Origin of the sequence: Convivina praedatoris (genome assembly GCF_933208495.1) — a bacterium.
GTDB lineage: Bacteria > Bacillota > Bacilli > Lactobacillales > Lactobacillaceae > Convivina > Convivina praedatoris.
Genome location: NZ_CAKOET010000005.1, coordinates 56,526 through 114,196 on the forward strand (window position 1 = coordinate 56,526; position 57,671 = coordinate 114,196).

General features: G+C 39.8%; 61 protein-coding genes, 1 tRNA gene and 1 other annotated feature (2 of these 63 cut by a window edge). Of the genes, 47 read left to right on the forward strand and 15 right to left on the reverse strand.

Features of this window, described 5'->3' with window-relative positions; translation table 11 throughout:
• From M4974_RS05615 to M4974_RS05635, 5 genes are all read left to right on the forward strand, one after another.
• Positions 1-271, forward strand: partial view of a thiamine diphosphokinase gene (locus M4974_RS05615; RefSeq protein WP_248706499.1) — the 3' portion only. The gene continues 398 nt to the left of window position 1, outside the view; 271 of the gene's 669 nt are visible here — the last part of the coding sequence; its start codon lies off the left edge, out of view; the stop codon is at positions 269-271.
• Positions 249-560, forward strand: a complete 312-nt coding sequence (trxA, locus tag M4974_RS05620; RefSeq protein ID WP_248706500.1) for a thioredoxin — start codon at positions 249-251, stop codon at positions 558-560. The genes M4974_RS05615 and trxA overlap by 23 nt, the downstream gene beginning before the upstream one ends.
• Positions 561-651: 91 nt before the next feature.
• Positions 652-852, forward strand: coding sequence for a 50S ribosomal protein L28 (rpmB, locus tag M4974_RS05625; protein ID WP_248706501.1), 201 nt, complete (start codon positions 652-654; stop codon positions 850-852).
• Between the two features lie 151 nt (positions 853-1,003).
• Positions 1,004-1,369: an Asp23/Gls24 family envelope stress response protein gene (locus M4974_RS05630; protein WP_248706502.1), complete on the forward strand. Its 366-nt coding sequence runs from the start codon at positions 1,004-1,006 to the stop codon at positions 1,367-1,369.
• Positions 1,370-1,377: 8 nt separating this feature from the next.
• The gene (locus M4974_RS05635; protein WP_248706503.1) at positions 1,378-3,084 is read left to right on the forward strand and encodes a DAK2 domain-containing protein; all 1,707 of its coding nucleotides are present in this window, start codon (positions 1,378-1,380) and stop codon (positions 3,082-3,084) included.
• A 75-nt stretch (positions 3,085-3,159) separates the two neighbouring features.
• Here the strand turns inward: M4974_RS05635 and M4974_RS05640 are convergent, their stop codons facing one another.
• Positions 3,160-3,366 (reverse strand): DUF4044 domain-containing protein, encoded by a 207-nt coding sequence (locus M4974_RS05640; protein ID WP_248706504.1) that lies wholly within the window; start codon positions 3,364-3,366, stop codon positions 3,160-3,162.
• Between the two features lie 69 nt (positions 3,367-3,435).
• On the opposite strand from M4974_RS05640, the gene M4974_RS05645 reads away from it, so the two are divergent.
• The 23 genes from M4974_RS05645 (at position 3,436) to cls (ending at position 27,032) form a co-directional block, all read left to right on the forward strand.
• Positions 3,436-3,777, forward strand: a complete 342-nt coding sequence (locus tag M4974_RS05645) for a DUF3397 domain-containing protein (protein ID WP_248706505.1) — start codon at positions 3,436-3,438, stop codon at positions 3,775-3,777.
• Positions 3,778-3,913: 136 nt separating this feature from the next.
• A complete protein-coding gene (mraZ, locus tag M4974_RS05650) occupies positions 3,914-4,345 on the forward strand; it encodes a division/cell wall cluster transcriptional repressor MraZ (protein WP_248706506.1) in 432 nt (143 codons plus the stop codon).
• 26 nt (positions 4,346-4,371) lie between these two features.
• The gene (rsmH, locus tag M4974_RS05655) at positions 4,372-5,325 is read left to right on the forward strand and encodes a 16S rRNA (cytosine(1402)-N(4))-methyltransferase RsmH (RefSeq protein WP_248706507.1); all 954 of its coding nucleotides are present in this window, start codon (positions 4,372-4,374) and stop codon (positions 5,323-5,325) included.
• Between the two features lie 11 nt (positions 5,326-5,336).
• Positions 5,337-5,702: a cell division protein FtsL gene (locus tag M4974_RS05660; RefSeq protein ID WP_248706508.1), complete on the forward strand. Its 366-nt coding sequence runs from the start codon at positions 5,337-5,339 to the stop codon at positions 5,700-5,702.
• A gap of 5 nt (positions 5,703-5,707) precedes the next feature.
• Positions 5,708-7,846, forward strand: coding sequence for a penicillin-binding protein (locus tag M4974_RS05665; protein WP_248706509.1), 2,139 nt, complete (start codon positions 5,708-5,710; stop codon positions 7,844-7,846).
• Positions 7,847-7,855: 9 nt separating this feature from the next.
• Positions 7,856-8,818, forward strand: coding sequence for a phospho-N-acetylmuramoyl-pentapeptide-transferase (gene mraY / locus M4974_RS05670; protein ID WP_248706510.1), 963 nt, complete (start codon positions 7,856-7,858; stop codon positions 8,816-8,818).
• Between the two features lie 46 nt (positions 8,819-8,864).
• Entirely contained in the window at positions 8,865-10,220 is a 1,356-nt protein-coding gene (murD, locus tag M4974_RS05675) for a UDP-N-acetylmuramoyl-L-alanine--D-glutamate ligase (RefSeq protein ID WP_248706511.1), read from the forward strand.
• The gene (gene murG, locus M4974_RS05680) at positions 10,220-11,320 is read left to right on the forward strand and encodes an undecaprenyldiphospho-muramoylpentapeptide beta-N-acetylglucosaminyltransferase (RefSeq protein WP_248706512.1); all 1,101 of its coding nucleotides are present in this window, start codon (positions 10,220-10,222) and stop codon (positions 11,318-11,320) included. The genes murD and murG overlap by 1 nt, the downstream gene beginning before the upstream one ends.
• Positions 11,321-11,420: 100 nt before the next feature.
• Positions 11,421-12,053, forward strand: coding sequence for a cell division protein FtsQ/DivIB (locus M4974_RS05685; protein WP_248715831.1), 633 nt, complete (start codon positions 11,421-11,423; stop codon positions 12,051-12,053).
• 100 nt (positions 12,054-12,153) lie between these two features.
• Entirely contained in the window at positions 12,154-13,509 is a 1,356-nt protein-coding gene (ftsA, locus tag M4974_RS05690) for a cell division protein FtsA (RefSeq protein WP_248706514.1), read from the forward strand.
• A gap of 21 nt (positions 13,510-13,530) precedes the next feature.
• On the forward strand, positions 13,531-14,805 hold the full coding sequence (gene ftsZ, locus M4974_RS05695; protein ID WP_248706515.1) for a cell division protein FtsZ: 1,275 nt from the start codon (positions 13,531-13,533) through the stop codon (positions 14,803-14,805).
• A 9-nt stretch (positions 14,806-14,814) separates the two neighbouring features.
• On the forward strand, positions 14,815-15,246 hold the full coding sequence (locus M4974_RS05700) for a cell division protein SepF (RefSeq protein WP_248706516.1): 432 nt from the start codon (positions 14,815-14,817) through the stop codon (positions 15,244-15,246).
• A gap of 5 nt (positions 15,247-15,251) precedes the next feature.
• A complete protein-coding gene (locus M4974_RS05705; RefSeq protein ID WP_248706517.1) occupies positions 15,252-15,500 on the forward strand; it encodes a YggT family protein in 249 nt (82 codons plus the stop codon).
• Complete coding sequence (locus M4974_RS05710) at positions 15,500-16,294, forward strand: YlmH family RNA-binding protein (protein WP_248706518.1); 795 nt, start codon at positions 15,500-15,502, stop codon at positions 16,292-16,294. The genes M4974_RS05705 and M4974_RS05710 overlap by 1 nt, the downstream gene beginning before the upstream one ends.
• A gap of 38 nt (positions 16,295-16,332) precedes the next feature.
• Positions 16,333-17,043 (forward strand): DivIVA domain-containing protein, encoded by a 711-nt coding sequence (locus M4974_RS05715; RefSeq protein WP_248706519.1) that lies wholly within the window; start codon positions 16,333-16,335, stop codon positions 17,041-17,043.
• A 271-nt stretch (positions 17,044-17,314) separates the two neighbouring features.
• Positions 17,315-20,110: an isoleucine--tRNA ligase gene (gene ileS, locus M4974_RS05720; RefSeq protein WP_248706520.1), complete on the forward strand. Its 2,796-nt coding sequence runs from the start codon at positions 17,315-17,317 to the stop codon at positions 20,108-20,110.
• Positions 20,111-20,203: 93 nt separating this feature from the next.
• Complete coding sequence (rpsP, locus tag M4974_RS05725) at positions 20,204-20,605, forward strand: 30S ribosomal protein S16 (RefSeq protein WP_248706521.1); 402 nt, start codon at positions 20,204-20,206, stop codon at positions 20,603-20,605.
• An 87-nt stretch (positions 20,606-20,692) separates the two neighbouring features.
• Positions 20,693-21,217 carry a ribosome maturation factor RimM gene (gene rimM / locus M4974_RS05730; protein WP_248706560.1) on the forward strand — a complete coding sequence of 175 codons (525 nt, stop codon included), beginning with the start codon at positions 20,693-20,695 and terminating at the stop codon, positions 21,215-21,217.
• Complete coding sequence (trmD, locus tag M4974_RS05735; RefSeq protein ID WP_248706522.1) at positions 21,217-21,954, forward strand: tRNA (guanosine(37)-N1)-methyltransferase TrmD; 738 nt, start codon at positions 21,217-21,219, stop codon at positions 21,952-21,954. The genes rimM and trmD overlap by 1 nt, the downstream gene beginning before the upstream one ends.
• 97 nt (positions 21,955-22,051) lie before the next feature.
• Positions 22,052-23,008 carry a ribonuclease Z gene (rnz, locus tag M4974_RS05740; protein WP_248706523.1) on the forward strand — a complete coding sequence of 319 codons (957 nt, stop codon included), beginning with the start codon at positions 22,052-22,054 and terminating at the stop codon, positions 23,006-23,008.
• The gene (gene recJ / locus M4974_RS05745; protein WP_248715832.1) at positions 22,995-24,977 is read left to right on the forward strand and encodes a single-stranded-DNA-specific exonuclease RecJ; all 1,983 of its coding nucleotides are present in this window, start codon (positions 22,995-22,997) and stop codon (positions 24,975-24,977) included. The genes rnz and recJ overlap by 14 nt, the downstream gene beginning before the upstream one ends.
• A 37-nt stretch (positions 24,978-25,014) precedes the next feature.
• Entirely contained in the window at positions 25,015-25,548 is a 534-nt protein-coding gene (locus M4974_RS05750) for an adenine phosphoribosyltransferase (RefSeq protein WP_248706525.1), read from the forward strand.
• A gap of 44 nt (positions 25,549-25,592) precedes the next feature.
• A complete protein-coding gene (cls, locus tag M4974_RS05755; protein WP_248706526.1) occupies positions 25,593-27,032 on the forward strand; it encodes a cardiolipin synthase in 1,440 nt (479 codons plus the stop codon).
• Between the two features lie 32 nt (positions 27,033-27,064).
• On the opposite strand, the gene M4974_RS05760 is transcribed toward cls, so the two are convergent.
• Positions 27,065-27,772 carry an SAM-dependent methyltransferase gene (locus M4974_RS05760; RefSeq protein ID WP_248706527.1) on the reverse strand — a complete coding sequence of 236 codons (708 nt, stop codon included), beginning with the start codon at positions 27,770-27,772 and terminating at the stop codon, positions 27,065-27,067.
• A complete protein-coding gene (locus M4974_RS05765; RefSeq protein ID WP_248706528.1) occupies positions 27,765-28,322 on the reverse strand; it encodes an LURP-one-related/scramblase family protein in 558 nt (185 codons plus the stop codon). Before M4974_RS05765 ends, M4974_RS05760 begins: the two co-directional genes overlap by 8 nt.
• 48 nt (positions 28,323-28,370) lie before the next feature.
• Between M4974_RS05765 and M4974_RS05770 the strand changes: the two genes are divergently transcribed.
• The 7 genes from M4974_RS05770 to asp3 all read left to right on the forward strand — a co-directional run bounded on the left by M4974_RS05770 (position 28,371) and on the right by asp3 (position 36,678).
• Positions 28,371-29,030: a uracil-DNA glycosylase gene (locus M4974_RS05770; RefSeq protein ID WP_248706529.1), complete on the forward strand. Its 660-nt coding sequence runs from the start codon at positions 28,371-28,373 to the stop codon at positions 29,028-29,030.
• Between the two features lie 74 nt (positions 29,031-29,104).
• Positions 29,105-30,091 (forward strand): phosphate acetyltransferase, encoded by a 987-nt coding sequence (gene pta / locus M4974_RS05775; RefSeq protein ID WP_248706530.1) that lies wholly within the window; start codon positions 29,105-29,107, stop codon positions 30,089-30,091.
• A 152-nt stretch (positions 30,092-30,243) separates the two neighbouring features.
• Entirely contained in the window at positions 30,244-31,692 is a 1,449-nt protein-coding gene (locus M4974_RS05780; RefSeq protein ID WP_248706531.1) for a glycosyltransferase, read from the forward strand.
• Entirely contained in the window at positions 31,689-32,519 is an 831-nt protein-coding gene (locus M4974_RS05785) for a glycosyltransferase (protein ID WP_248706532.1), read from the forward strand. The genes M4974_RS05780 and M4974_RS05785 overlap by 4 nt, the downstream gene beginning before the upstream one ends.
• 29 nt (positions 32,520-32,548) lie before the next feature.
• Entirely contained in the window at positions 32,549-34,027 is a 1,479-nt protein-coding gene (gene asp1, locus M4974_RS05790) for an accessory Sec system protein Asp1 (RefSeq protein WP_248706533.1), read from the forward strand.
• A 4-nt stretch (positions 34,028-34,031) separates the two neighbouring features.
• Positions 34,032-35,570: an accessory Sec system protein Asp2 gene (gene asp2, locus M4974_RS05795; protein ID WP_248706534.1), complete on the forward strand. Its 1,539-nt coding sequence runs from the start codon at positions 34,032-34,034 to the stop codon at positions 35,568-35,570.
• A gap of 1 nt (position 35,571) precedes the next feature.
• The gene (gene asp3, locus M4974_RS05800) at positions 35,572-36,678 is read left to right on the forward strand and encodes an accessory Sec system protein Asp3 (RefSeq protein WP_248706535.1); all 1,107 of its coding nucleotides are present in this window, start codon (positions 35,572-35,574) and stop codon (positions 36,676-36,678) included.
• A 37-nt stretch (positions 36,679-36,715) separates the two neighbouring features.
• On the opposite strand, the gene M4974_RS05805 is transcribed toward asp3, so the two are convergent.
• Together M4974_RS05805 and M4974_RS05810 are read right to left on the reverse strand one after the other, a co-directional pair.
• On the reverse strand, positions 36,716-37,369 hold the full coding sequence (locus tag M4974_RS05805) for an NAD(P)-dependent oxidoreductase (RefSeq protein WP_248706536.1): 654 nt from the start codon (positions 37,367-37,369) through the stop codon (positions 36,716-36,718).
• A gap of 523 nt (positions 37,370-37,892) precedes the next feature.
• Positions 37,893-37,976: transfer RNA gene (locus tag M4974_RS05810), tRNA-Leu, on the reverse strand.
• 285 nt (positions 37,977-38,261) lie between these two features.
• On the opposite strand from M4974_RS05810, the gene serC reads away from it, so the two are divergent.
• The 4 genes from serC (at position 38,262) to M4974_RS05830 (ending at position 41,817) form a co-directional block, all read left to right on the forward strand.
• Positions 38,262-39,359, forward strand: a complete 1,098-nt coding sequence (gene serC, locus M4974_RS05815) for a 3-phosphoserine/phosphohydroxythreonine transaminase (RefSeq protein ID WP_248715833.1) — start codon at positions 38,262-38,264, stop codon at positions 39,357-39,359.
• A complete protein-coding gene (locus tag M4974_RS05820) occupies positions 39,349-40,521 on the forward strand; it encodes a 3-phosphoglycerate dehydrogenase family protein (RefSeq protein WP_248706538.1) in 1,173 nt (390 codons plus the stop codon). The genes serC and M4974_RS05820 overlap by 11 nt, the downstream gene beginning before the upstream one ends.
• A 12-nt stretch (positions 40,522-40,533) precedes the next feature.
• Positions 40,534-41,022, forward strand: coding sequence for a phosphatidylglycerophosphatase A (locus M4974_RS05825; protein WP_248706539.1), 489 nt, complete (start codon positions 40,534-40,536; stop codon positions 41,020-41,022).
• A 72-nt stretch (positions 41,023-41,094) separates the two neighbouring features.
• Entirely contained in the window at positions 41,095-41,817 is a 723-nt protein-coding gene (locus M4974_RS05830; protein ID WP_248715834.1) for a YebC/PmpR family DNA-binding transcriptional regulator, read from the forward strand.
• 30 nt (positions 41,818-41,847) lie between these two features.
• Here the strand turns inward: M4974_RS05830 and M4974_RS05835 are convergent, their stop codons facing one another.
• Positions 41,848-42,315, reverse strand: coding sequence for a flavodoxin (locus M4974_RS05835; RefSeq protein ID WP_248706540.1), 468 nt, complete (start codon positions 42,313-42,315; stop codon positions 41,848-41,850).
• Positions 42,316-42,591: 276 nt separating this feature from the next.
• Positions 42,592-42,803 (forward strand) — a binding site (T-box leader).
• 72 nt (positions 42,804-42,875) lie between these two features.
• Here M4974_RS05835 and thrS point away from each other — a divergent pair.
• The 6 genes from thrS to M4974_RS05865 all read left to right on the forward strand — a co-directional run bounded on the left by thrS (position 42,876) and on the right by M4974_RS05865 (position 50,038).
• On the forward strand, positions 42,876-44,831 hold the full coding sequence (gene thrS / locus M4974_RS05840; protein WP_248706541.1) for a threonine--tRNA ligase: 1,956 nt from the start codon (positions 42,876-42,878) through the stop codon (positions 44,829-44,831).
• An 89-nt stretch (positions 44,832-44,920) separates the two neighbouring features.
• On the forward strand, positions 44,921-46,285 hold the full coding sequence (locus tag M4974_RS05845; RefSeq protein WP_248706542.1) for an amino acid permease: 1,365 nt from the start codon (positions 44,921-44,923) through the stop codon (positions 46,283-46,285).
• A gap of 72 nt (positions 46,286-46,357) precedes the next feature.
• A complete protein-coding gene (locus tag M4974_RS05850; RefSeq protein ID WP_248706543.1) occupies positions 46,358-47,017 on the forward strand; it encodes a VTT domain-containing protein in 660 nt (219 codons plus the stop codon).
• A 62-nt stretch (positions 47,018-47,079) separates the two neighbouring features.
• Positions 47,080-47,625, forward strand: a complete 546-nt coding sequence (locus M4974_RS05855) for an XRE family transcriptional regulator (RefSeq protein WP_248706544.1) — start codon at positions 47,080-47,082, stop codon at positions 47,623-47,625.
• Positions 47,625-49,016, forward strand: coding sequence for a nicotinate phosphoribosyltransferase (locus M4974_RS05860; protein WP_248706561.1), 1,392 nt, complete (start codon positions 47,625-47,627; stop codon positions 49,014-49,016). Before M4974_RS05855 ends, M4974_RS05860 begins: the two co-directional genes overlap by 1 nt.
• Positions 49,017-49,174: 158 nt before the next feature.
• Positions 49,175-50,038 carry a fructosamine kinase family protein gene (locus M4974_RS05865; RefSeq protein WP_248706545.1) on the forward strand — a complete coding sequence of 288 codons (864 nt, stop codon included), beginning with the start codon at positions 49,175-49,177 and terminating at the stop codon, positions 50,036-50,038.
• A gap of 123 nt (positions 50,039-50,161) precedes the next feature.
• Here the strand turns inward: M4974_RS05865 and M4974_RS05870 are convergent, their stop codons facing one another.
• Positions 50,162-50,524 (reverse strand): hypothetical protein, encoded by a 363-nt coding sequence (locus tag M4974_RS05870; protein WP_248706546.1) that lies wholly within the window; start codon positions 50,522-50,524, stop codon positions 50,162-50,164.
• Between the two features lie 622 nt (positions 50,525-51,146).
• Here M4974_RS05870 and M4974_RS05875 point away from each other — a divergent pair.
• Positions 51,147-51,449: a hypothetical protein gene (locus M4974_RS05875; protein WP_248706547.1), complete on the forward strand. Its 303-nt coding sequence runs from the start codon at positions 51,147-51,149 to the stop codon at positions 51,447-51,449.
• A 234-nt stretch (positions 51,450-51,683) separates the two neighbouring features.
• Here M4974_RS05875 and M4974_RS05880 read toward each other — a convergent pair whose 3' ends face one another.
• The 4 genes from M4974_RS05880 to M4974_RS05895 form a co-directional block, all read right to left on the reverse strand.
• The gene (locus M4974_RS05880; protein WP_248715835.1) at positions 51,684-52,757 is read right to left on the reverse strand and encodes a site-specific integrase; all 1,074 of its coding nucleotides are present in this window, start codon (positions 52,755-52,757) and stop codon (positions 51,684-51,686) included.
• 111 nt (positions 52,758-52,868) lie between these two features.
• Positions 52,869-53,675 (reverse strand): DUF1828 domain-containing protein, encoded by an 807-nt coding sequence (locus M4974_RS05885; RefSeq protein WP_248706549.1) that lies wholly within the window; start codon positions 53,673-53,675, stop codon positions 52,869-52,871.
• Between the two features lie 15 nt (positions 53,676-53,690).
• Positions 53,691-54,188: a DUF6978 family protein gene (locus M4974_RS05890; protein WP_248706550.1), complete on the reverse strand. Its 498-nt coding sequence runs from the start codon at positions 54,186-54,188 to the stop codon at positions 53,691-53,693.
• A gap of 433 nt (positions 54,189-54,621) precedes the next feature.
• Positions 54,622-55,059 carry a hypothetical protein gene (locus tag M4974_RS05895; protein ID WP_248715836.1) on the reverse strand — a complete coding sequence of 146 codons (438 nt, stop codon included), beginning with the start codon at positions 55,057-55,059 and terminating at the stop codon, positions 54,622-54,624.
• Positions 55,060-55,081: 22 nt separating this feature from the next.
• Here M4974_RS05895 and M4974_RS05900 point away from each other — a divergent pair, with 22 nt between their 5' ends.
• Positions 55,082-55,225: a hypothetical protein gene (locus M4974_RS05900; RefSeq protein WP_248715837.1), complete on the forward strand. Its 144-nt coding sequence runs from the start codon at positions 55,082-55,084 to the stop codon at positions 55,223-55,225.
• On the opposite strand, the gene M4974_RS07930 is transcribed toward M4974_RS05900, so the two are convergent.
• The 4 genes from M4974_RS07930 to M4974_RS05920 form a co-directional block, all read right to left on the reverse strand.
• Complete coding sequence (locus M4974_RS07930; protein WP_248715838.1) at positions 55,222-55,563, reverse strand: hypothetical protein; 342 nt, start codon at positions 55,561-55,563, stop codon at positions 55,222-55,224. The two genes, M4974_RS05900 and M4974_RS07930, sit on opposite strands and share 4 nt — an antisense overlap.
• A 45-nt stretch (positions 55,564-55,608) precedes the next feature.
• The gene (locus M4974_RS05910; RefSeq protein WP_248715839.1) at positions 55,609-56,304 is read right to left on the reverse strand and encodes a DUF4352 domain-containing protein; all 696 of its coding nucleotides are present in this window, start codon (positions 56,302-56,304) and stop codon (positions 55,609-55,611) included.
• 68 nt (positions 56,305-56,372) lie between these two features.
• The gene (locus M4974_RS05915) at positions 56,373-57,149 is read right to left on the reverse strand and encodes an SHOCT domain-containing protein (protein ID WP_089940449.1); all 777 of its coding nucleotides are present in this window, start codon (positions 57,147-57,149) and stop codon (positions 56,373-56,375) included.
• Positions 57,150-57,158: 9 nt separating this feature from the next.
• Positions 57,159-57,671 carry the 3' portion of a helix-turn-helix domain-containing protein gene (locus M4974_RS05920; protein WP_248715840.1) on the reverse strand. The gene runs 189 nt beyond the window's last position, so 513 of the gene's 702 nt are visible here — the last part of the coding sequence; the start codon falls outside the window, past its right edge; it ends in the stop codon at positions 57,159-57,161.

The window sequence follows — 57,671 nt, forward strand, 5'->3', positions numbered from 1 at the left end:
CCAAAATGATATTAGCTATTTACAACCGGGTTATAAAACCATTCAGCATCTTCCTGGTATGAAATACTTAGGTTTTATGCCTTTGGGTCTAGTTGATAATTTGCATATTATTGATGCGAAGTATACCTTGACATCTGCAGTGAATTGGCCTAAGATGTGGTCATCAAATGAATTTGTCGACGAATTGGTACATGTTAGTTTTGATTCTGGAATTATCATGGTTACCCAGACAAAAGATAGGAGCAACGATGACAGTAGCAGTAGTAACTGATGCAACTTTTGAGAAGGCTTCCAGTCAAGGAGTTAGTATCACTGATTTTTGGGCTCCTTGGTGTGGCCCTTGTAAGATGCAATCACCTGTTTTGGACGCTTTGTCGGAAGAAATGACGGATGTCGACTTTTTAAAAATGGATGTAGATCAGAATCCGCAGACACCAGCCGATTTTGGTGTTCGGGCGATTCCAACCCTGTTGCTTAAAAAAAATGGGGAAGTAGTTGACCGTTTAACTGGTTTCCACAATAAAGAGCAATTGGCAAAGATCTTAGAGAATTATCTATAGTAGCTTGTCAAAGTTCGGCACTTCTGGTAAAATTTATTATTGTTGTAAGAAGAGCGTTTAAGATAAAAGGCTCACAAAAGGAGGGTTGAACATGGCAAAGGATGCTATTACTGGCGCACGTACACGTTTCGGCAACCAACGTTCACACGCACTTAACTCAAGTCGTCGTAGTTGGAAGCCTAACTTGCAAAAAGTAACGGTTAAAATTAATGGTTCTGCACCTAAAAAAGTTTATTTGACAGCACGGACTTTGAAGTCTGGGTTGAAGAACGGTTCCATTGAACGTGTTTAATGAAAAGTCACTATTCAGTGGCTTTTTTATTTTTTGAATTAATCCTCGAGCTTATCAATAATCGGAGCTGGTCGAATATGATACAATAGAAAGCAGCAAGTACGTACTGGAAGGAAAATAGAGAATAGCAATATTCCCTTCACTGAAAGAAATGGCAATAAAAATTAAAACCAAAAATGGTGAGATTAACATTGAAAATGATGTTATCGCTAGTATTGTTGGCGGAGCAGCGATTGCTAATCCTGGTGTAGTTGGCATGGCTTCTCGAGCCGCTTTGCGAGATGGAGTGGACCAGATTTTAAATCGAGAAACCTATGGTCGCGGAGTGGTTGTCCATCAAAAAGATATTGGCTTGAGTGTCGATGTTTATGTGGTAGCCCAATATGGGATGCGCTTGGCTGAAATTTCAAAATCAGTCCAAAAAAAGGTTAAGTATAATTTAGACGCTCAATTAGGCGTTCGTGCTGCCGAAGTGAACATTATTATTCAAGGCATTCAAACGAGCGACTATCGCTAGGAAGAAACATGACAAGTAAAAAAGTAACAACCATAACCAATGTCGAATTTGGCAAAATGATTAATGCTGCTGCAGCCATGTTAGCTGCTAATGCTGAAAAAATTAATAAATTAAATGTTTTCCCAGTCCCAGATGGTGATACAGGAACCAATATGAGTTTATCTATGGCCAGCGGTGCTCAGTACGAGCGTGATGCTTTGGATACTCAGATTGGGGCCTTGGCCAAGGCAACTTCTAAAGGACTATTAATGGGCGCTCGTGGTAATTCGGGCGTTATTTTATCGCAAATCTTTCGTGGCTTTGCCAATAGTGTCGCTGATAAAGATACTATGTCAGCCCGTGATTTGGCTGACGCCTTGATGGAATCTGCTCAGGTGGCTTATAAATCTGTGATGAAGCCAACTGAAGGAACGATTTTAACGATTATTCGTGAAGCGGCTAGTCAAGCTAATCAAAGTGCTAAAGAAACCGATGATGTTGTGGCTTTGATGGCTGCTGTAACTAAGGCTGCCCAGGCTGCCTTAGACTCAACCCCTGATTTATTACCGGTCCTAAAAGAAGTTGGCGTAGTTGATTCTGGTGGACAGGGACTAGTTTTTGTCTTACGTGCTTTTTATGAAGTACTTAGTGGACAATTTAATGAAAATGAATTGACGGCTCCCGATAATGCCGAACTTGATCGGATGGTTGAAAACTTACATGCCGGTGCCCAGGCGGATAGTAATTTGGATCCAGCCGATATTCAGTACGGTTATTGTACGGAAATCATGGTCGAAATTGCCCGAGGAACAACATTTGATAAGCAGTTTGATTATCAAGAATTTTACGATTATTTAGCCCAACTAGGTGATTCTTTGCTGGTGATTAATGATGATGAAATCGTAAAAGTGCATGTCCACACTGAAGATCCAGGATCAGTACTGCATTGGGGAACTGAGTATGGTTCTTTGGTCAAGGTTAAAGTGGATAATATGCGTGATCAGCAACAGGCTGTTATTGATGAACAAAAGCGCCAAAATGCTCAGCAAACTGGTCAAGTGAGTCAAGCAATCAAGGTACCTGATGTAGCAGTTATTGCTGTTGCAGCTGGAGATGGTGTGGCCGAGCTTTTTAGAAGTTTAGGAGTTTATACTGTTATTAGCGGTGGCCAAACCATGAATCCTTCAACGGCTGACATTGTACAAGCTATTCAAGATAGTGGAGCTAAGGCGGCTGTCATTTTGCCCAATAACAGCAATATTTTCATGGCTGCTGAACAGTCCGTTGCTTTAGCTGGTGTACCGGTTGAAGTTGTAAAAAGTCGGACGGTTCAACAGGGATTATCGGCTATGTTGGGCTATAATCCTGAAGGTAGTTTAGCAGATAATATGGCTGAAATGACGGCCTTGTTGGCGGAAGTCAAGTCAGCACAAATTACCCAAGCAGTCCGGGATACTAGCTTGAATGGCCGTGAAATTCAACATGGAGACTGGCTAGGTATCGTCGATGGTGAGATTGAAGTGGTCGGTAAGAAGCTTATGACTGTGGCTACCGACACGATTCAATCCATGTTAGATGATGATTCCGAGATTGTTACGGTTATATATGGACAAGACGCAAAGAAACGTGATGCAGAATCATTAATGAAGTGGGTTCAGGATTACGATGAGGATTTAGAAACTGAGATTCATGCTGGTAAGCAACCGCTTTATCCATTCTTAATTTCAGTTGAATGAAAAAAAGTGGAACTGTGTAGCGGTTAGGAAATCAATTCCTCCGACACGGTTCCACTTTTTATTTATCTTTTAAAATTACATTAATCCTAAGGCACTGACGGCGGCGTAAATAACGCCACCAACCATGATGAAGACCATTAGAAACGACATGAAAAGGGTTAAACGGTGTAACTTCGTTTTTTCCTTTTTTTCAACCTTGGGAATTGGTCGCTTATCTAATTGTTCTGTCACTTCATCAGCTAACTTTTTATTAATCTTAATTTTTTTTGTATTCGTTGCCATAGCTTTCCCTCACTTAGAATAGTAACATGGTATCATATTATTTTTTAAAATTGAAATTTAGAGGTGTTTATGGATTGGAAATATTGGGCCTTGGGGCTGTTAGGGATTTTAATCTTATTGTACTTATTTAGGCGTTTTTCTCGCACCTGGCGCCAAGTATCATTTTTTGATTTAGCCGTATTACCGAGCTGGATCACCCTCTATATGACGATGGGATTAGCTTTTGGCGTATCATATTTACCATTTATCTTAGTAATATGGTTATTCCTTGGCTTGATTTTTTCTTGGTGGTTATTAGGAAGGAATTGGCCAGTTCATGTTTTTTTTCATAAATATTGGCAATGGAGTGCCTTGGTAGCTATTTTAGCTGAATTAATAGTTGTAATTATGGCTGTCTACTTACAAAAATAAAAAAACCTTAAGGACTTAATTAGTTCTTAAGGTTTTTTTATGGTCTTCAATTAAAACTAAGTGGTAAAAAAGTGGAGGAAAGTGGGGGAATGTGGTAAATTAATCTTAGTAAAGTAGAGGGAAGGAGGCGATTTTTATGTTCATGGGAGAATATTCACATACCGTTGATACTAAGGGTCGCCTGATTATTCCTGCTAAATTTCGCCATCAACTGGGGGATAGTTTTGTCATCACCAAGTGGATGGAGCATGCCTTGCGGGCAATGCCTCGCGATGTTTGGGAAAATCTCGAAAAGCATTTAAATCAATTACCGATTGGAAAAAAAGAAGCGCGGGCTTTTAAGCGCTTTGTCATGGCTGGTGCTTTAGAGGCAGAATTTGATAAACAAGGTCGAATTGTGATTCCTAGTAATTTGCGACAGCATGCCCAGTTAGATAAAGACGTCGTCATTACCGGAGCCGGTGATAGTTTTGAAATTTGGAGTAACCAAAATTGGCAAAACTACACCCAAGCTACTGCTGAAGATTTTGATGAAATCGCTGAAGGTTTGGTTGATTTTGACTTTTAAGGCCCGTATACGAGCAAGGAGACATAATGGCATTTGAACACGTAACTGTCCTATTGAAAGAGGCCGTTGAATTTTTAGCGATCAAACCAGATGGTATTTATGTTGATGCTACTTTAGGCGGTGGCGGTCATACCGGTGAAATCCTTAAACAGTTAGAAACTGGTCGTTTGTACAGTTTTGATCAAGATGATGTAGCCATTGCCTACAATAAAGACCAGTATGCAACCGAGATTGCGGCCGGTAAATTAGTACTAATACATCAAAATTTTCGTGATTTAAAGTCAGCTTTAGCTAGCTATCAGGTTAAACACGTTGATGGGGTTCTTTATGACTTAGGAGTCAGTTCGGTTCAATTTGATGATGGTCAGCGTGGATTTTCCTATAATCACGATGCGCAGTTAGATATGCGGATGGACCAGCGGCAGACGTTAACGGCTTGGGAGATTGTCAACCAATGGTCTTTTCAAGACCTTTATCGTATTTTAAGTCGTTATGGTGAGGATCGATTTCCAAAGCAGGTTGCTCGCAAGATTGAACAAAGCCGGCAATCAAAAAGTATTGATACCACGCTAGAACTGGTTGAAGTTATTAAAGAGGCCATTCCAGCCCCAGCTCGTCGTCACGGCGGGCATCCGGCTAAACGAACTTTTCAGGCACTAAGAATTGCAGTTAACGATGAATTAGGTGCTTTGGAAGATTCTTTAACACAGGCTTTAGATCTATTGGATCTAAAGGGGCGTGTAAGCGTAATTACTTTTCAGTCGTTAGAAGACCGTTTAGTGAAGCAAATGTTTCGTGAAAAAGCGAGTGGACCAGATTTGCCAGCTGGACTGCCGGTTCTACCTGGTCAGTTTGAAGCTGATTATCGTTTATTAAGCCGCAAGGCTATTAAACCCAGTGAAAGCGAAGTTCAAAATAATCATCGAGCTCAGTCAGCTCAGTTACGTGCAATTGAGCGGATTCATTTTTCAAAGGATTAGGAGTTAATTTTATGGCACAAAATCCAAGTTACCGAACCACTAATTTAGCCCGTGATTTCTCTAATAAACCAGCTAAAAAGAAAGTTTTGAAGCGCTATAAAGCTGCGGTTTGGACTAAAAATGAACGACGTTTAGTTTTTGGCTTTGCTGTAGGAACACTAATAATTATGTTGGCTACGGTTTACACTAGTGTTCAAACGGATAATGTACTTCAAAAGAATGCCCAAACGCAGCGTAAAATGACTCAAATTAAGCAGGATAATGATAGTTTGAGAGCTGATATTCAAAAAAAAATAAACCGTCAGAATTTAGATGATGTGGCTAAGAAATCCAAAATGTCGCAGACGGGTGATAGTGTCCGTAATATTAATCAATAATTATTATGAGTAAAAAAATTAAGCGTCTATCCAATCGAAGAGTGTCAAAAAATGCCAAATTTTTTGGTTTTTTTCTGTTGATTGCGACTGGATTGCTAATTTTGATTATGGGTTTACGTTTGTTACAAATCGCTACCTTAAAACGAGTGAATTCACATAATTTAACCACGGCGACCCGTCAGGCCTTTATGCAAGAGCAAATGGTAACTGCTACTCGGGGACGTGTTTTTTCGACTGATGGCGAAGTTTTAGCGGATAACAGCACTGTTTATGATTTGTATGCCGTCTTAGATAAAAATCAATTTGATGGTAAGAAACCAAAGTATGTTCAAGATAAAAAAGAAACTGCTAAAAAATTAAGCTCAGTGATTGATTTATCTGAGGATGATATTTTAAAACGCTTGGATAGTAACAAACTACAGGTTGAATTTGGTACAGCCGGTAAGGGGTTAGACATTGACCAATACAATAAAATTAAGGCGATGAAATTAGCCGGAGTTGGCTTCATCCCCCAGCCGGCTCGTTATTACCCTAATAATCGGATGGCTTCACATATTATTGGTTTAACCAATTCGATTACGAATGCCTTTGGTAAAAATACTCTGAATGGTATTTTAGGGATTGAAGACACTCGGAATAAAAGTTTAAAGGGTAAGGATGGCGTTAAGGATTATCTGGGGAATCAGGTCTCACAAGGACAAAATCAAGTTAAAAACGGCGATAATGTTACCCTGACTTTGGATGAAAAGTTACAAACTACTTTGGAAAATCGAATGGATGTTATGTTTGATGGCACCAAAGCCAAGTCTGCGATGGCGGTTTTGATGGATAGTAAGACAGGTAAGATTTTAGCAGCTACTCAGCGCCCAAATTTTGATCCTAATTCGCAAGATGGCTTAAAAGATAACTGGGTTAATTTGTTAAATCAATCCACCTTTGAACCAGGGTCGACAATGAAAACAATCACCCTAGCTGCTGCCATCCAAGAAGGTAAATGGCATCCAAATGATACCTACCAATCAGGAAGTTTGAACATTGACGGCGGTCGAATTGTCGATGCTTTCGGGCAAAATGAAGGTGTGCTAACCTATCGAGAAGGTTATTGGCGCTCTTCGAATGTGGCCTTTGCGCACGTTGAACAAGCTTTAGGGGCGACGATATGGAAAAAATATATCGATCGGTTCCATTTCTTAGAGCCGACGCATTCAGATTTACCCAATGAAGCGAGTGGATCAATTTCCTTCCAACAAGCCATTGACCAAGCCAATACCGCCTACGGGCAGGCAATTAATGTGACCACTTTACAACTATTGCAAGCGTATAGTGCAATTGCCAATAACGGTAAAGAGGTAAAACCATATTTGGTTGAGAAAGTGACCGATTCTAAGACTGGTAAAACCTTATATCAAGGCAAAACTACAACTGTGGGGCAGCCGATAACTGCTGCCACTGCTAAAGAAGTTCGTAAATATATGACAGATGTCGTTAATCAGGAAACTGGAACAGCCAAGCAGTATGATTTGCGCGATGCCGGTTACCAAATTTCGGCCAAGACCGGAACGGCTCAAATTTCAGAAAATGGACGTTACTTAGATGGATTGAATAATGATATTCATTCGGTCATGACGATTGTGCCAGAAGAAAATCCGCGATTCATTATGTATGTAGCGGTCCGCCAGCCTAAAGTTTTCCCTGATCCTAATATTCAGCTCACGCTAAATAAAGTTTTCCGTCCGGTCATGCTCCAGGCTTTGAATGATAGCAAGAGTGCGGTAAAATCAAAAACAAATGAAGTTAAATTGCCGCAAGTTACTGGGCAATCAATTGACGATGCTCGTAGTAATCTAGAAAAGGTTGGCTTGCGGGTCGCTGTGGTCGGTTCAACCGGTCGTGTTAAAACACAATCCGTTTCAGCCGGTAGTTATGCCCTTAAAGATCAATTGATTATTCTAAAGGCTAACGGTAAAACTTTATTACCAAATATGAACGGCTGGAGTTTGACTGAAGCGCAACGTTACGCCAATGAGACGGGCTTTAACCTTAAGAGTGATGGGACAGGCTTTATTACCAAACAAAGTATGGACGCTGGCCAAGAAGTTAATGGTCAGTCGGTTGTAAGCGTCGAGTTAAAAGAAAAAGAGTAGGGGAAGATAATGAAGGAGAATTTTTTGGTGTTTTTGATTGCCTTGATCATCACGGTAGGAGGAATGCCATTTGTAATTAAGTTTTTACGACGGTCAAAAGAACAAGCTGTTATTCGTAAATTAGGGCCTGATCATCGTGCTAAAGCTGGAACACCTAGCATGGGTGGTGCTTTATTCATCGCAGCTACGATTATTGCCACTCTTTGTATGCCTAGTTCTTATCAAAGTTGGACTAGTTTTACTTGGACCTTGATTTTGATTGTGGCAGTGGGGTCCTTTGCCGTGATTGGTGGCATTGATGATGCCTTAAAATTAATTCGACATGCGGATGAGGGTTTTGCTTTTAAGCCAAAACTATTAGCTCAGACTTTGAGTGCTGTTTTGATGATGTTGCTAATGTGGGTCCTTGAAGTTCCTTTCATTATCACTATTCCTTGGGTTGGTCCAGTAAATCTCGGTATTTTCTATTTCTTCTTCCTATGGTTTTGGTTAGTTGGTTGGTCTAATGCTACTAATTTGACCGATGGCTTGGATGGTTTATTGGCTGGAACAGCCCTAATTGTTTATGGTGCCTTTACCATTTTGGCTTGGCGAGCAGACAATCCTAGCATTTTGACCTTTAATTTTGCCATCATGGCCGCTTTAATTGGTTTTCTATTTTATAATCATCCCAAGGCTAAAATCTTCATGGGAGATACAGGTTCTTTGGCGCTTGGAGCTGGTTTGGCGATTGAGTCAATCCTCTTGCACGCCTCATTATCGCTTCTCTGGTTTGGCTTGGTTTTTGTTATTGAAACCTTGTCGGTTATCATCCAAACTTTTAGTTATCATTTTTATCATAAGCGCGTCTTTCCGATGGCACCTATTCATCACACCTTTGAAAAAAAGGGTTGGTCAGAATGGCAAATCGATGGTTTTTTCTGGGCGATTACCTTAGTCCTTACTGTCATTGGTGTTCATGTTATCGGTTAATTGTGGTTTTACCACAGTACATAATTGGATAGGAAGTATTTATTAAATGGGACAATTAGTATTTAACGAAAAGAAAGTTTTAGTTTTTGGTTGGGCACGCTCCGGTAAGGCAGCAGCAAAGCGCTTATTAGATTTAGGAGCCAATGTTACAGTGGTTAATCGTGATGCCTATCCGGATGATACCGATTATCAGCAGTTATTAGCAGCTGGTGTTGAATTTGTCATTGGAGATCAAGCTGAGCAACTTTCACCTGATTTTGCCTATGTTGTTAAGAACCCGGGAATTAATTATGACCATCCGTTGGTTAAGAAAGCGCTAGCGTTAAAAATACCAATTTTAACCGAAGTTGCCGTTGCATTATCAACTTTTCAAGGCCGTTTAATTACGGTGACTGGTTCTAACGGAAAGACAACCACCACTTCATTAATCGGCGAAATGTTAAAAGCAGCTGGTGTTCCAGTCACAGTTGCCGGTAATATAGGTACACCAGTGTGTGAGGTGGTGGGCGCCTTAAAATCCTCGGATACGCTCTTGTTGGAGCTTTCGAGTTTCCAATTGTTGGGAATTCCGGCTATTCAACCCGATATTGCCTTGATTACCAATATCTTTACCAACCACATTGATTACCATAAAACTCGGGAAAACTATGTAGCGGCAAAGTTCCGGATTACCCAAGATCAGCGTCCTGACCAAATTTTGGTCCTCAATGCTCAAGGAGCTGATAGTCCTGATTTTGCAGCTAAAACAGCTGCTCAAGTTTATGGATTTTCACGCTCGGGAAATCAAACCTTTGCCCACGTAAATCAAACTGAACTAATTGTTGATGGACAAACGGTTTTGCCATTGAGCCAAATCCGTCTCGTGGGACCACAAAATCTGGAAAATATTCTAGCAGCAGTCGCGGTTGCTAAACTAGCTGGTGTTTCTACTACGGCGATGGCAACGGTACTAAAAAGTTTTGGTGGAGTACCTCATCGTTTACAGCATCTTTTTGACCGAGAGGGTGTGGCTTACTACAATGATTCCAAAGCAACCGATATTGAAGCAACCCAAGCGGCTTTAGATAGCTTCACTAAGCCAACAATTTGGTTAGCAGGGGGCTTGGATCGTGGGGATGATTTGACGCGTTTAGCCCCTAATTTAAAGCATGTTAAAGGGGTCATTGCCTTCGGACAAACGCAACAAAAGATAGTTGAATTAGCTCGATCCCAACATCTACCAGTGATTACTGCTGTTGATGTGGAACGTGCGGCGCCGATGGCCATTAAATTAGCGCAACCAGGCGATGTAGTTTTACTTTCCCCTGCTGCAGCTAGTTGGGATCAATATGATAATTTTGAAGTTCGTGGGGAAGTTTATACCAAAGCCCTGCAGGAAGCATTTGAACAAGGAGAAAATTGATGAGGGTAATTTTATCAGGTGGTGGTACCGGTGGACATATCTATCCAGCTCTAGCTTTATCAAAGATTATTAAGGAACATGAACCTGATTCTGAATTTTTATATGTTGGTTCTTTACGTGGAGTTGAGGCCAACATCGTTCCTAAAACTGGTATGGACTTTGACCAACTGGAAATCCAAGGTTTCCGTCGCTCTTTAGCACTTGATAACTTTAAAACCTTATATCTATTCTTAAAAGCAGTCCATCGAGCTAAAAAAATTATTCGAGATTTTAAACCGGATGTAGTGATTGGAACGGGTGGTTATGTCAGTGGAGCAGTCGTTTATGCTGCTCAAACTCTAAAAATTCCCACAGTTATTCATGAACAAAACTCAGTTGCTGGGATTACTAATCGTTTTTTGGCTCGCAAAGCGACGCGTATCGGCTTGGCCTTCAAGGCGGCTGAAAGCCAATTTCCTAGTGAAAAAACACGGTTAGTTGGTAACCCTCGGGCCCAAGAGGTGGCTGGAATTCAATCTGACTTTAGTTGGACAGAAATTGGTTTAACTGATAAGCAACCAACTCTATTGATTTTTGGCGGATCGCAAGGAGCACCAGCCATTAATAAGGTAGTGTTACAAGCAATGTCTGATTTTAACCAGCGTAGTTATCAGACCGTAATCGTAACCGGACCAAAGCGCTTTGATAGTTTCCAAGCTCAGTTAAAAGAATTGAATATAACGACGCAAGCGCAAATTAAAATTTTACCTTACATTGACAATATGCCAGCTGTGTTAGCTAAAACGGCTGCTATTGTTGCCCGAGCTGGCGCCACTTCCCTAGCTGAAATCACCGCCTTAGGAATTCCCTCTATTTTGATTCCGAGCCCTTACGTAACTGGTGATCATCAACGAAAAAATGCGCAAAGTTTAGTTGAGGCAGGGGCGGCATTGATGATTACTGAAGACCAGCTTTCTGAACAGAAATTTATGGCTATTGTTGACCAAATTATGCTTGATCAAACGGTACGGGTCGATATGGCTAAAAAAGCCGCAGCTATCGGAGAACCCCAAGCTGGAGAAGCATTATATCGTTTAGTTTTGGATGCCATTGCGGAGTGATATCTTGAAGAAAAATCATTCACAATTTAGTAAAAAAAATACACATAAAAATTCACTACCTAGTCGTGTTGCAGTTTTTTTTATGTTTTTTTTACTGTTAGTGATTTTTTTTAACTATTGGCGTCCTTGGGAAAAAATTAGTAGTGTCCATGTTTCATCTGTTAATATTCCAGAACAAAATGTTAAAAAGGTTTTAAAAATTGATTCCGGTAGTTATCGTTGGCAGGTCGTGGGGCAGGAAATATTTTTAGTTCAGCGTCTCAAAATAGCCAACGATAAAATTACGGATGTTGATTTTAAATTATTGGGTCAAAAATTAGAAATTATTGTACATGAGCGTGTTAATGCTGGTTTTTTCTTACAAAATGGCCAGTGGTACGAATTAGATAGTCAAGCCCGTAAGTTAAAAGTTGATAAGCCCAACGGGATTGCACCAATTTATACTGGTTTCAAAGAGGATCAGCAACGTAGTCAAGTGGCTAAATCTTTTACCACTTTGAACTATGCGATTCGGCATAACGTCAGTGAAATTATTTTTGCACCTGATAAAAATAATAATCAAAAAATTATTTTGGTTATGAATGATGGTAATACAGTGTATGCTAGCATCCGAAGTTTTGCTGATAAAATGAAGTATTACCCTAGTATTGTGGCGCAGATGAACGATAAAGGAGTTATTGATCTCCAGTATGGTTCTTACTCGTATGCCTATGGGAATAAAAGTAAAGAATAATACGAAAAAAGCTATTCTAGCACAACACTATGTTATTTGTTTATGTTAAGATTATATTTAGGTTAGTTTCTAAATTTTTTGTTAAAAAAGGGGAAGTTTCATGAGCCAGACGGGCATGACAGTAGGATTAGATATTGGTGCTACTTTAATTAAAGTAGTCGTGGCGCAAACCGATGGACAACATTTTAATGTGATTGCTACAGGTAATGCGCCATCCCGTGGAATTCGTAATGGCATCATTGTTGATATTAATGAGACTGCCAGTGCGATTCGACAGGCGATTGATTATGCTCGTGAAAAAGCTAACATTGAAATTCAAGAGGTAGTTGTTGGTTTACCTGCTAACCAACTAGAAATTAGTAATGCAGATGGTTTAGTATCCATCGAGAATCAAAATAAGCGAATTACATATAACGATGTTGCCAACGTTACCGAGCAGGCCTTAGCTAGTTTATCCAAGAATGGCAAAGAAGTCATCGAGTTAGTTCCTAGTGACTTTGTTGTGGATGGCTTTGACGGCGTTAAGAACCCTAATGATATGATTGGGGTGCGCCTTGAATTGCGTGGACTAGCCTATCTTGGTCCTAGTAAGATGATTGATAATATCCGAATGGCGGTTCAAAAGGCTGGCCTACGAGTTAAAGAATTTGTCTTAGCGCCATTGGTAATGGGGGAAACAATCTTAAATGATGGAGAACAGGACTTTGGTTCGGTACTCATTGATTTAGGTGGGGGGCAGACCACTGTCTCGGTTATTCATGACCATCAGTTAAAGTTTACTTTTGTGGATCCTGAGGGTGGCGATAATGTTACTCGCGATATTTCAACGGTGTTGGGTATTTCATACAATGATGCTGAAAATATCAAACGGGACCATGGCTTTGCTACACCTAGTCAAGCATCGGCCAATCAAACGTTCTTTATTGAAGTAGTTGGCGAAAATGAAGCCCAAATTACTAACGAAGAGTATTTAGCTGAAATCATTGCTGCTCGATTAGATCAAATTTATGATCGAGTGATTGAGCGTTTGAAATTTATTGGTGCTATGGATCTTCCGGGTGGCTTCATTATTACGGGTGGTAATTCAGCACTGCCTGGTTCACTGGCTTTTGCTAAAGAACGGCTTGGTGATAATGTGCATATGTCTGTACCAGATCAAATTGGTCTGCGACATCCTGCCTATTCGCGTGCTTTGTCCTATGTTTTGTTTAATAGTTCGGAAACGCAGTTACAAGAGGTAGTTAAACGGGTTTTGATGTCTCAGTTTGATGAGGAGGACGGCGCCAGTCACGTTGCACCATATCATCAAGTTACTGGGGCTGGTGAAGCGATTGAAACGCAAATCGATGAAGAAGATGAGATTTACGTTGATGAGCAAGCTGGCGGTGGCCTTTTGAACCGTTGGCGTACAAGGATTACTAACTTATTTAAAGAAGAAGACGACGATAAAAAATAACATTTTTTAAGGAGTGAATTTATGGGTTATTCAATGGATGAAGCGCAAAGCAATGGCGCCGTAATCAAGGTAATCGGAGTTGGTGGCGGTGGTTCAAATGCTGTTAACCACATGATTGATGAAGGAATTGGTGGCGTTCAATTTATTGCAGCCAATACTGATGTTCAGGCTTTAAACAAGTCACAAGCTGATATTAAGGTTCAAATTGGGCCAAAATTGACTGGCGGATTAGGTGCCGGCTCAAATCCAGAACGCGGTGCTAAGGCTGCTGAAGAATCTTCAGAAGAATTAGCAGAAGCCCTTAAGGGTGCTGATATGGTTGTCATCACTGCTGGTATGGGTGGTGGAACAGGTAACGGCGCTGCACCGGTGGTGGCACGGATTGCTAAGGAACAGGGGGCATTGACTGTTGCCGTTGTGACTCGACCATTTTCTTGGGAGGGTCCTAAGCGTAGTCGCTATGCAGTCGAAGGCTTGCAAGAGCTATCTGAATCAGTAGACTCATTAATCGTGATTACTAATGAGCGTCTTAAGGATCGGATTGATTTGCGCACGCCGCTGTCAGAAGCCTTTAAAATTGTTGATGATGTTGTCTCGCAAGGTGTTCGTGGTATTTCTGAATTGATTACTAACCCTGGCTTTATTAACTTGGATTTTGCCGATGTTAAAACGGTTATGAAAGATGCTGGTCCAGCCTTGATGGGTGTTGGTGTAGCTAATGGAGAATCTCGGGCAGCTGATGCGACTAAGGCGGCTATCTCATCACCACTCCTAGAAGTTGATATGGCTGGTGCCGAAGATGTTTTGTTAAACATTACTGGTGGACCGGATATGTCATTGTTCGAGGCACAGGCTGCTGCTGATGTTATTAATCAAGAAGCGGGTCGTGATGTCAACGTAATCTTTGGAACGTCGATTGATGAAAATCTGGGTGACTCAATTCGAATTACGGTAATTGCTACTGGACTCCAAAAAACCAGTGGCGTTGACCCAAAGAATGCGATGCGTCAAAAGCAAGATGGTTTGTTTACTAAGCCTAAGGCTGATGACGAAAAAGAATCAGTTTTTAATCGTGAAGATGATCAAACTACCGTTAAAGAAGACGGTAATCTTAAAGAACCCCGGGATCCATTTGCTGATTGGGATATTTCTTCAACAGCAACTAAAGGTGACGATGGTCGCTTTGATGGCATTCAAAAGCGTAGTTTTGATCCAGTTGAAGGCGATAATAAGGGTGTTAATTTAGATTTATCTTCTGAAGATGATGATAAGCCACCATTCTTCAAGAAACGGTAAGGAGTTATTATGGCATTTGATTCAATTAAACGTTTGTTCAGTAGTGATGATGACTACTATGAGGAAGAAGAGTTCCACGAAGCACCAACTCAAGAAGTTCCAGCTGGTGCTAAAAGTTCAAGCAATAATGCTAATCGAGGTAAAATCACTAACCGTGACTTAGCTACAATTAGCAGTAAGATTGCTTTGTTTGAACCTAAAGTTTATTCTGATTCACGTGCAATTGCTTCCCAAGTATTGGGTGGTGAAGCGGTTATTGTTAATTTCACTCAAATTGATGAAGGACAAGCCAAGCGAATTTTAGATTTCCTAGGTGGTTCAGTCTATGCAGTTGATGGTGAGATTGAACGAATTGGACAGTCAATTTTCTTAGTTACACCAAATACATTTGAAATTTCAGGTTCACTTAGTGATAATTTAGAACCTGCTAGTCGGTACTAATTCTAATGGCGCTTTTTTTATCAATCGTAAGTTATTTTATTCAATTTTATAGTTTTTTAATCGTGGTATTTGCTTTGATGTCTTGGTTGCCAGGTGCGGCCAATTCGTGGTTAGGCCGGGAAATTAGTCGAGTAGTTGTACCTTATCTACGGCTATTTCGTTTTATCCCGACGGTGGCTTCAATTGATTTCTCGCCGATTATTGCTTTGTTGGTCTTGCAGTTTGCGATGAAATTATTATCAAGTTTGTTCTGATGGTAAGTGATGATCGAATTAAACAACATTTTCGACCGGATGAGTTTGCTTTTATTGCTCAAATTGAAGATTGGTTAAGACGAGTAAGTTTCGACAGCCGGGAGTTTTTAACGCCTTTTTTAAACCCGCGCGAGCAATACATTTTGAGTAGTTTAGTGGCTCGTCAAAAAAATCTTCAGCTATCCTTTAATGGCGGGGTTGCCTCAGCGGAAGCCCGTCGGGCTATTATCGCTCCTGATTATTTTGATTTATCCCAAGCCAATTTTGAAATTGGTTTACTAGGCATTGATTATCCACAAAAATTTAATCATTTGCGTCAAGCTGATATTTTAGGGGCTGTTCTAGCGTCAGGGCTGGACCGAAAAAGGCTTGGTGATATTTTATCGGATGCCAATGAAAATCAATGGCAATTATTGATTGATCAGCAATTGGTCAATTTCATTACACAAAATGTTGACCACATTGGGAACAGTAAAGTTAACTGGTTAGCATTAGCATTGAATTCGGCTTACGATAAGTTGGATGCTGGACAGGAAGAATTTGCCTTGCTAGCTTCAATGCGCATTGATTTAGTTATTGCAGCTATTTTTGGCCTATCTCGTCAAGTAGCCAAGACTATGATTGATCAAAAACTAGTTAGAATTAATTGGGCTACTTGCCAAAAAGCGGATAGTTTAATTGATATCGGGGATATCATTTCGGTACGTCAATACGGCCGATTGCGTCTATTAACCGTTACGGGACGTAGTAAAAAAGATAAAATTAAAGCTACTTTTAACGTTATTAAACGGTAGTTTGTTGTGGTTGAATGGGAATGAGAAAGGAATTAATGATGGCATTAACACCGGATGAAATTTTAAATCATGAATTTACTCGTAAGGGATCTAAGGCTTATTTAGCTAAAGAGGTTGATACTTTCTTAGATAGTGTTAACAATGATTATCGTGAGTTAATTGCTCGCTATGATCATTTAAGTGCTACCAATGAACAATTAGAGACGCGGGTAAAACAGTTAGAAAGCCAGCGAGAAGAAGTTAATCAGTCGATTATCTTTGCCCAAGAGATGGCCAACAAGGTTCGTCGTGAGGCTGAGGAAGAATCACAAAAGCAGGTTAATCAAGCTCGTGAAGCAGCTACTCAAATTATTGATGATGCTCGTGGTAAGGCTGATGTGGAAGCTAAGCGTTTGGCCCAGGAAAATGTGGACCTTGTTAATGAGCAAAACCGCTTACGTGGTGAAGTGATTAAGTTTCGGGACTCCTTTGCTAATTTGTTAACCCAACAAAAGAACCTATTAGAAAGTCAGCAACTAGATGAAGCCGTATCTTTGTTACCAACTAGTCAAATTTCGGTTAATGCACTTGAGGCTAGTCCGGTTGAAACGCCAGTAGTTAATACTGTTGAAACAGATAACATGGAATCGGCTGGTGTAGTGGCTGAACCAGCTAATCTCCCAGCAGTTGAAGCGAGTGGAGATACTGCTCAACCAACTGATCAGCAAGATGATGATCCAACGTTAGTTGTTTTCCCAGACAATCCCTAATATAATAGACAGTAAATTGAGGTAATCCAGAAGGATTAATGACATGCTCAAAGCGAGCCACGTTGGTGTGAGGTGGTAGTCTCTGTTATTAATTGGATCAATTACCATTCACCCAGACTGAAGATAACAATTGTTAAGTTTGGGCGGTTCAGACCGTTATCACTGATTAGAGGGTTGTAATTTACAACTAAAAAATGGGTGGTACCACGTTTAGACGTCCTGTGCAACAATGTTGCACAGGACGTTTTTTATTCAAAAGGAGGCAGTTTTTATGAAATATAAAGATACATTAAATTTAGGTAAGACTAAATTTCCAATGCGGGGATCACTCCCTAAAACTGAGCCCGAGCGTCAAGCAAAGTGGTATCAGAATAATCTCTACCAACAACGTTTAACTCAAAATGAGACGAAGCCGCACTTTAATTTACATGATGGCCCTCCATATGCGAATGGAAACATTCATTTAGGGCATGCTTTAAATAAGATTACTAAGGATATTATTGTCCGTTATAAGAACATGACCGGTTATTATGCACCCTACGTACCAGGGTGGGATACCCACGGGTTGCCAATTGAACAGCAATTAACGAAAGCCGGCTATGATCGTAAGTCCATGCCTAAGGCTCAGTGGCGTAATTTGGCCAAAGACTATGCCTTAGAGCAAGTTGATAAACAACGTGAAGACTTCAAGCGACTGGGTGTTTTAGGGGATTGGGAGCACCCCTATTTAACACTTCAACCGGAATTTGAAGCGGCCCAGTTACGTGTCTTTGGAAAGATGGCTGGTAAGGGTTATATCTACAAGGGTGCTAAGCCAGTTTATTGGTCTTGGTCATCTGAATCTGCTTTGGCCGAAGCCGAAATTGAATATCATGATATTGATTCAACTTCACTTTTCTATGCCAACCGAGTTAAAGATGGCAAGGGGCTACTAGACTATGATACTTATTTTGTGGTCTGGACGACCACACCCTTTACGGTGACTGCTTCTCGGGGAATTACCTTGGGTCCTGATTTTGAATATTCAGTGGTTCAGCCAGCGGGTGAAAAACGTAAGTTTGTGCTTGCTACAGAATTATTGCCGCAAGTTGCGCCTAAGTTTGGTTGGGATTCTTGGGAAACATTGGCCACTTATAAGGGTCAGGAGTTAGACCAAATAACGGCCTATCATCCTTGGGATTCTGAGGCCGAAGAACTAGTGATGAACGCCGATCACGTTACGTTGGATTCTGGAACTGGCTTGGTTCATACAGCACCAGGCTTTGGTGAAGATGATTATAATGTGGGCAGCAAGTACCATTTGCCAATTACTGTGACCGTTGACGAAAAAGGGTACATGACCGCTGAAGCTGGTCCCGACTTCGAGGGGAAGTTTTACGATGATGTTACCGGCTTAGTGATCAATAAATTGCAAGATGCCAACCTATTTTTGGCCAAAGAAAAGATTACTCATTCCTATCCATTCGATTGGCGTACTAAAAAGCCAATTATTTGGCGAGCAGTACCACAGTGGTTTGCCTCAGTTGAAAAATTCCGTCAAGAAATTTTGGATCAACTTGATAAAGTTAATTTCTACCCTGGTTGGGGTAAGAAGCGCCTTTACAACATGATTCGCGACCGTGGTGATTGGGTTATCTCCCGTCAACGAGTGTGGGGTGTACCGTTACCAATTTTCTATGCAGAAGATGGGACAGCCATTGTCGATGAACAAATTATTGATCATGTAGCCCAACTGTTTGAAGAACATGGCTCGAACTATTGGTTTGAACATAGTGCTAAGGAGTTATTACCGGCTGGTTATACCAATGAACATTCCCCTAATGGTGAATTTACCAAAGAAGAAGACATTATGGATGTGTGGTTTGATTCGGGATCATCGTGGAACGGTGTTTTGCGACAACGACCACAATTAGATTATCCGGCTGACCTTTACCTTGAAGGTTCTGATCAATATCGTGGTTGGTTTAATTCATCCTTGATTACTTCGGTGGCTAGTTATGGACAAGCTCCTTATAAAAACTTGCTATCGCAAGGATTTACCCTAGATGGTAAGGGTAATAAGATGTCAAAATCGCTTGGCAATACGATTTCTCCTTTAGAAGTTGCTGACCAAATGGGCATTGAAATTTTACGTTTATGGACAATTACTGTCGATACTTCTCAGGACATGCCGGTTTCTAAGGAGATCCTAAAGCAGGTTTCTGAAAGCTATCGTAAGGTACGTAACACTTTGCGGTTCTTACTAGCCAATACCAGTGACTTTAACTATCAACAGGACCGGGTGGCCTTTGCCGACCGTCAAGCGCATGATCAGTATTTTACTGTTCTCTTAAATGATTTCGTCAAAGAAATCCGCACATCATATGATAACTATCAGTTTAACGATATCTTTAAGCGTTTGATTAACTTTGTGAATGTTGATTTATCAGCCTTTTACTTAGATATTGCTAAGGATGTTGTCTACGTTGAAGCACCAACTAGCCCAGAACGTCGCTCGATGCAAACTGTCTTTTATGAAACTTTGTTGTCCTTGACTAAGTTATTATTGCCAGTTTTGCCTCATACTGCTGAAGAAGTTTGGGAATACTTACCAAACGAAACTAGTGATTTTGCCTATCTTTCAGAAATGCCAGTCGTACAAGATTTAGGTGACACGAGTGCTATGATGGACGATTGGCAGGCCTTTATGATGATGCGAACTGCTGTTAATAAGGCTCTTGAAGATGCTCGAGAAGTTGAATTAATTGGTAAAAATGCAGAAGCAGCCGTAACCCTTTACCTAACTCAAGTGCAAAAAGACGTCTTGGCCCGTCTTGGTTTGAATACTCGCTTGCTGTTAATGGTATCGCAGTTGGATCTTGAGGATGTTAGTCAGGCTGATGAAGCCAGCCGAGATTATGATGGGCTGCAAGTAACAGTTAGCCATGCTCGCGGTAAGGTTTCACCACGAGACCGTATGTACCATGAGGATTTGGGGGCAGATTCAGCCTTCCCAGAGCTATCTAAACACGAAGCCGAAATCGTCCGTGAATTCTATCCAGAGGCCGTTAGTGAAGGCTTTGAATAATTATTAAGTAGAATGTCAAGTATATTTGCTTGACATTCTCTAGAAATAATGGCATACTAATACCAGTCATTAAATTAAAGGAGGAATTAAATCATGGCAGTTAAAATTCGTTTGAAGCGCATGGGTGCCAAGAAGCGTCCTTTCTACCGTGTGGTAGTTGCTGATTCACGTTCACCACGTGATGGTCGCTTTATTGAAACTGTGGGTACTTATAACCCAATCACTGTGCCAGCTGAAGTAAAGTTGGACGAAGAAAAGATTATGGGATGGCTAGGAAATGGTGCACAACCTTCTGATACTGTTCGCAACCTTTTGACTAAGGCTGGCATCATTGCTAAGTTCAATGCTGTTAAGTCAGGTAACGCTGCTCCTAAGGCAAGTGGCAGCAAGCCATCAGCTAAGAACACTGTTGCTGAAATCAAGGAATACTTGGATGCCCAAGGCATTTCTTATCCATCATCAGCTAAGAAGGCTGAATTGCTTGAATTAGTATAATTTTAAAAAACTACCGTTGGCGTAAGGCCAAGGTAGTTTTTTTGTGAGGAAAGAAGCCTACTTTATCCCTAAGACCTTGGTATAATGATAGTCATGGAAGAAAAATATTATAAAGTCGGAACCATTGTGAATACCCATGGAATCCGCGGTGAAGTGAAATTAAAAGCAACGACTGATTTTGCCCAGGAGCGTTTCGCCAAGGGCCAGCTGGTTTATTTGGACAAGGACCAAAGCCAGTATCAAGAATTAGTAATTAAAGCCAGTCGACCACATAAGGGGATGTGGTTACTAACTTTTGAAAACTATGCTGATATTAATTTGGTAGAAGTGTTTAAGGGCCATGATCTTTATGTAAGTGGTAGCCAACGACAAGATTTGGCTGCTGGCGAATACTATTATGATCAAATTATTGGCTGTCAGGTAGTTGATTTAAACCAAACAGTTTTGGGTGAAATTATTGATATCTTTACTACGGGGGCTAATGATGTTTGGACTGTACGGTTAACCACTGGTAAAGAGGGGTTAATTCCCGTGATTCCTGATGTTGTCAAAGATGTTGATGTGGCGCAAAAACGGATTACTATTGACGTTTTAGAAGGGTTATTTGATTAATGCGAATTGATGTTTTAAGTCTATTTCCAAATATGTTTGCCCCTATGCACCAATCAATTGTGGGAAAAGCCATTGAACGGGGAAAGTTAGATTTTCAAGTAACCGATTTTCGTGATTATACGACCAATAAACATAATAATGTTGATGATTACCCTTTTGGTGGTGGTGCGGGGATGCTTTTAACTGCTCAGCCAATTTTTGATGCTATTGATCATATTGAACAGGAAGCTGGTCAGCGTGGACATGTAATTTTGATGGATCCAGCTGGTCGTAAATTTGATCACAAGGTCGCCCAAGAATTAGCTGGTTATGACCACTTAACTTTCATTGCGGGACATTATGAAGGTTATGACGAACGGATTCGTGAGCTAGTCGACGAAGAACTATCCTTGGGAGACTATGTTTTAACTGGTGGTGAGTTGGGTGCCATGGTGATGATTGATGCGACCGTGCGTTTCTTACCAGAGGTTTTAGGCAATCAGGCGAGTGCTAATACAGATTCGTTTGAAGATGGGCTATTAGAGTATCCCCAGTACACTCGACCAGCTGAGTTCCGTGGCCGAACGGTTCCGGATGTTTTGCTCAGTGGGAATCATGCCAAAATTGCCGAATGGCGGTTAAAGGAATCCTTACGACGCACTTATCTACGTCGACCAGATTTATTGACTAACCGAACTTTAACAGCGCAAGAACGCGATTTTTTGGACGATATTAAAAGTGAAATCGAAGAGGGCTGAAGGCTCTCTTTTATTTTTGGCCGGATCCATAGCTAAATTATGGTAAAATATTGTAGTTATACGGGATGATTGACATCATTTCAATAGAGGATAAATTATGCAGCTCGAATTTTTAGGGACCGGATCAGGTCAACCTTCCAAAGGTCGAAACGTCACCAGTACTGCGCTTAAACTGTTAGATGAGCGGAATGCTGTGTGGCTTTTTGACGTTGGAGAAGCAACACAACATCAGATTTTAAAAACTAGTATTCGTCCGCGTAAGATTGAGAAAGTGTTTATTTCACACTTACACGGGGATCATATTTTCGGTCTACCTGGATTTTTGAGTTCTCGTTCGTTTCAAGGGGCTGACAAAGATGAACCTTTGACAATTTATGGACCTAAAGGGTTACGTTCCTTTGTTCAAACAGCGTTGCGAGTTTCTGATAGTCATCTGTCCTATCCCATTCATTATGTCGAAATTCAACCCGGTATTATTTTTGAAGATCAAACTTTTCGAGTAATTGCTGCACCAATGCGACACAGAATTGAATCCTGGGCTTTTCGTATTGAGGAAAAAGATCATGCTGGGGAACTTTTGGTTGATAAACTCAAACAAGATAATATTCCAGCTGGACCAGTCTATGGTCGCCTAAAAGCCGGTCAAACCGTTCAATTAGCTGATGGCCGCACGGTTAATGGCCATGACTACATTGGACCCCGACAACAGGGTCGGGTTATTACCATTGTTTATGATACCCGACCAAATCCTGAAATCGTTAACCTAGCTAAGGGTGCTGATGTTTTGGTTCATGAAAGTACTTACGGCCAAACGCCGGAAGACTTTAAACTAGCTAAGGCTCACGGTCATTCTACCAGTGCCGATGCTGCTCGAGTAGCCAAGGAAGCTGGCGTAGGACGTTTGATTTTAACCCATATTTCAGCGCGTTATCTAGGCCCATTGTTAAAAAATCTTATTACCGATGTTCGTCAAATTTTCCCAAACACCTATGTTGCACGGGATTTTGACATAGTAGATATTCCCTTTAAAAAGGAGCTCAATGAGTCAAAGTAATTGGCACATTTTACCACAGCCTGATTCCAAAAAGGTGCAAGTATTAGTTGATCAACTAAATATTGCTGCTTTTACTGCCGGTATATTGGTCCAGCGAGGAATTGATACCCCTGAACAGGCCTTGGCTTTTTTACGACCCAATGTCAATCAGCTGCACAGTCCTTTTGAATTCCATGATATGGATGTAGCCGTTGAACGGATTCAAACGGCTGCTTTTGGTGGCGAAAAAATTGCCGTCTATGGCGATTATGATTTGGATGGCATGACCAGTACAACGATTATGGTTGAGGCTCTTGAAATACTTGGCGCTGATGTGACGGCCTATATTCCTAATCGTTTTCAAGACGGTTATGGACCCAATATCGACCGTTATCGGGACCTAATTGCTAATGGCACTCAGTTAATTATTACAGTTGATAATGGGGTGTCGGGTAATGCTGCCATTGAGTACGCTCAAGAACAAGGTGTGGATGTCATCATCACTGACCATCACGCCTTACCAGCTACGCTTCCGCCAGCTTGTGCCATTATTCATCCGCGCCACCCGCAAGGCGCCTATCCTTTTCCTGATTTATCAGGAGCCGGCGTTGCTTTTAAGGTTGCTCAAGCTCTCCTAAATGAGGATCAGCCTGTTGTTAGCTGGGAAGATTTGCCAGTTGATTTTCTTGATTTAGTGGCCCTAGGGGAAATTGCCGATATGGTCTCACTAGCGGGGGAAAATCGGACCTTAGTAGCACAAGGACTAAAACAGTTAAGTATGAGTCCTCGACCTGGTATTCAGGCATTGTTAAAGGCGGCCAAACATGCCAGTCAAGAACCGGTTACAGCCGAAACGGTTGCTTTTAAAATTGCGCCTCGGTTAAATGCAGTCGGTCGGATTGCTGATGCACAATTGGGTGTTGATTTGCTATGTAGTGATGATCTTGAACAAGCCAAAAAATTGGCTACCCAGGTCGAGGCTCTTAATGATCAGCGACGTGAAATCGTAGAAGAGGTCTTTGCTGCTAGTAAACAAATTGCCCTTCAAGACGACTTTAAAGATCAGGGGGTCCTCATCATCGCTGGTCAAGGTTGGCATCAAGGAATTTTAGGGATTGTGGCCAGTCGATTAGTAGATCTATTAGAAAAACCAGTAGTGGTTTTGAGTGAAGTTGATGGTATCTATAAGGGATCTGGCCGTTCTTTTGGTGATTTTGACCTACATCAATTTATGAGTCAGTACCAAGACTTATACTTAAACTTTGGTGGTCATGCTGGTGCCTTGGGCCTGTCAGTTGATTCGGCCCAATTTGCAGATTTACAGAAACAAGTGGCCCAGGGAAGTCGTAATTTAAAACTGGTTAAAGTGCCAGTAGCAGTCACTGCAATCCTGAAAACGACAACTTTAACGACTGATTTGTATCAACAATTATTAATTTTAGAGCCCTTTGGGGTTGATAATCCACAGCCGGTCTTTGAATTTGATCAACCACGGGTATTGGCTAAAACGACCATGGGCGCTACGCAACAGCACCTAAAGTTAAAGTTGCCGGGTTTGCAACAACCAATCGAAGCGGTTGGTTTTAATCATCCCGATTGGGTCCAGGCCCTAGAAAAACAGCCTTTAGATAGCTTTATTGCTAGCTTGGGCATTAATTATTTTCGTGGACAGGAGAATTTGCAGTTGTTATTGAGCGATATAGCCGTTCAAGACCCGCATACAACTACTCAATCAGGGAATCATAAAGTACTTTTTGCCCGAGTGTACAAATTTGTCATCCAGCATCAGGACTTAAATTTTGCACAAAATATAGGCAATGTTGCTGGGCAATTAAATTTAACTGTCGTGCAGGTGAAATTGGTGCTCCAAGTCTTTGTAGAATTAGATTTTGTTACCATTCAAACTGGTTTTGTAATCGTCAACCATACGGCCGATAAAAAGCCACTCAGTGCCTCACCAAGTTATCGTAAATATTTACAAAATAATTAAAATAGAGGAAAGTTAACTTTCTGTAGAGGATATATAAATGAAAAAAATTGATTTGCATGATTATGTTGCAACGGTAAAAGATTACCCTGAACCAGGTATTTCCTTTCGTGACATTTCACCTTTAATGGGCAGTGGCCTAGCTTATCGGGAAGCAATTAATCAAATTCAAGAATTTGCCAAGGATTTGAATGTCGATTTAATTGCTGGTCCTGAATCACGTGGCTTTATTGTGGGATCACCGTTGGCCTATGCCCTAGGAGTAGGATTTGTGCCGGCTCGTAAAAGTGGTAAGTTACCACGGGCAGCAGTCAGTGCTTCGTATACGTTAGAATATGGTGGTATTAATGAGCTAGAAATTCATCAAGATGCTATCAAGCCGGGACAGCGGATTTTGATTGTTGATGATTTATTAGCAACGGGGGGCACAATTAATGCTACCCGAGAAATTATTGAAAAATTAGGCGGAGTTGTTGCTGGGGTGGCCTTTATCATTGAATTAGAGGCCTTGCATGGTCGTGAAAAAATCATGGAAGCCGGAGAAGTACCTTTCTTAGCATTGATGGAATATTGATGTCCAGCATTTTTAAATCAAACTAGCAGATGGAGGATGGCCAGATGTGGTACATTGTGTATTTTTTAGTTTTATTAAACACCATTTTGGCTTTAGTAACGGTCTTTCGTGAACCACGAGATATTGCTGCTACTTGGGCTTGGATGCTAGTTTTGATTTTTCTACCAGTCATTGGTTTTTTACTGTATTCTTTTGCCGGTCGAAAACTACCTAAAAAGCGTTTATTTCGCTATCAAGCGCAAGATTTTAATGAAATTCGTAAGTTAATTGGCCAACGTTTGCAACAGTTGGCTATTCAACCGAATGAACAGCCCATTAAAAATAGCCGAGATAATAGTTTAATCACCCTATTTAATACACTTAATCAGACCTATTTAGCCCCCAATAATCATGTTCGTATTTTTACTAATGGTCCGCAGCTATTTGAACAACTGATTAAGGATTTAAAAGCAGCTAAAGAAACAATTAATATTGAATTTTACACTTTTTACAGTGATAAATTAGGTCATCAAATTCTTGATATTTTAGTTGAAAAGGCTCGGCAAGGGGTTAAAGTACATGTAGTCTATGATAGTTTGGGATCTTTTGGGACCAGCGAATTGTTTTTTAGGCCACTACGGGCAGCGGGTGGGTATGCGCGACCATTCTTGCATACGCATTCAATTTTGTTTGATTTTCGTTTGAACTTTCGTGATCACCGTAAAATTGTGGTGATTGATGGGAAGCTGGGTTATATTGGTGGTTATAATATTGGTGATCAGTATGTTAATCAGAGTCGTAAATTTGGCTATTGGCGTGATACCCATTTGCGGATTACTGGGCCAGCGGTTTACCAGTTACAGGGACAGTTTATTTTAGATTGGAATGCTACCGATATTAAAAATCCAATTAAGGTAACGTTAGCTGAGTATTTTCCATTGGTGTCAGCTGATGGTAATAGTAATTTACAGATTGTTACCTCTGGTCCAGATTCGGATGAACAACAAATTAAAATGGGCTATATTCGGTTAATCCAGCTAGCCCAACGGACTTGTTGGATTCAAACTCCTTATTTAATCCCAGATGATAGTACCTACGATGCTTTGCGGATTGCGGCTAGTTCGGGGATTGATGTTCGGATTATGGTGCCATGTATGCCTGATCATCCCTTTGTTTACCGAGCTACGCAGTATTATGCCCACCAATTAGCGTTTGCTGGGGTTAAGGTTTATTATTATCGTAAGGGCTTTATCCATGCTAAAACAGTGGTTATTGATAATAAGATGGCCTCGGTTGGATCAGCTAATTTTGATTTCCGTAGTTTTAAACTAAATTTTGAAATTAATTCTTTTATTTATGACAAAGCCTTAGCTCATAAATTAGGGCAAATTTTTGAAGAAGATTTGAAGGATTCAACTTTGGAAACTCCGGCCGATTTTGCTAAACAGTCCTGGTGGCTGAATTTTAAACAGCATTTTAGTCGATTATTAGCTCCAATTTTATAAAACAAAAAAATGTCCATTGATATGGACATTTTTTATTGGACTAAATACACCGCTTCTTGAATATTGTCTAGGCTGCGGTAGTTTTGGTTGAGTTGTTTATTTTTTTTCAATTGTGCGGTTTGCCAAAACTCAGCTGAATTTGTAGCTCCGTTGGCTTCGCCAATTACAATTAAATCGCCCTGAAAATTTTCTTGTCGCAGCCATGTTAATAGCTGATAATCTTGTTTATCGGTATCAGGAGCCCAGCTCATAATAATCACTGACGCTGGTATTGTTTGAACGGCTATAAGGGCATCTAAGGCTTGGACCGAGCACCAAGGATGCGGACGTTGATTATCTTGATCTTGCCACTCGAGGGTATCAGTAGTTTGGATGGATTGACCCTGTTGTTGGAGTTCCGCTGAAATCAACGCATTCCCAGCCATTATTTCTAGGGCTGGGCGCCCCTGAATAAAGGTCTTTAAATCATGGATAAAAGCCTGGTTGGGTAAGGACCAAATACCAAAGTTAACAATCAAGTACTGACGTAATTGACTAAACAAGTCATCAAGGGGCATTAACCGTGGATCTGCTAAAATAGCCTTAACACTATATGTTAGCGCTGGTAAAGGCTGAGTAGGTAATTGCTTTTGGGTTAGCCATTTTAAACAATCCAAGACCGCTTGAATTTTATTTTGGACTGACGGTCGGTCTGCAAAAATTTGATATTGTTGCCGTAGTTGTTGTTGAAATTCATCCACGATTGGATTCCTCAAAAAAGTTATTGTAGCAAGAGTTAAGGGGAACAAAAGGTCGTCGTAGGGCTAAATTAATGTTATTGGTTTTTAAACTCCATAAATCAAGTAGGGCTGCAATGGCAATATGAATTGGTAAGTCGTTGTTACTTTCTTGGACGGTTAATTGATTATAAAGACCATCGGGTCGAAGTTCCGGTTTGACACTGAGCAAGCGTTTGGTAAGGTGATAGGTGACGTAATGATTGGTTAAAAAGTTACCAGAAATCATCCAGTTTAACTGATGAACAAAGATTAAATCGCCAAAATAACCTAGATGAAAATTTAATGAGGCCACCGTCCCAGTTGAACTACTGATTTCAAAGCGCGGGATTAGGCCATAGGAGAGTTGCCTTAGGCGAACTAAAACCTCACCGGACAAGCTTTGCACGGTTAACTGGTCGTCTTTTTTACCTAAACGCCCTGCCACTAGGTAGACGGCTTGAAAATTTTGATCAAAAACAATGTTAATGCCATCGTCTTGACTACGATGATGACGAAGATAGTACTTTTCCATAAGACCAATCCCCTTTTCCTTATTTTAACATGAAAGGATAATTGCACCATGTTATCACATACCAGCTGGGCTCCAGGTTTAAATGCTCAATTAAATCCAACTTATTTAAACGAGATTGCTCGTTTTATTGACCAAGTGTACCAATCCAATCAAGCAATCTATCCACCGCGGGAAAAATTATTTGCCGCTTTGGAACAAACGCCTTTATCAAATACTAAGGTTGTAATCATGGGCCAAGATCCCTATCACGAACCTGGTCAGGCCCAAGGGTTAAGTTTTTCGGTACCTGACGATGTGCCAGCACCACCATCTTTGCAAAATATTTTAAAGGAATTAGCTACTGACATTGGTTCTCGCCCTAGTCACGATTTATCATCTTGGGCTCAACAGGGCGTTTTGTTATTAAATTCAGTGCTCACTGTGCCGAAGGGGAAGGCCAATGCCCATCGTGGGCAGATTTGGGAAGGGCTAACCGACGCCTTAATTAAAATTGCTTCAGACGATGCCAAACCAAAAGTATTTATTCTATGGGGACGCTTTGCCCAATCAAAACGTAAGTTAATTGATGAAAGGAAACACCTAGTTTTAACTAGTGTGCATCCTAGCCCGTTATCAGCCTATCGAGGATTTTTTGGGAGTCAGCCTTTTTCTAAAGCCAATGTCTTTTTAATTGAAAAGGGGCGGAAACCAATTGATTGGCTACATTAAGTTTACTTTGTGAAACTAGTCGCTAGGTTTGTTATAATAATAGTATTGAAACATTGATTGGATAGGAGTGTCATATGGATTTGTTTGAACAGTTTAAAGAAAAGATTCAAAAGCAAACACAGACTTTAGTTTTTCCTGAAGGAGAGGATGAGCGAGTTTTAGGGGCCACAGTTCGTTTGGCCCAAGATAAGCTTGTTAAACCAATTTTATTGGGTGATCAAGGCAAAATTGAAGCAGTGGCTAAAGCCCACAATTGGTCAATCGATCAATTAACCATTATTGATCCAAAGCAGTATCCTAGTGCCGATCTAAATGCCATGGAAGCTGCAATCGTTGCCCGTCGTAATGGTAAAACAGATGCTGACACAGCTGCTAAGTGGGTTAAGGATGTTAACTACTTTGGTACTATGTTAGTTCAAATGGGTAAAGCTGACGGAATGGTATCAGGAGCTACTCATCCAACTGGTGATACGGTACGTCCGGCCTTGCAATTGATTAAAACTGCCCCAGGTTCAACCCATATTTCGGGTGCTTTTATTATGCAAAAAGGTGACGAACGTTACGTCTTTGCTGACGCTGCAATTAATATTGACGTTAATGCGGCTACTATGGCTCAAATTGCAATTCAATCAGCTCATACTGCTAAGGTTTTTGATTTAGAACCCAAGATAGCGATGCTATCATTTTCTACAAAGGGATCCGCTAAATCAGCTGAAGTGGATAAAGTTGTGGAAGCAACTCGTTTGGCCAAAGAAATGGTGCCTGAGTTAGCCGACCAAATTGATGGCGAATTGCAATTTGACGCAGCCTTTGTCCCTCAGGTTGGTCAGGCCAAGGCGCCTGGATCTAAGGTAGCCGGTCAAGCCAATGTCTTTATCTTTCCAAGTCTAGAGGCGGGAAACATTGGTTATAAAATTGCTCAACGTTTGGGTGGCTTTGAAGCCGTTGGCCCAATTCTACAAGGATTGGCAAAACCTGTCTCAGATTTGTCACGTGGTGCAAATGAGGAAGATGTTTATAAAGTTGCTATTATCACTGCTGCACAGGCATTGGTACAATGAGAACCAGTTTGGTTCTTTTTTTTTATTTTTTTCTTTCACGCCCCATGTTTTGCGATTAAACCTAGTTAAAACCCCATCAACTGTGGCATAATGAATAGTGGTTTTACTATTATACTCGTATTAGAAAACAATCTGTATCCGGAGGGAACAAAATGAATATTTTCATCAATAAAGGGATGGGTCACGGTAATAGTGGTGTCGAACATGCGCAATTTTACCGGGCCGCTCGTTTTCGTCAAAAGAATATTCCATTTAAACTAGTCTTCACTGATTTGTTGCCAGAATTGCATCAACATATGCAAGAATGGCACTTAGCCGAAGATGAAGTGATTGGCATGTACGATTACTTATTAAGTGATGATCCTGATCAATATCTAAAAACTGGTCTAACTGAGAAATTCTCTTTCCAAGAAGACTCTTTGTGGGACTTAACGAATACACAGCGTCGTCAAGTTCGGCAAACAACTGGTAAATATCAAGAAATAATCATTCGTGATAAGCGTTATTCTGATGACAAAAAGATTTACATCGTTGATGATAGCCGCATTTTCCTGGAAAATGGGGATCATAAAATTTCTTGGCATTTCCGTGAAGTACCTTCTCGAGGGAAAGTACCAACTAATATTCATTTAAATAATTTCCGTGGTAGCGATTATCTTTTTGAAACTTTTGAAGAATTGGTTACCTTCTTTTTAGGGGAACTAGAAAATTCCTTTGATAAGAATATTTACTTTATTGATCGTGGAAATGAGAACGAAGAAGCCTTGGTTCGAGCTAAAAAGCAGGGCGCTGATTTTAAGATTGTTGATATCGTGCACGCTGCTCATTTGGTTGAATTCCAAAACGGTCATCCACTGTTTAACAACTTCTATCAGTACATGTTTGACCACTTTGATACGATGGATGCTGTTATTACGGCTACTAAGTTACAACGTGACGCCATGAAGGACGATTTGAAAAATCAAGTTGAGGTGACTAACTTGAATAAGATTCATGCCATTCCGGTTGGGGGAGCAGACATTAACGAACCTGCTCATCACTGGGATGGTAAGGAAGCCCGTTTTGTTACGGCTTCTCGTTTGCATCCCGAAAAGCACATTAGTCAAATTGTTAAGGCTATTGATGCTTTGCGTAAAGAGGGTTTAAACGCCACATTGGCTATTTATGGATCTGGTGCTGACGAAAAGCCATTAAATGATCTGATTACTGAATTAAACCTAGGTGACTATGTGACTGTTAAGGGGCTTAGTCAAAATGTGGTTAAGGATTTGCAAGCTTATGACGCCTTTGTATCAGCCTCTTATTCTGAAGGATTTGGTTTGACTTATATTGAGGCTATTTCGGACGCTTTGCCAATCGCTACTTATGCTAATTTGTACGGGGCCCAAGAATTGGTCCAAGACGGTGTTAACGGAAAATTGGCTGAATTTAGTCGTCAAGACAGTGACGAAGACCAAAATGTGGTTAACTTAACTGCTGCTATGCGCGCTATTTTTGATGACTACGATCAATTATCACAGGGGGCCCACGAAGTTGCCCATGTTTATCAATCTGATCGGATTGCTGATCAGTGGCAGAAATTAGTAGAGGAGCTATCATGAAAGTTGAATTAATAAATTCCCTTGATTTCCTTAATTTCCCGGGAATTGGTTGGCAAATTGAACAAGTTAAAACCGGCAAAAGTGACGAATTATGGATTGCTACGCCCCATGAAGATGCTGCTAACTTAGTTAAGGGCCTAGGCCTAGATCCTACACGGGTCTATGACATGTATTCTCGGGCTTATTTGTCAGATGTTGACGAAACGCAAGGTATTTGGTTTACGGATTTGCCAGTCCCTAATGAAGCCCAGGCCATTATTAACGACGACTGGACTAAGAGTATTATCAGTCAGGGACACGAACTGGCCAAGGTGCGGTGGTTTGCTAATTCGCAACGCTTGGTTCAGGCAGTTAGTTGGCAAGATGCCGACGGCCAAATTGATTACAAAGATATTTACCAACGTGACGGTAGTATTTTTGCTAAACAATATTTCAGTGAAGGTCAGTTGTTAGAGTCTGACTTTTATGTTGGTGCTCAAGAACCGCAAGCTTGTGACTTTTATTTTGAAGGGCAACGCAACTTTGTTTATGCCGATGGTCAAAAGTATGCAAATGCCGAGGACTATGTTGCTGCGGTTGGTAACAGTTTTCCTGAAAATGAGTATCGGATTACCCAGGTAGGTCGTGAAATTGATTTTGCACCGGATAATACCGTGTTAACTTTGCCAGAATCAGTTGTGGATGATCAAGGTAACATTTTAGGTAACTTGATGAACGTTTTGAACAATCCTGATCATAAGATCAAAAAAGTTCAAGTCAAGCCTCGTGACTTTGCGGTATTACGCAAGGCCCGCTTGAAGCTTAATAAAGTATCATTATTAAAATAATTATCATTTTTTAATTGGAGGAAGTGGCAATGCCCATACATATGATGCCAGATTGGCAGCGGTATCTAAATCAGGTTCCACAAATGGATGCTATGGTGCACCAGGCCAAGTTATTTACTCTCAATAAGGAAGCTGTTGAGCTAGTTGTTTGTGACTACTTACCAAAGTTTCGAGCACTGTTATCGCAAAACGGTTTAGAAAATTTATCCTATTGGTCAGCCTATGATTGCTTGCAAAATGTTAACATTAAACAACAGCGACCATTAGGTGTTCATGACTTTACCTGGCCATCAGATGCACAGTTTATTCGGATGTATGACCGGGTATTGATTATGGTCAAGCGTCAGCACTATGCAACGATTTGGCCCGCTTATCCATCTGGTGATTTGTTTGACCGGATTGATTTGATGGAAAATGATAAACTAAAACAACAATTGACTTTGGATGATCGTGGTTTTGTTTCGCGGGTGGTTAATTTTGAAAATGATGTTGTGGTGCGAGTTGACTATCTAACACCCAGTGGAGATATTGCGGTTCAAGAAAACTACCAAACTGGTTTAGTAACGACTCAGCAAAGTTGGACCGGTCAAAAAACTTTTCCTAATATGAACGCTTTGATTCGAGAGGTCAGTGTTCGCTATCTTAAAGCCCTATCACCAGAAGAGATTTTGTTAGTGGCTCAAACTGGTCGAAATGTTGAAATTTTGGATCAATTACCAGCTGGCTATCAAATTATCACCACTTATAATGGCGATTATGCCGAAAGTACTGTCCAAGTTCCTACTAATAGTCAGCAAATTATTGCTAGTCAACCAGGTGAAGTTCCTGCCTTACAGGCTAATTCTTTGGTTCAAGTACCCTTAGAAGTTATTGCCCCATTTGCAGCGCAATTAGTTTTGGGACGGGCAGCGCCGCATAATAAATTACCAATCTTTTGGACGGTGAATCAGGTCGATGAACAGTTACGTCATCAAATTATGCGGACTTTAATTCAGTTAGCTCAGGAGCATCGTGAGTTGAATATTGTTTGTGAGTCGTCACAGGCAGTCGATGATTTACGAGCAATTGTGGCTGAAGCGGCTCAACAAATGGCTAGTCAACCAGGAAGTATGACCGCGGATGTACAAGCCTTTCAAGACCAATTCATCTTTATTCCACCGCAATCTGAAGGACAGCTATTCGATTGGTTCCATGCCACTTATTTGTTGCTGGATTTTGGCAATCGGCCCAATACTTATTTACAGACTTTGGCAATTTCCAAGGGTATTCCGCAGTTAAATCGGGTAGCTACGCCCTATTTGGTCAATGGGCAAAATGGACAAATTTTGCAAGAGCCAAGTCAAATTATTGCTGTGGTTAATCAGTATTTGGAAGATTGGAATTACTGGATGAGTATTCAAACCGCAGCGATTCGCCTGTCCTATGAATTTGATCAACAGGAATTATGGGAAAAATGGCAAGAAGTGCTTAAACGTGCGCGTTTAGGTAATAAATACGGAGAAAAATAACGGCATGGCTGATATATCGGTATTACAAATTGGACAAGCAGATTGGACAAGTCAAGCTGCAATGGATGGCCTAAAATGGGTTCATACGACAGTTGCTGATTTGCCTACTTTTTTGGCGCAACAAGATGAACCTTTTAAACTAGAACAAGACTACGTTTTGTTGACCGATTTGACACTGGATAGCAGTTTGCTAGTAAGAAAAGTTGAAGAATGGCCGGCTTATCGCTTCATTTACTTGGCTGAATTGAGCCAGATTAGTGTTGAATTGCAACAGGCTTTGTCAATGCGAGGCGCCTTTCATTTTAACGAACAACAGCCACAAACGGTGGCCCAACGTATTTTAGCTGATTTGTACTTGGGACAAATTGCCTTTCCAACCCGTTTTAGTGAAGAACAATTTATTCCAACCATCAATTATGATTGGCAATTCCGTCGTTCTGGTCGTTTTTCAAGCGCCTTTACGGGTGATTTTGGCGATGATTGGCAACAAATTGGCACGTTAAAAACTTTTGCGGGGGATTTGAATCCTAATCAAGATAATTTGATTTATCTGGACTACGATGCCACTGGGACAGCCCAAGTTAGTTTAGAGTGTGTTTTTTTCCACGGTGGTCGTTTACAACAGTTACAGTTTTTGCGCGGTGATGGGTTAGTTAATATGACACCTTTGAAGGCTCCGGCTCGTTATCAAGATTATCAGATTATTGTCTTGGCCAAGGGGAAGGGGACTTTGGATTTACATGCGGTACATCAACGCCGTTCCCGTCACGGTTTGGGAATGTTTATTCCAGGTGGACAGCGTCAGTTGACCGAAGATAATCAAGAAGTGTTGTCCTATTTTAATCCTGGTACGAAAAAGGGACCGATGATTGTTCTTTTTGCTGGTACACGTTTACACGTGGAAGGTTTTGAAATGATGGGACCTTTGGATAAATTAGGTTATCCTTACTTGTTATTCACGGATGCTCGTAGTCAGGGAGGAGCCTTTGACGTTGGTAATGCGGCTTATGAGGCCTTGGTTGTGAAGATTATTCGTAAGGCCCAACAATTTTTGGGATTAACTAGTGACCAGGTGATTATGTCTGGTTATTCCATGGGAAGTTATCCGGCCATCTATTACACACCAGATATCAAGCCTGGTGCTCTCTTACTAGCTAAGCCAATTTTAAATTTGGGTACTTTTACTTCCAGTGCCGAATTTCCACACAGTGGCGTTAACCATGATTGGACTTTGGATGTTCGTCGGCAATTGACTGGTCGAGTCGATCCCGAAGACACGGTTGCCTTAAATCAAAAGTTGTGGCATAAACTTGATCAACTTAGTATCGTTGACTGGCCACAGGTGTCGATGTTTAGTATGGACAGTGATGAGTACGATGGGGTCTCCTTGCCACAGTTATTAGATTATTTGAAAGAACGAAAGGTTCGCTTGAATCATCACGGAGAACCTGGTTATCACGAACAGAAAATTCCAGAGATGATTCGTTTCATGATTGATGAATACGAGCGGATTATTGCCGAAATGATTGCAAAGGGGCGGTAATATGAGATATCAAGTATATTGGACACCCGAAACGCAGTTAATTGAATTGCAAGGGGCAGTAATTGATTTTAAAGCCTACAATGAAGTTGAGTTTCAGCATCAATTTTTGCCTAGTGGACAGCCCATTGTCGGCTGGTACTCTCAGGCTAATTATTTAAATACTAAAACTATGTCGGATTTACCGTATTTGTATCCTGGTAAAACCTATTATTTTGACCGGCAAGTTACTAACTCCGAGCGGATGCACGCCTACTTAGCCGTAACTTTTTATGATAAAGATGGATTGGCTTTGGATACTAAGCAACAAAATGCTGATTGCATTGAAGTGACGGTTCCAGAGGGAACTGACTATTATGAGGTTAAATTGCTTTCAGCAGGAACGGGTAGTTTTATCTTTCGAGGCTTTAATATTCGCCCTAAGGTTGAGGAGGGTTATCTACTCAGTGGCGATCAGCAATTAAATGATAATCTGTATTCCTATCTGGATATACCTAAAAGCTTGAAAAATAAGACCTTACGAGTAATTTTTTCAGAACCAGAGTTTCACAGTCTCAAATACGTGAATGATTTGATTTCTCCTAGTAATCAGGCGGTTTTGTACTTTACTACGGACTTATTGCATGCCGATAGTTATGTTCAAACTGATCTATCTGAAGAAATTAATAAGGCTAAAAAATCGGTACATGCCAACAAAATTGAATTTGTTGGGTATGGTTTGATTTCTAGTTATACGGCCTTAACCTATCAGGGAAAATTCCGTGGGAGCCATGCGGTTATTTCTGATCCCAGTGCTGATCAAAAAGTATCTTATTTGGAACGGATGTCCCCAGCACTAAGGAATCAGTTTAAAAATATTTCCGTTAGGATTAGTGAATCATTAACTGGCTCCTTTGAGTTTTTAACTAGCGCCTTTGCCAATGACTTGCGGGTGCCCGTGATGGTGCCACATCCCAATGAGGATCGGTTAGCTAGTTTACGGTATGATACAGAAACTACTAACTATACTCGCGCTGATACCGTTCATCAGCGTCCAAGTCATCAGGAAAAGAAGAAAAGTAGTAAACTCCATAGTGGTCGGTTACGGAATTTCTTTATGAATGAAGATTAGTTCATCAAAAAAAGCCCCAGTTAAGGGGCTTTTTTACTTAGGCGTTAACAATGGTAAAACGCGTTTGATGATGTTTCGGATGCTGGATTTCTGATAGCATAGCTTGAGCCATCGTACCAGAGGTAGTTAATGATTGATCAGTCGAGTTAAAGAGCAAATTGTCTGCACCAGTAATCATTTGATCACTAGCTGGACCATCTTCAAAGGTAATTCCTGGAGAGATGCCAAACCAATTGACATTGTCCACCTGTTTTAGAAAATCTAATTCAGCCAGTTGATTTTGTGGAATAGCTTGCCAGTCTCGATTAGCTGGGTCAGCGACGATATCATCTACCAGGTTATGCTGATCAGCACCAGTTTTTAAGCTACCAGCTCCAAGGATGAAGGCCAAGCGTGGCTTAGCTTGATTGCGTAAGCAAGCCACTAGGTGTGCGGCTAAATCAACATGGAGGTAGGCTTGATCTGGACTAGTGGCAAAGGCATCAACAACTACATCAAATTGTGTCAGTTGACTCTTAGTCAGGTTAAAGGCATCATCGACTAAAGGTGTTATGGATGGATATTGCTGTTGAAGTTGCGTTAATTTTTCAGCATTACGACCATTAGCGGTAACCGAGAAGCCTTGTGCAACAGCAAGTTGAGTTAGGGATTGACCGGCCATGCCGGTTGCACCAATAATTAAAATTTTCATGATAAACAACCTTCCTTTAAATTAAGTCTATTATACTTTTCATGGCAGAATCTTGCCTTATTTATTAAATTTATTCAACAAAAAACAGCTAAGTATGTTTACTTAGCTGTTTTTGTTTGGACGCTGTCTTAATTATTGACTACAGTTTACCAGGCTGAGTCGAATGCGATTACATAATCAAATATGTATAGGGCTTATATTACTACCAGCCAGATAGGTAGTAAACGCCTACAATACACGTTAAGAACAACGCCAGGGACTTACATCGTCAGTGGATTGGAGTAGTAGTGTGTGCCAGGAGAAATCATACACCGACGAAGGCCCCATAGTATCACATAAAAATATGGTATCGGTTCCGTTTTTATAAAAATTATTAACTTTATTTATTTCCTTTATTATGCAATTTTAATGAAAAATAATCAAGCTGTTTCATTACTAATACAGGATATTTATTCCAAAAAAGAAAAAACTCCAATTTTAAGTTGGGGTTTTTTAGTTGAGGCGGTGCTTTACCAGCCTATTATGCCGATGACAGGGATCGAACCTGCACGATGAAATCATCATACCGACCTGAACGGTACGCGTCTGCCAATTCCGCCACATCGGCAAGATATAACTAATGTATTATACCTATAAAAAAGGCTTGATTACAAGTCTTGACATTCAATTGTTCCGGGGTATGATTGGGGAAGTAAATACCTAATGAAAGGGGGAACTGGAAGATGCTAATTATTAACTGCAATAATAATGTACTCTTTTCCTCCTCCCCTGTTGGCACTCATTGCTAATCGGGTTTATTTACGTTTCCAAATAGTAGACCAAGTTGAGCATGGGTGTTGATTAATAATCATTTGACCCCGTGCTTTTTTAATACCCAATTTTGGAGGTATATATGCAAAGTTATAATTTTTCGGCTGGACCGGCAGTTATGCCGAGCGAAGTTTTGACTCAGATTCAGTTTGATTTGGATCAAAGTCAAGAAGATCATATGAGTATTTTAGAAATTTCACATCGAAGTCTAACTTTTGACAAAATTGTTGATCAGGCCAAAGCCCGCTTACGTGAGTTAATGGACTTGCCCCAAGACTATGAGGTGCTTTTTGTTCAAGGCGGGGGTTCATTGCAATTTGAAATGGTTCCACTTAATTTTGCCAATCAAGCGCATCAAATTGCGGTGTTAGACTCTGGTAATTTTGCGTACAAGGCTGCCCAAGCTGCTCAAGCAGAAGGGATATCGGCCAAAATTGTAGCGAGCTCTCGTGATGAAAAATACCGCTACTTACCACAGTTACCAGTTGATTTTTCGGCTCAAGCTTATGATTATTTGCATATTACGACTAATAATACGATTGAAGGAACCTGCTATCACCAAAGTAATTTACCGCAAACAACCGGTCCTTTAGTAGCTGATATGAGTTCTAATATTTTAGCAGAACCCTATGATATTCGTAATTTTGATTTGATTTTTGCCGGGGCACAAAAGAATTTGGGACCGGCAGGAGTAACCGTGGTGGTTGTCAAAAAGTCCTGGTTAGCCCAACAAAGAGTAACTAACGTAGGGCCGATGATGCGTTATCAAAGTTATTTAGATAAAAATTCAATGTATAATACGCCACCAGTATTTAACATTTATGCCTTGAATTTGGTCTTAGGTTGGGTTCAAGACCAGGGTGGGGTGCCCGCTATGTATGCGGCTAATCAAAAGAAGGCCCAGTTGCTGTATGACTACTTAGATAAATCTAATTTTTATCATCCTTTGATTACAGGAGTAGATCGTTCCTTGACCAATGTTGTCTTTAGTACCGGTAATGGTCAACTAGATCAAACAATTGCCCAACAAGCTCAGGAATATGGCTTATACAATCTAGCCGGTCATCGTTCCGTTGGTGGTTTCCGAGCCTCCTTGTACAATGCTCAGCCGCTAGCAGCGGTAACCGCCTTGATTGACTACTTAGATAAAGCACAAAAGGAGCATCGAAATGAACGTTAAAACTTACAATGCCATTAGTCCTAAGGGATTAAACTATTTAGCTGAACGTGGATATCAACTCAATGCTGACCAGCCCGCTGATGCGATTTTATTACGGTCACAAGATCTTCATTCAGAAACGATCAGTGACAGTGTTAAGGCGATTGTACGAGCAGGAGCCGGTTTTAATAATATTCCGGTTGATGAACTTTCTCAGCGTGGGATTCCAGTCTTTAACACGCCGGGAGGGAATGCTAATGCTGTCAAAGAACTAACCATTGCGGCCTTGATTATGGCCGCTCGGCCGGTCATCGGGGCGATTGATTTTGCCAATAGTGTCCGCGGCGGGGATGTTTCCTTGCGAACTGAAAGTGACAAAGGGGGCTATCGCGGGACTGAATTAGCCGGTAAAACGCTAGGGGTGATTGGACTAGGAAATGTCGGGTCCAAGGTGGCTAATACGGCGCTAGCTTTGGACATGAAGGTAATTGGGTATGATCCCGGTTTAAACGCAAATACAGCTTGGCGGATTGACCGACATGTGCAACATGCCAGTCAAGTGGAAACTTTACTGCAAGCTGCTGACTATGTCACTGTCCATATTCCCTATACGGAAGGTAACCATTTTTTCATTAGCCGTGATAAATTAGCTTTGATGAAGCCAGAAGCAGCTTTGATTAATTATTCGCGCAATGACATTGTTGACAATCAAGCCGCTGTTGATGCCTTAAAAGAGGGGCACTTACGGCGCTACCTTACCGATTTTAGCGATGATGTACTCTATGATAACGACCAAGTTATTATCACACCTCATATCGGTGGTTCAACCATTGAAGCTGAAGAAACCAGTGCTTCGATGGCTGCCCAACAATTGGATGCTTTTTTGACCAGTGGAAACTTAATTCATTCTGTTAATTTTCCAGATATCAACGAACCTTTTACTAGTCAATATCGAGTCGGTATTTTCCATGAAAACGTACCTAATATGCTGGGGCAAATTTCCCAAGTATTCGGTAGTTTCGGATTAAATATCGAAGAATTAAGTAATCGAGCTAATAAGCAATATGCCTACACTTTAGTGGCAATTAATGAATTGGATGATCAGCAAGAAGCTGGTTTGTTAAGCCGATTAGGCCAAATTAACCAAGTATTAAAAGTTCATTTTTACCAGCAAAGCAAGTAAGGAGAATAAAACATGACCGAAGCACTACAATCAGCCGCCATTGCTAAGTTACAAGAACGAGGAGTTGGTCTTTCAGATGTTTATGATGGTGCATCTGAATTTTTAACGAATAAATATCATGATGAAATTCAAAAAGAGTTTTTAAATCAGGCCATTAATCGGGTGTTACATAAGGATGAAGTTGCCGATATTATTTTAACGGCCTTGTATCTAGATGAGCAAGCTGAAAAAATGCCTGCAAGTGAGCCTCTTAAGGCGCGCTTGCAACGCGATGCTAATGGCCATAATGTTGATGAAATTTTAGCAATTGCCATTACGCAGCAGTTTTCGGCCGCCGCTACGGTCCATTACGGTCTCTTAGATGATTTAAAACCAGGTTTAATTGGTCAAATTAATGATCGGTTAGATTCAATTAATGTCTATTTAGATGATATTTTAGCTGCTTTAATTGCTAGTGCGGCCATGACTTACCTAGAAATTTTAGGGGGTAATCAGTATTAAAAGAAGTGCTAGTCTTAGACTTCTTTTTTTGGTAAAATAAAGACTATTCGTATTGTTTAAGGAGATGACACAATGTCAGGACACAGTAAATGGCATAACATTCAAGGTCGTAAAAATGCCCAGGATGCTAAGCGAGGAAAAATTTTCCAAAAGTTAGCCCACGATTTATATGTTGCGGCAAAGGCTGGCGGTGCAGATCCCGAAATGAATTCTTCCCTACGTTTAGTAGTTGAAAAGGCTAAGGCAGCCAACATGCCAAAAGACAACATCCAACGTGCTTTGGATAAGGCTTCTGGTGCTGGTGGGGCTAAGTTCGAAGAAGTCACTTATGAAGGTTATGGTACTGCCGGAATAGCCGTCCTAGTGGAAGCTTCGACTGATAACATTAATCGTACGGTTTCAACGGTTCGTAATTCTTTCAAGCACTTTGGTGGTTCATTAGGAACTAGTGGTTCCGTTGCTTTCCAATTTGATCGTAAGGGTTACCTAGTAATTGATCGCGAAGAATTCCCTGATTTGGATGAGGATACAATTTTGGAAGCCGCCCTAGAGGCGGGGGCTGAAGATGTTCAAACTTCTGACGAAGCTTTTGAGATTTATACTGAACCAGCTGACTTTCAGACTGTGGAAGCTGCTTTAACTGATGCTGGCTATACTTTTGCCGATTCAGAAGTAACAATGATTCCACAAAATCCAATGGCCATCGACGGTGAAGACCGTGAAAAGCTAGATAAACTAGTTGATGAATTGGAAGAAAATGAAGATGTTTTGGCGGTTTATACAACTGCTGAATAAAAAATTGTCCCATAATTATGGGACAATTTTTTATTGTAAGGCTTGGGCTTGGGCGATAATTTGATCAGTAAATAATTTTAAAATGACCGCATCCTCGGCACTAGGCCGTAAATTAATCCGGACAATTTCTGCTCCTTGAGTTGCACCGGTCGGTTGAATTTGTTTTTCAAAGCTGTCCAAGGCTAAACAGTAGGTATCACCGTAGTATAAGTCGCCTGAACCAGCAATTCCATAAACAACCCCGGTTAAATCAACGTCGGCCAAATCCTCAAAGAAATCTAGTCCTTCATCTGGTAGGGAACCTTGGTCATAGGTGTAGGGCACAATGATCGCAATATCGACTTGTTGGAGCTCTTCTACTTCAGTTTGACTGATTTCACTTTTTTTAACTGACAAGCCAGCCTGTTTTAGTTGATCAATAATAATGTCCGCTACAGCTTCATTGTTACCCGTGATAGTAGCAAAAACCACCTGAGCGTTTAAGGGGTGTTGGGCCATTGTAAATCCTCCTGTGCGTATTAATATATTATTATACCTACTTTTAAGTATGTCGCCAGTTACAGTACATCCACTTAGAAAATGCGGTACAATACTAGCAGATTATATTAAAGGAGTGGTTTACTAATGGCCTTAACAAAAAGTCAAATTCAAGCGTTACAATCGGTTTATGATAATGGAATTTTGGATCATGACGATACTGCCCGTCAAGCTTTGGCGCAGGTTTTAGAAGATTTAAAATAATTGTGTCAGCGCAATATTTGTGCTAGACTACCGGTATAAGCAGTGATAAGGACAACCTGTTATGATTCAAGTTTTTAGAGAGCCTACATTTGGTGTGAGTAGGTAGCTTGGTTGTAATCGGACTACCTTTGAGTGATTAGCGAGTAGATGGAAAGTTGATCCGGGTGACACCGTTAACCGTTAAAAGAGAGGCCTGTTTTTAACAACAGGTCAATTGGGTGGTACCGCGGTAAAACGTCCCTTTGAACAATATTGTTCAAAGGGACGTTTTTTAGGAAAATCCTGTCACTGCAAACGAGTAAAAGAAGAGGTATATTATGGCAACAATTAAGTTAACTTTCCCAGATGGGGCTGTAAAGGAATATGAAGCAGGCGTAAAACCAATTGACGTTGCGAATCAAATTTCTAAGTCTTTGGCTAAAAAGTCCGTTTCAGCTAAACTAGACGGTCATTATGTGGGGATGCATGATGAAATCAAGCACGGTGGTGCTTTTCAATTAATTACCACTGCTGATGCAGAGGCCGGTGACATCTTACGTCATTCAGCCTCGCACTTGTTGGCTCAAGCGCTTAAGCGCTTGCCAAAATTTGCAGAGATGCACTTTGGGGTTGGCCCTTACATCGAAAATGGCTTTTACTACGACACTGACAATGGTGCCGGGAACCAGGTTTCTGTAGAAGATTTTCCTGAAATCGAAGCTATGATGCACAAGATTGTTAAGGAAGATTTGCCAATCCTTTCTCGCAAAATTTCTCGTGATGAAGCATTAAAGATGTTTGCCAATGATCCTTACAAGATTGAATTAATTGAAGACTTACCAGCCGATGAGCCAATTACTATTGCTATCCAAGGTGACCATATTGAACTTGATAAGGGTGGCTTGGTCCCATCAACTGGGTGGATTAAGCACTTTAAGTTGATTTCTGTTGCTGGTTCCTACTGGCGTGGTAAGTCTGATAACCCAGTCATGCAACGTATTTACGGAACGGCCTTTTGGAAGGATAGCGATTTAGAAGCTGACTTGCAACGTCGAGCCGAAGCCAAGGAACGTGATCACCGCACCATTGGCCGTGACTTAGACCTCTTCTTTACTAGTCAAGAAGTTGGTTCTGGTTTACCAGTTTGGTTGCCAAATGGGGCAACTATCCGTCGTCAGGTAGAACGTTACATTGTTGATAAAGAATTAGAAAACGACTACTTGCACGTCTACACACCAGTTTTGTCAAACTTGAACTTGTATAAAACTTCTGGACACTGGGATCATTACCGAGATGACATGTTCCCACCAATGGATATGGGTGATGGCGAATTCTTAGAATTGCGGCCAATGAACTGCCCATCACACATTATGGTTTATAAGCACAAGCCTCGTTCTTACCGTGACTTACCAATGCGTATCGCTGAATTAGGCATGATGCACCGTTATGAGAAATCAGGCGCCTTAACTGGTTTGTCACGGGTGCGTGAAATGACCCTAAATGATGGCCACACTTTCGTTGAACCAGAAAAGTTGGAAGAAGAATTTAAGTCTATCTTGCAAATGATGATGGGCGTTTATGAAGATTTCAACATTACTGATTACCGCTTCCGTTTGTCATACCGTGATCCAGAAAATACGGATAAGTACTTTGATGATGATGAGATGTGGGAAAAGTCACAAGCTCAGTTAAAGCGGGCTATGGACGACTTGAAGTTGGATTATTACGAAGCTGAAGGGGAAGCTGCTTTCTACGGGCCTAAGTTGGATGTTCAGACTAAGACTGCCTTGGGTGGAGAAGAAACGCTATCAACCATTCAGTTGGACTTCCTTTTGCCTGATCGCTTCAATTTGACTTATGTTGGAGAAGATGGTCAAGACAACCATCGGCCAGTGATGCTACATCGTGGAATTGTTGGTACAATGGAGCGTTTCACAGCCTACTTGATTGAAATGTATAAGGGTGCTTTTCCAACTTGGTTGGCACCTTTGCAGGTTCAAATTATCCCAGTTAACTTGGGGGCGCATGGCCAATATGCTCGTAAGGTTCAAAAGCAGCTTCAAGCAGCTGGGTTGCGGGCTCATGTTGAAACTAAGGATGCTAAGATGGGTTATTTGATTCGTGAAGCCCAAACCAATAAGATTCCTTATACCTTGGTATTAGGGGACGACGAAATTGAAGGTCAAACAGTTACTGTTCGTCAGTACGGTCAAGATCAAACTAAGACAATGAGTTTGGCTGATTTTGAGGGTCAAGTTGTGGCGGATGTATCAAATTACTCACGCGAAAAGTAATTTCTAATAAAAATTAATTAAGGCAGGCACTCAACGATGAGCAGGATTGTTGGGTGCCTTATCTTATATTTTCAGTAAAGGAGAAAATGATGTCTTTAAATCAAGATAATCAGGACCAGGAACAGCAGCGAGGTCTTCAAAATCGACATGTTCAATTGATTGCGATTGGCGGTACAATTGGGACCGGACTCTTTATGGGTGCGGGTAATTCCATTCATTTTGCTGGACCAGCTATTTTATTGATTTATGCCATTATTGGCTTGTTGATGTTTGTGGTGATGCGTGCGATTGGGGAAATGCTATATGCAGATCCTAATCAGCACACTTTTATTACTTTTATTAGTCGTTATTTAGGTAATCGAACAGGTTTTTTTGCTCGCTGGTCCTATTGGTTAACGGTTGCCTTCATGGGGATGGCTGAACTAACAGCGATTGCTAAGTATGTTCAGTTTTGGTTTCCCCACTGGCCTAGTTGGATTATCCAAATTGTGATTTTACTGGTCTTAACGGCCGTTAATTTGATTGCCGTAGCCCTTTATGGTGAAACTGAGTTTTGGTTTGCCATGATTAAAATTGTGGCCATTTTGGCTTTAATTGTCACTGGAGTTATGATGGCTTTGACTGGCTTTAAAACCGCTGCCGGGCCAGTAGCTTTTAGCAATGTTTGGCAGCACTTTAGTCTTTTCCCCAATGGCGTTGGTAACTTTGTCAATGCTTTTCAGATGGTGATGTTTGCCTTTGTGGGAATGGAATTTATCGGGATGACGGCGGCTGAAACTGAAAATCCCCGAAAAGTATTGCCTAAGGCCATTAATCAGATTCCCTGGCGTGTATTGTTCTTTTACCTGGGAGCCTTGTTTATTATTATGACCATTTACCCATGGACTAAAATTCCGGCTAACCAAAGTCCCTTTGTGATGGTCTTTGAATTAGCTGGGATTAATTGGGCGGCGGCCTTGGTTAACTTTGTAGTTTTGACCAGTGCAGCCTCGGCTTTAAACTCGGTTTTGTTTACCGCTAGTCGTAATTTTTATTCCCTAGCAGTTGAATCCCATGGGAACTTCTTAAAGCCTTTTGCTAAGATGTCAAAGAATAATTTGCCAACTAATGCGATCTTTTTTACTTCATTAGTAGTCGCTTTTTCAGCTATTATCAGTCTCATTCCGCAAATTACAGACGCCTTTAGTTTTGTAACGAGTGCCTCGACTGATCTGTTCTTAATGATTTATATCTTGACTTTGGCTGCCTACTGGAAATACCGTAAGTCCAGTGATTATCTCAAGGATGGCTTCCTGATGGACTTCCCCCAAGTGGCCGTTCCTTTATCTCTGATTATGTTTGTTTTGATTTATATTACGCTTTTCTTTAACCCTGATTCGGTCATACCAGCAATCGGAGCAACGCTATGGTTAGTCGTCTTTGGGCTAATTGCACGCTTACAACCGCAAACTTGAACTAAGTAATTTAAAGTTTATTTAATACATCCCTTGTTACAATGGACTTACTTAAATCGAATGGAGCTTTACATGTCTTTTTTAATTGACTTTGTCTTACACATTGATCATCATTTGGCCAATATTGTCCAACAATTTGGTCCATGGACCTATGTAATCTTATTTATCATCATTTTTGTGGAAACGGGTGCCGTCGTTTTACCTTTCCTTCCGGGTGATTCCTTGCTTTTTGCTGCTGGTGCCATTTCAATGACTGCTGCTGGACAGGCAGCTGGCTTAAATCATTGGCTTTTCATGGTGCTATTTTTCATTGCCGCTGTGGCTGGGGATACCTTAAATTATTGGATTGGACATACCGGTGGCTATCAGTTACTGAAAAAACCACCATTCAATAAAATGATTAAAGAACAGAACATTAAAGAAGCTGAAGCTTTCTTTGAAAAGCATGGTGGCACGGCGATTATTCTAGGACGTTATGTACCAATTATTCGAACTTTTGTACCCTTTGTTTCAGGTGTTAGTCATTTTTCATTTAGTACATTTTTCCGCTATGTTCTAATTGCTGCCTTTTCTTGGAGTTTTCTAGCAACTGGCGCTGGGGCTTTATTGGGCAATATTCCTTTCTTCCAAGAACATTTTTCAGCGATTATTCTAGGGATTGTATTGGTTTCACTTTTACCAACGATTATTGCTGTGGGTCGATCGTTCTTCCAAAAACGTAAAGCCGATTAATATTGATTAGAGATGCCGCGGGCATCTTTTTTTCTACCCTCAAAAATAGGTATAATAGGTATATGAATAATATTAAAAAGTTACAAGAATTAACCAAAATATCGGATCAAGATTTAGCAGAAGCTTTGCAGATTGGTATCGATCAATTGGCTAGTTGGCAAGGTGGGCAGGTGATGCCCAGTGCTAGTCAAATTGAGGAACTATGCTTGGTTTTCTCGAAGGTATTGGATCAACGGGGCAATGCTAGTCAAACCCAAGAACACCCGATTCACATCCGATTGACCAGTGATTATCTCTTTAATTTGGGAATTACTAGTTCGGATTGGATTAGTTTAAAGTGGAGCTTGGAAGGTGAGTGGGCTGGTGATCAGTTAGCAGTTGGTTTGTTTCAAGCTGGTAAATTAGTTCGAACCGTGTCTAGCAATGCCGAATTTATAAAAGCTTTTGCTGGTTATTTAATCTTACAGACCCGAGGTTTTTACGATCCTTACATCGATGAAAAAAATAATAACGCTCAGTATGATTGGCGAATTATTCGTTTAGCAACTGATCAAAACTACGGCGATTTGACGCCGCTCTTAACTAGTAGTAATCCTACGGAGATGTAATAATGACCAATATCATTTTGGCGACCGATGCCTACAAATTAACGCATCATCTGCAATATCCACAAAACATTACTAAGCTGTATTCCTACGGCGAAGCCCGCCAGGGTGGTCGATATGATCATATTTCTTGGTTTGGTATGTCGATGATTTTAAACGACTACTTTACTCAGCCAGTCACCGATGCCATGATTGACGAAGCTCAAAAAGTGGCTGAATTAACCTTTGGCAATGATGGCTATTTCAACCGGACAGTTTGGGAGCAGGTGCGCGACTTAGGTCATTTTCCGGTTAAAATCAAGGCTTTACCAGAAGGTATGATTGTTCCAACTGGGACTGTTTTATTTACAATCGAGTCCACGCAAAGCTGGTTTGCGACTAGTTTGAATGCTTTGGAAACTATCTTGATGCATGTTTGGTATCCAACGACGATTGCGACTAATTCAATGTACATTAAAAAACGCTTAGCGCCCTTAGTTGAAAAAAGTGGTTCCATGGAAAATTTGCCCTTTATGGTGAATGACTTTGGTCTACGGGGGGCAACTTCACTGGAATCCGGTGAACGTGGGGGTAGTGCTCATTTACTACATTTCCGTGGCTCTGATAATATGGCTGCCAGTCGCTATTTTGCCTCAGTCTATGGTTTAGAGGGGCGGGCCTTGTCAATTTGGGCCACTGAACATTCAGTAGCGACTGCCTATGGCGAGGGGCAGGGGGAGTTTGATTATCTAAATGCCCAGCTAAGCCGGACACCGGATGATGCACCGGTGTCAATTGTGATTGATTCTTACGATACTTTTAATTTTGTAAAAAATGTGGTTGGCTCATCGACTATAAAGGAACGGATTAAAAACAGACTGGGGCGAGTTGTCTTGCGTCCTGATTCTGGTGATCCACAAACCGTTGATTTAAAAATTTTAGATTTGCTGGCTGAAATATTTGGTACTAGTTTAAATGAGAAAGGGTATCGTGTCTTAAATTATAATGTTGGCTTAATTCAAGGCGATGGTATGAATGCTGATACCATGATTGAACTTTACCAAACTCTATTAGACCATGGTTGGTCTAGCGATAATTTGGTGGTTGGATCTGGTGGGGGCTTGTTGCAAGAAGGTTTTACCCGTGATACTGAGCGTTTTGCTATTAAGGCGGCTTATGCTGAAAATACAGCCGGAGAGCACCTGCAAATTCAAAAACGTCCTAAAACTGATTCTTCTAAGATTTCAAAAGCAGGTCAGATGAAGGTTATCTACGATGCCCAGGGTAAAATTATTACCGTACCTGCTAATCACCCTGGGCAAGATTTATTAGAGACTGTTTATGATAACGGTTACATGAAGCAAATTGATGTAAATTCAATGCTTGCTCGGGCTGAAAACTTTCACGATTTTTAAAAAAGTGCTAAACTGTCGTTAGTACAAACGGAGGAAAAGATGCGGACTGATTTATTGCATATTCAAAGAATTTACAATTTTATCGGCCCTTTTTTCTCAAAAGCAGCTTCCTTCGGGAGCTGTTTTTTGTTTTTTTAACCCCAAAAGAGGAGAAATTAATGACCAAAGTTAGTAAAAAGAATGTGGTAAATGAAGACTTTATTAGTCGTTTACACTTGCAAGACCCGCATAATTTAAAGGCTGTTTCGGGTGGAGATATTAATTTAGCTTATTCTTTGTACAGTGGTAATCAGCATCTATTCTTAAAGGTGCAACCGGATCATCCAGCTAGTTTCTTTGACAGCGAGGTAGCTAGTTTAACAGCCTTGGGTGAAGTTGTATCGGTTCCAAGAGTGATGGCACAAGGAGAGGTACAGGGTAGTGCTTATTTGCTCTTGACTTGGGTTGAATCAGGTCGTGGCTACCAAGATGATTTAGGGGCTACTGTTGCTAAATTGCATCGACAAACGGCAGAGCAGTTTGGTTTTGAATTGAATAACTTAGTTGATTTTGTGCCTAAAGATAACAGTTGGCAGGATAACTGGGGTGAATTTTTCATTAAACAACGTTTAGAGCCCCTGATGAAACAGGCTCAGCAAGCCAAGTTTTGGTTAACTCAGCGGGGCGACCATTTTGATAATTTAAAGGAACAAATTCGTCAAGATGCCCACGTTCAAACAGTTAAACCTTCTTTACTTCATGGTGATTTATGGGCGGGCAACTTTATGTTTGATCAATTTGGGCACGCTGTTTTAATTGATCCCAATGCTTTTTATGGAGATCGCGAATATGACTTGGGAATCAGTCGTGTTTTTGCCGGTTTTAATGAAGACTTCTATGAAAGTTATCAGGAAAACTTCCCACTAGATGATGGCTGGCAAGAGCGAATGAAGTGGTATGAATTCTATTACATTTTGATGCACTTTGTGCGTTTTGGTGACATATATGCGCCACGTTTAAATAATTTATTAGTTAGTTTTTAAACAGAAAAACACCTCAACCGGGGGTCATGGCGGTTGGGGTGTTTTATAGATAGAACTTATATTAATAGCTTGAAGAAATTTAAAAGGATGATCAAAATTTATATGGCAATGAAGGACTAGCGTTTAGGAAACGTTGATTAGGGTTGATGAAGTCGTAATTAATTGATCATTCTCATCGGAAACAAACATGCTGACGCGATAAACGCCATCCTTGATATAGGGCATGCGAACGTCATTGATGACAAATTTTTGATTAGGTTGGCTGAACTTTATTGTTCGTTTTTTACTCCAAACCAGTGGTATTTCTTGATTTTCATTGACTTCACTGTAAAGAAAGGAGATTTTATGCATGTTTAGTAGGGCAAAATTGATAGCACCAAAACAAATGGAAAATTGAATATAAAAATCAGTCCGTTGAATCGTAGTGGTGGGCGTGGTTAAGCCAATTTTAGATAGGTATAAATAACCAATCTGGTTCATTATCATTTTGTACTCCCCGTGATAAATCATTGACAGAATTAAGGTTATCGCTGTAGCGATGATAATTTTTAACGTGAATTGCACGTATGTACTGGGGCTTACATTGTCAGTGGTAGGATTACAACGCCGTCACGCTTTGAGGTTAAAACGACTGACAAAGGCCCAATATTTAAGGGACTTATATCACTAGTGCAGCACGTGAGATTGTGTTCATATATTGGCTAGTGAAAGCCCCGAGAAATTTTAATTTTAGCTTTAAGTGTTGCCGTTTTCACAAAATAACTTGTTTGAAAAAATGCAACTAAAGACATCTTAGCATAAGATATCGGTGGTTTTTTAGTAAAAAAATAAAAATAGGCCAATCATGTACACAGTGGGAAAGAAATTTGATGTATAAGATTTAGATCGAACTATACCTTTAAAAATTGGACGAAATAATGATATTTATAAAAAAGAAAGGGAAATAAATTTAAGGACTATTTTCGTGTTAAAATTATAAAAAATGGCTGATAAAAGTATTTTTTCACATTTATAGGGGTTTTAAAGACTTGTTTTTAAATAAATTGTTAATGATGTCTATTAAATAAGCAGCTTACATACATTTGTCATTTTTTAATTATGTAATATAATGAGCAAAATAAAGGCTTATTTTTATATGGGCCTTTATCAATGTTTTGATGGAAGCACGAAAGGAAAGATTTTGCCACGAGTTCGTTACTATAATCCAGATAACTTTGGGAAAGATTCTGAAAGCAAAGAAAAGCAACAGAATGAACGCGAGCGTTATATTCAACAGGCTAGTGACGTGAATGATCAGTTTATCAATCACAGTCGAAAAGATAAAGAAATGCGCTCGAATCGACGGAAGTCCATGCGAGAAGATTTATCAAATGGATTCCTCAATTATGGGGATCACATGGATTGGCTATAAGTTTGATGGTAAATAAAAAGACGGCTCTTTAGTAAAGAGCCGTCTTTTTTGAATGCGTCCACCCTGCATTTACTAATAAAATAGATAAAAGCACTAATACCAATGTTTATGCTGATAAACGTTTATGTATCAATGTTCATAAAGGTTTTAAATCGTCTTTTTTTAGTTGTGTTTTGAAGCGCTTTATCACGTTTTGAAACACTTTTACTCGTGCAGTCGTGCAAAAGTCGTGCACTATAATTTGTTGATTAGATCTTGCGCTTTTTTATCTTCCAGCTCTCTTTTACTCTTGAAAAGGTGGGCATATATTTCAAGCGTAATATTTACGTTAGCGTGTCCTAATCGTTCGCTTACATATTGGACAGATACATCGTTCGCTAAAAGGTAACTAGCATGTGTGTGGCGAAGACCATGAGAAGTTATTATTTTTGAATCATCAGCTATTAAAAATTCTCTAAGGGATTTGTTAATACCATTCGTTGTCAACGGAAATCCGTTACGGCCTTCAAAGACAAATTGCTTGCCAAAACCCCATACTTTGAATAGGTCGACCAACTCATCAGATATGCTAATAGTTCGATTAGATGATGGCGTTTTTGTTGGCTTAAAACTTTGAGTAACTAAATCCCAGTTTTTGTTAATACTGATTGTTTTATTTTCTAAGTCAACATCTGTAGGAGTTAGCCCGGCCGTTTCAGCATAGCGCATACCGGTCATGAGTTGCGTAATAATCATATGGGCTGATAAATCATTTGACTCCTTAGCTCTTTTCATTAGTTTCTTTAACTCATCATCTTCGAGAAACTTATCAATTGGTTTTTTACCTGCCTTTTTAGCCGCGACGTAAACGTTTTTGGTAAAATCTCGATTAATTATTTCCTCATCTACGGCGTAACGTACAAAAGCGGTGATGATCGTTTTAATTCGATTAGCTGATGACTGAACGTGTTCCTGTGAATAATCATTAATCAGTGTTTGAAAGTGGGCAGCAGTAACTTCATTTACTTTTTTATTTTTCCACTGCTCATTGGCAATGCGAATAGCATTCTGATACCAAAGTTTTGTTTCTCTTGATATTTTTGGTTCTTTGAATATTTGATACCACTTTTTCATCTCATCAATGAATAGTGAATTTGAATTGCCTAGTTTACCGAGTGATTTTTCATATTCAACTTTTGTAACCCACTCGTTTGCTTCTGCTTTTGTAGCAAATCCGTTTTTCTGTTTTGTTTTTCGTTTACCATCAACGGTTAAAAATACGGAAGCCGTCCAAGTTTTAGCATTTTTACGTTTAAAGATACTAGCCATAGATACCCCTTATAAATTAACAAAACGGCTATTTTGACAAATTACAATCATAATTAGCTACTGTAAATGTTCAAAATCACGTTTTTGCACAAATAAAAAGGCCTATAGCCTTTATGCTGGTAATAACAGTTGGGGGTTGTCTAAAACATCGGTAAAAGGGGTAATATAGACATTTTTATTTGTTAATTCACTTTTAGCAGTTTTTGATATTTCCTGGATTTTTGTACTTTTTCTTTTACTGTCATTAATTAATAGTGTGTATTTGTTTACTTTACGATTAACTGATTGCATTCTTGATACATCATAGTTAAATATCTTGGCTTGGTTAATATCATAAGGCCTACCAGTTGTTTGAATCAGCGATTCTCCAAATCGGTGGCTTGGGATACTAAAATCAAAATGTAAATCTGATCCATTGTGCCACGGAACCGAAAAACTAGGGACAAAGTTAATTTCAGATTCAGTCAGTATCTCTGCTACCATTTCGTTAAAACTACTGCTGATTTTTGAATTGGATAAATAAATTAAGTCGTTAACTCTAAATATGGCTTGTAAAAGACGATTTTTAGCGGGTCCAAATTTATTAGCGACTGTTTTAATTGTTAATTCTTTTGTATCAGAATCGAGTAATATGCCAAAATCAGATAAGATATTTTCTAGTATTTCTTTTCTTGTCTTAGACCGATTGTTAACTGTAATGCCGTGTGATTCAAGATTAAAAAGTGTGTATCCACTATCTGTAAGTCGAATCTCATTATTGTCTAATATTTGTGCATAAATTTGGATATGATCAAAATCTGAATCAATGAAAGGTGTTGAGATTGAAATTAACCTATCATCAACATTGGTATACTTAAACCCGCTAGAAAGCCAATCGAAGTATATATTTTTTAAATCGTTTGACTTTAAAGTGTCCATAGTCTATCTCCTCTGTTATTCGATGATTATATTTGTATATTGGATGACCATTTGTAAGGTGTCAGCTAAGCAATTCAAATGTATAAACTTTTTAAGTTTATCAATAGGAATAACATTCTTAGAAACGGATTTATCAGTATGAGAATAAAAATGAAGGTGTGATCCCTCAATTATTTCTTCATTTTCAGTATTCATATTATTTGTGTGGCGTAATGTTTTTCCAAAATCAAATCTAATCATGAAATAATCATATTTGTTAAATCGAATGCCAACAGAAAAGTGATCGGATTCAATACCTTGATAAGTGTTGATTTCGTATAGTATACCATCTTCACTAAATTGAACTAAGTTATTATGTTTGTCATATAGCTTCATTTTTTCACTACTGATCACAGGGATTAGCTGAGCAATCAATAATTCGTCTAATTTCATTGAGTGTTTAAGAGACTTTTCGGCATACAATAGCTCAATTTTATTGATGAATGTTAAATGGTCTAAATCGTATGTTGTCATTATAAATTTCCTTAATATAATTATGTACGCCCCGAAGGGCATGGAGGTTAGCACTCCCCATATAAGAGAGGTTTGGTTGGCTTTTAACGTGATTCCCCAGCACTATGTAGTAGGACTTACATTGTTAGTGTGGGAAATGTAAATATTCACAAGGAGTCACTAACAAATGCCTATATGTAGAGGGGACTTACATCATCATTCAGGAAGCACATTTGGAATTATTGGGTTAATTTTTAGAACGGATGATGAATGCCCGGTATGTATTAGGACTTACATCACTAGAATACACGGGGATAACGGTATCATTGTTTACTAAAAGAGAGAGAGTTAGCTCTAGTGAATGCCTATATTATTGGGACTTACATCGTCAACAGGAAAGAGGGATTAAGCATATTCAAGGAGAGAAATTGATTGACGAATGCCCTATGATCAATTATTTAAAGTCAGACATCATTGGACCTGGTTTTACATTCGGTACTAATTTAACAATGTTATATGTCTGAGAACTGTCTAGTTCCTCGTTGTTTTTCGTTAATGATAAGTTAGTTATACATGTGTTTCCTGTAGTAATAACTTCTATCGGTATATCAAATGAGGCATTCAAAATGAAACTATTATTATCTAGCATAGATTCACTATCAACAGTTAATTCAGATGTATTTATGTTTAATTGTCTTAATTCAGTGACTTTATACCCGTCTACAGTTCTAGAATTAATGAAGAGTTTATATTCTGTATTTAACTTTGCACCAAAGATAGTTACATGTAATTTTCCAGAAATAAGTGCAGCACGAGGGTTTCCTAATGTTAAAATATACGCAGGACTGTTGTCATCATTTAAATAATATAATTCGGTAATTTTTTCTAACATTGTTATTTCTCCTGGAGGTGTAATGAAAAAAGATTGGTTTGATACTATGTTATCTTGGGGCCCATCAAAAGTGATGAGCTTTTTGTTCCTTTTTGTTTTACATGTTGGTTTGGCTGCGAGTGTGTGGTATACAGTAAAAAATATTATTAATATGATTTGGCATTAATTGTCTACATGTATCTCATTATTATTGATTGTTAGGTTACTGACTTGTATTTTTGAAATAGTAGAACTGTTTATTTTATGATTCAATTCTGCGTTTTCGGTGACTAAGTCATCCCTTTCATTTGATAGTTCTTGATTAATATTATTTTTTCTTTCGATAACTATAAACTGATAAATATTGATAATTAAACATTCAATAAAACATAAAAACAGTAATAGGGTAATATTGAATTTTTTATTATAAATAATTGTTGGTATTACATAGATAGTTAATGAACCTGTAGCAAACGTTCCTACTAACCATAGTAATGCCTTTTCTAATCTTTCAATATTAGCCACCACCTTTATAGTTAAAATTATGTACGCCCGTGAGGGCTTTTTTATTTAGTTCAAGTTAATCTTGAAAGCGTCATCGGTATCTTTTGTTAGACCATTATAAACAAGCTGTAACTTGCTATCTGGCTTTGCTTCGCCGATTAAGTTTCCTGTAATGCTTGCACCGGATTCGAGAGAACCACTGTTCATCTTATCTACACTACTTGGACCTACAATAGTACTATCTGGTTGCTTACCGTTTTCATCAATAGCAAAGTAGGTAGGATTGTAGTCAATCTTTGATTTAGATTTATTAGTAATAGTCAAATTAACAACCACATATTTTTGCCCATCACTAGGCTTCTGATATTCATCCCCATCATTCATATCAACTTTGTTTACCTTGTATTCAACACCATCGTAAGTAACCGTATCTCCGACGTTGTATGTCTTTGTGTCTTTTTTAGGAGTTGAATCTTTGGTTTCTTTGGTGACCGTTTCGGTAGCTTTGTTCCAAGCGTGAGAATATGCCGATTGTGTAATTAGAACAATTCCGATAGAAGCAACAGCTAGAACAGTACCGATTATTGACAATATTTTTTTGTTTTTTCTATTAATTAAGAGAGCTATCAATCCTAAAATTAATGCAATAATCCCAAAAAAGAAAGCTACATTATTAATGATAGGTACCCACGACAAAGCTAAAGCAATTCCCCCGAATACGATTGCTAAAATGCCTAGAACTTTTCGTTCATCTTGTTTCACATCGTTTCTCCCAACAGCTTTTAGTGTGGATCAGTTGACTGCACATATATGTATGCTGCCCCTGCAGCTTATAATCCCAGTATCTGTTTTTTCTTTGCGTCAAAATCTGACTGAGTGATAATGCCATTATCTAGTAACTCTTTTAATTTAGTCAGATCATCGAGTGAACTAATGGTTGATGGGTTTTGATCATTAAATACTTTTTCAATTTTATTAAGTTTTTGGTCAATATTTTCAGCTTGTCTGATTGCAATATTTACTGTTGAAAAGGGACTATCTATTTTTTTAGCTTTTGAATTTTTATCAATGTCTAAACTGGTTTTAACGGTAAACTCGTTACCGTTTGCTGTTATTTTTAAACCACAGCTTATAAACTTACTTTTATCTATGCCCCGTCTAGCTAGTCCTCCAATAATGGTTCCAATAACTGGAAGCACTAGTGTTCCAACGGTTGCACCAACAGCCCCTGTTGATTGTCTGTCTTCTACCTCAACATATAGTTCATGAGAATTAATATTTGAGTAGCGATAGTATCCAAAATCGCCAAACATAGCGATTTTATTAACATCATCAAAATAAACAAATACATTCCGTCCTGGAGCACTGTTATATATTGAATTTTTCTTTATTTCTTTTTTATTAGTATTAATCTTTAATATAGTTTGTTTTATATCTTGGACTGTTTTGTTTTTCAGCCTACTAATAGTATCCTTTTTATTTTCATGACCCAGAAGGGGATAACCGCTTTTTAGCGTACAATCTTTGCAAATAATTCCGTCTTTCAAACGAAATGATGGCGATAGAATACCAATTGATTCACCATTAATATCACATTTTTTAGGCATATAGTTTCCTCATTTAATATTTTTACCATCAAAATCATAACTAACGCTAACTAGTTTACCTATAATCTGAATAGGTGGGTTATCATTAGCAACATCATCTTTTTTATATTCAAACGGCTTAAAATCAGATAACCAGCTATCTGGTTCAAAACGAATTCTATCTGGATATTGATAAACATGCTTTAAAGTAGCGGCATCACCATTAATGATGACTGCGCACACATCACCATTAGCAATATCAGATGGGTTAATTTTTGCTAAGACTGCAACTGCTCCATTTGGAACGATTCTATTCATACTTTCGCCGTTAACACGGAGTGCTAATAGGTTATCTTTCCCATAACGTTTAATTAGATAATCGTCTATTCTTATATTTCCATCTATATCCTCTTTAGCACCTTCAGGGTAACCAGCAGCGATGCGACCATAAATTGGGATAGATGTAGTGGCTAAAGTGGATGAGATAGTTAGTTCATTAGGTATTGTTTCCGGAACGAATCCAGCTAATGTCAATATATCATC

Bases quoted from the DNA above. Each gene is read 5' to 3' on its own strand.
- M4974_RS05855 (WP_248706544.1), top strand. From the start codon at position 47,080: ATGAATAATATTAAAAAGTTACAAGAATTAACCAAAATATCGGATCAA.
- M4974_RS05660 (WP_248706508.1), top strand. From the start codon at position 5,337: ATGGCACAAAATCCAAGTTACCGAACCACTAATTTAGCCCGTGATTTC.
- M4974_RS05880 (WP_248715835.1), bottom strand. From the start codon at position 52,757: ATGGCTAGTATCTTTAAACGTAAAAATGCTAAAACTTGGACGGCTTCC.
- recJ (WP_248715832.1), top strand. From the start codon at position 22,995: ATGAGTCAAAGTAATTGGCACATTTTACCACAGCCTGATTCCAAAAAG.
- M4974_RS05710 (WP_248706518.1), top strand. From the start codon at position 15,500: ATGGTAAGTGATGATCGAATTAAACAACATTTTCGACCGGATGAGTTT.
- M4974_RS05885 (WP_248706549.1), bottom strand. From the start codon at position 53,675: ATGGACACTTTAAAGTCAAACGATTTAAAAAATATATACTTCGATTGG.
- M4974_RS05640 (WP_248706504.1), bottom strand. From the start codon at position 3,366: ATGGCAACGAATACAAAAAAAATTAAGATTAATAAAAAGTTAGCTGAT.
- M4974_RS05780 (WP_248706531.1), top strand. From the start codon at position 30,244: ATGAATATTTTCATCAATAAAGGGATGGGTCACGGTAATAGTGGTGTC.
- M4974_RS05665 (WP_248706509.1), top strand. From the start codon at position 5,708: ATGAGTAAAAAAATTAAGCGTCTATCCAATCGAAGAGTGTCAAAAAAT.
- rpsP (WP_248706521.1), top strand. From the start codon at position 20,204: ATGGCAGTTAAAATTCGTTTGAAGCGCATGGGTGCCAAGAAGCGTCCT.
- M4974_RS05770 (WP_248706529.1), top strand. From the start codon at position 28,371: ATGTTATCACATACCAGCTGGGCTCCAGGTTTAAATGCTCAATTAAAT.
- mraZ (WP_248706506.1), top strand. From the start codon at position 3,914: ATGTTCATGGGAGAATATTCACATACCGTTGATACTAAGGGTCGCCTG.
- M4974_RS05820 (WP_248706538.1), top strand. From the start codon at position 39,349: ATGAACGTTAAAACTTACAATGCCATTAGTCCTAAGGGATTAAACTAT.
- M4974_RS05700 (WP_248706516.1), top strand. From the start codon at position 14,815: ATGGCATTTGATTCAATTAAACGTTTGTTCAGTAGTGATGATGACTAC.
- M4974_RS05805 (WP_248706536.1), bottom strand. From the start codon at position 37,369: ATGAAAATTTTAATTATTGGTGCAACCGGCATGGCCGGTCAATCCCTA.
- asp3 (WP_248706535.1), top strand. From the start codon at position 35,572: ATGAGATATCAAGTATATTGGACACCCGAAACGCAGTTAATTGAATTG.
- M4974_RS05635 (WP_248706503.1), top strand. From the start codon at position 1,378: ATGACAAGTAAAAAAGTAACAACCATAACCAATGTCGAATTTGGCAAA.
- M4974_RS05915 (WP_089940449.1), bottom strand. From the start codon at position 57,149: ATGCCTAAAAAATGTGATATTAATGGTGAATCAATTGGTATTCTATCG.
- M4974_RS05870 (WP_248706546.1), bottom strand. From the start codon at position 50,524: ATGATAATGAACCAGATTGGTTATTTATACCTATCTAAAATTGGCTTA.
- M4974_RS05765 (WP_248706528.1), bottom strand. From the start codon at position 28,322: ATGGAAAAGTACTATCTTCGTCATCATCGTAGTCAAGACGATGGCATT.
- M4974_RS05895 (WP_248715836.1), bottom strand. From the start codon at position 55,059: ATGTTAGAAAAAATTACCGAATTATATTATTTAAATGATGACAACAGT.
- M4974_RS05715 (WP_248706519.1), top strand. From the start codon at position 16,333: ATGGCATTAACACCGGATGAAATTTTAAATCATGAATTTACTCGTAAG.
- M4974_RS05875 (WP_248706547.1), top strand. From the start codon at position 51,147: ATGAGCAAAATAAAGGCTTATTTTTATATGGGCCTTTATCAATGTTTT.
- trmD (WP_248706522.1), top strand. From the start codon at position 21,217: ATGCGAATTGATGTTTTAAGTCTATTTCCAAATATGTTTGCCCCTATG.
- thrS (WP_248706541.1), top strand. From the start codon at position 42,876: ATGGCAACAATTAAGTTAACTTTCCCAGATGGGGCTGTAAAGGAATAT.
- cls (WP_248706526.1), top strand. From the start codon at position 25,593: ATGTGGTACATTGTGTATTTTTTAGTTTTATTAAACACCATTTTGGCT.
- M4974_RS05825 (WP_248706539.1), top strand. From the start codon at position 40,534: ATGACCGAAGCACTACAATCAGCCGCCATTGCTAAGTTACAAGAACGA.
- M4974_RS05785 (WP_248706532.1), top strand. From the start codon at position 31,689: ATGAAAGTTGAATTAATAAATTCCCTTGATTTCCTTAATTTCCCGGGA.
- M4974_RS05705 (WP_248706517.1), top strand. From the start codon at position 15,252: ATGGCGCTTTTTTTATCAATCGTAAGTTATTTTATTCAATTTTATAGT.
- M4974_RS05830 (WP_248715834.1), top strand. From the start codon at position 41,095: ATGTCAGGACACAGTAAATGGCATAACATTCAAGGTCGTAAAAATGCC.
- M4974_RS05850 (WP_248706543.1), top strand. From the start codon at position 46,358: ATGTCTTTTTTAATTGACTTTGTCTTACACATTGATCATCATTTGGCC.
- ftsA (WP_248706514.1), top strand. From the start codon at position 12,154: ATGAGCCAGACGGGCATGACAGTAGGATTAGATATTGGTGCTACTTTA.
- ftsZ (WP_248706515.1), top strand. From the start codon at position 13,531: ATGGGTTATTCAATGGATGAAGCGCAAAGCAATGGCGCCGTAATCAAG.
- rnz (WP_248706523.1), top strand. From the start codon at position 22,052: ATGCAGCTCGAATTTTTAGGGACCGGATCAGGTCAACCTTCCAAAGGT.
- rsmH (WP_248706507.1), top strand. From the start codon at position 4,372: ATGGCATTTGAACACGTAACTGTCCTATTGAAAGAGGCCGTTGAATTT.
- M4974_RS05900 (WP_248715837.1), top strand. From the start codon at position 55,082: ATGAAAAAAGATTGGTTTGATACTATGTTATCTTGGGGCCCATCAAAA.
- asp1 (WP_248706533.1), top strand. From the start codon at position 32,549: ATGCCCATACATATGATGCCAGATTGGCAGCGGTATCTAAATCAGGTT.
- M4974_RS05845 (WP_248706542.1), top strand. From the start codon at position 44,921: ATGTCTTTAAATCAAGATAATCAGGACCAGGAACAGCAGCGAGGTCTT.
- asp2 (WP_248706534.1), top strand. From the start codon at position 34,032: ATGGCTGATATATCGGTATTACAAATTGGACAAGCAGATTGGACAAGT.
- murD (WP_248706511.1), top strand. From the start codon at position 8,865: ATGGGACAATTAGTATTTAACGAAAAGAAAGTTTTAGTTTTTGGTTGG.
- trxA (WP_248706500.1), top strand. From the start codon at position 249: ATGACAGTAGCAGTAGTAACTGATGCAACTTTTGAGAAGGCTTCCAGT.
- M4974_RS05645 (WP_248706505.1), top strand. From the start codon at position 3,436: ATGGATTGGAAATATTGGGCCTTGGGGCTGTTAGGGATTTTAATCTTA.
- M4974_RS05865 (WP_248706545.1), top strand. From the start codon at position 49,175: ATGACCAAAGTTAGTAAAAAGAATGTGGTAAATGAAGACTTTATTAGT.
- ileS (WP_248706520.1), top strand. From the start codon at position 17,315: ATGAAATATAAAGATACATTAAATTTAGGTAAGACTAAATTTCCAATG.
- M4974_RS05835 (WP_248706540.1), bottom strand. From the start codon at position 42,315: ATGGCCCAACACCCCTTAAACGCTCAGGTGGTTTTTGCTACTATCACG.
- M4974_RS05630 (WP_248706502.1), top strand. From the start codon at position 1,004: ATGGCAATAAAAATTAAAACCAAAAATGGTGAGATTAACATTGAAAAT.
- serC (WP_248715833.1), top strand. From the start codon at position 38,262: ATGCAAAGTTATAATTTTTCGGCTGGACCGGCAGTTATGCCGAGCGAA.
- M4974_RS05890 (WP_248706550.1), bottom strand. From the start codon at position 54,188: ATGACAACATACGATTTAGACCATTTAACATTCATCAATAAAATTGAG.
- mraY (WP_248706510.1), top strand. From the start codon at position 7,856: ATGAAGGAGAATTTTTTGGTGTTTTTGATTGCCTTGATCATCACGGTA.
- rpmB (WP_248706501.1), top strand. From the start codon at position 652: ATGGCAAAGGATGCTATTACTGGCGCACGTACACGTTTCGGCAACCAA.
- pta (WP_248706530.1), top strand. From the start codon at position 29,105: ATGGATTTGTTTGAACAGTTTAAAGAAAAGATTCAAAAGCAAACACAG.
- M4974_RS05750 (WP_248706525.1), top strand. From the start codon at position 25,015: ATGAAAAAAATTGATTTGCATGATTATGTTGCAACGGTAAAAGATTAC.
- murG (WP_248706512.1), top strand. From the start codon at position 10,220: ATGAGGGTAATTTTATCAGGTGGTGGTACCGGTGGACATATCTATCCA.